Annotated in this window: 51 protein-coding genes and 1 tRNA gene (2 of these 52 cut by a window edge); 23 read left to right on the top strand and 29 right to left on the bottom strand. The window is 62.4% G+C overall.

The annotated features are described in order from the left end of the window. Both ACQ4WY_RS11805 and ACQ4WY_RS11800 read left to right on the top strand, forming a co-directional pair. Window positions 1-15, top strand: partial view of an SGNH/GDSL hydrolase family protein gene (locus ACQ4WY_RS11805; protein WP_436504145.1) — the end only. It extends 1,371 nt beyond the left edge of the window; 15 of the gene's 1,386 nt are visible here — the last part of the coding sequence; its start codon lies off the left edge, out of view; its stop codon occupies window positions 13-15. Between the two features lie 99 nt (window positions 16-114). Beyond that, window positions 115-795: an OmpW/AlkL family protein gene (locus ACQ4WY_RS11800; RefSeq protein WP_436504143.1), complete on the top strand. Its 681-nt coding sequence runs from the start codon at window positions 115-117 to the stop codon at window positions 793-795. Window positions 796-845: 50 nt separating this feature from the next. Here the strand turns inward: ACQ4WY_RS11800 and ACQ4WY_RS11795 are convergent, their stop codons facing one another. Beyond that, window positions 846-1,352 (bottom strand): flavin reductase family protein, encoded by a 507-nt coding sequence (locus tag ACQ4WY_RS11795; RefSeq protein WP_353659844.1) that lies wholly within the window; start codon window positions 1,350-1,352, stop codon window positions 846-848. A gap of 177 nt (window positions 1,353-1,529) precedes the next feature. Between ACQ4WY_RS11795 and msrA the strand changes: the two genes are divergently transcribed. After that, a complete protein-coding gene (msrA, locus tag ACQ4WY_RS11790; protein ID WP_353659845.1) occupies window positions 1,530-2,063 on the top strand; it encodes a peptide-methionine (S)-S-oxide reductase MsrA in 534 nt (177 codons plus the stop codon). 16 nt (window positions 2,064-2,079) lie between these two features. Here the strand turns inward: msrA and ACQ4WY_RS11785 are convergent, their stop codons facing one another. Next, window positions 2,080-3,315, bottom strand: a complete 1,236-nt coding sequence (locus ACQ4WY_RS11785; RefSeq protein ID WP_436504141.1) for a class I SAM-dependent methyltransferase — start codon at window positions 3,313-3,315, stop codon at window positions 2,080-2,082. 127 nt (window positions 3,316-3,442) lie between these two features. Next, on the bottom strand, window positions 3,443-4,651 hold the full coding sequence (gene pdxH, locus ACQ4WY_RS11780; protein WP_436504140.1) for a pyridoxamine 5'-phosphate oxidase: 1,209 nt from the start codon (window positions 4,649-4,651) through the stop codon (window positions 3,443-3,445). A gap of 112 nt (window positions 4,652-4,763) precedes the next feature. Between pdxH and tcdA the strand changes: the two genes are divergently transcribed. After that, window positions 4,764-5,618, top strand: a complete 855-nt coding sequence (tcdA, locus tag ACQ4WY_RS11775; RefSeq protein WP_436504139.1) for a tRNA cyclic N6-threonylcarbamoyladenosine(37) synthase TcdA — start codon at window positions 4,764-4,766, stop codon at window positions 5,616-5,618. Window position 5,619: 1 nt separating this feature from the next. Here the strand turns inward: tcdA and thpR are convergent, their stop codons facing one another. Continuing rightward, entirely contained in the window at window positions 5,620-6,147 is a 528-nt protein-coding gene (thpR, locus tag ACQ4WY_RS11770; RefSeq protein WP_436504138.1) for an RNA 2',3'-cyclic phosphodiesterase, read from the bottom strand. Window positions 6,148-6,402: 255 nt separating this feature from the next. Between thpR and ACQ4WY_RS11765 the strand changes: the two genes are divergently transcribed. Beyond that, on the top strand, window positions 6,403-6,867 hold the full coding sequence (locus ACQ4WY_RS11765) for an FKBP-type peptidyl-prolyl cis-trans isomerase (RefSeq protein ID WP_034780576.1): 465 nt from the start codon (window positions 6,403-6,405) through the stop codon (window positions 6,865-6,867). A gap of 84 nt (window positions 6,868-6,951) precedes the next feature. Next, window positions 6,952-7,884 (top strand): cysteine synthase A, encoded by a 933-nt coding sequence (gene cysK / locus ACQ4WY_RS11760; protein WP_436504137.1) that lies wholly within the window; start codon window positions 6,952-6,954, stop codon window positions 7,882-7,884. Window positions 7,885-8,046: 162 nt separating this feature from the next. On the opposite strand, the gene ACQ4WY_RS11755 is transcribed toward cysK, so the two are convergent. Further along, window positions 8,047-9,312, bottom strand: coding sequence for an SGNH/GDSL hydrolase family protein (locus ACQ4WY_RS11755; protein ID WP_436504136.1), 1,266 nt, complete (start codon window positions 9,310-9,312; stop codon window positions 8,047-8,049). A gap of 99 nt (window positions 9,313-9,411) precedes the next feature. Here ACQ4WY_RS11755 and ACQ4WY_RS11750 point away from each other — a divergent pair, with 99 nt between their 5' ends. Continuing rightward, window positions 9,412-10,317: a LysR family transcriptional regulator gene (locus ACQ4WY_RS11750; protein ID WP_436504135.1), complete on the top strand. Its 906-nt coding sequence runs from the start codon at window positions 9,412-9,414 to the stop codon at window positions 10,315-10,317. An 89-nt stretch (window positions 10,318-10,406) separates the two neighbouring features. Further along, window positions 10,407-10,808 carry a ribosomal maturation YjgA family protein gene (locus ACQ4WY_RS11745; RefSeq protein ID WP_436504134.1) on the top strand — a complete coding sequence of 134 codons (402 nt, stop codon included), beginning with the start codon at window positions 10,407-10,409 and terminating at the stop codon, window positions 10,806-10,808. Between the two features lie 46 nt (window positions 10,809-10,854). Here ACQ4WY_RS11745 and ACQ4WY_RS11740 read toward each other — a convergent pair whose 3' ends face one another. The 3 genes from ACQ4WY_RS11740 to ACQ4WY_RS11730 all read right to left on the bottom strand — a co-directional run bounded on the left by ACQ4WY_RS11740 (window position 10,855) and on the right by ACQ4WY_RS11730 (window position 14,838). Next, entirely contained in the window at window positions 10,855-13,674 is a 2,820-nt protein-coding gene (locus ACQ4WY_RS11740) for a M16 family metallopeptidase (protein WP_436504133.1), read from the bottom strand. A gap of 78 nt (window positions 13,675-13,752) precedes the next feature. Then, complete coding sequence (gene traM / locus ACQ4WY_RS11735; protein WP_436504132.1) at window positions 13,753-14,109, bottom strand: conjugal transfer transcriptional regulator TraM; 357 nt, start codon at window positions 14,107-14,109, stop codon at window positions 13,753-13,755. Next, window positions 14,110-14,838, bottom strand: a complete 729-nt coding sequence (locus ACQ4WY_RS11730; RefSeq protein ID WP_353659854.1) for a P-loop NTPase family protein — start codon at window positions 14,836-14,838, stop codon at window positions 14,110-14,112. Between the two features lie 212 nt (window positions 14,839-15,050). Between ACQ4WY_RS11730 and ACQ4WY_RS11725 the strand changes: the two genes are divergently transcribed. Next, window positions 15,051-16,823, top strand: coding sequence for a GGDEF domain-containing protein (locus tag ACQ4WY_RS11725; protein ID WP_436504131.1), 1,773 nt, complete (start codon window positions 15,051-15,053; stop codon window positions 16,821-16,823). Here ACQ4WY_RS11725 and ACQ4WY_RS11720 read toward each other — a convergent pair. Then, window positions 16,813-17,295 carry a CinA family protein gene (locus tag ACQ4WY_RS11720; protein ID WP_436504130.1) on the bottom strand — a complete coding sequence of 161 codons (483 nt, stop codon included), beginning with the start codon at window positions 17,293-17,295 and terminating at the stop codon, window positions 16,813-16,815. The genes ACQ4WY_RS11725 and ACQ4WY_RS11720 overlap by 11 nt on opposite strands. 223 nt (window positions 17,296-17,518) lie before the next feature. On the opposite strand from ACQ4WY_RS11720, the gene ACQ4WY_RS11715 reads away from it, so the two are divergent. The 3 genes from ACQ4WY_RS11715 to ACQ4WY_RS11705 are packed head-to-tail and all read left to right on the top strand — an operon-like array spanning window position 17,519 to window position 22,752. Next, window positions 17,519-18,148, top strand: coding sequence for a TOL_0243 family YfiR-like periplasmic protein (locus ACQ4WY_RS11715; protein WP_436504129.1), 630 nt, complete (start codon window positions 17,519-17,521; stop codon window positions 18,146-18,148). Then, window positions 18,149-20,179, top strand: a complete 2,031-nt coding sequence (locus ACQ4WY_RS11710; protein WP_436504128.1) for a sensor histidine kinase, YfiR-like protein-associated — start codon at window positions 18,149-18,151, stop codon at window positions 20,177-20,179. It begins immediately after the preceding gene. After that, on the top strand, window positions 20,176-22,752 hold the full coding sequence (locus ACQ4WY_RS11705; protein ID WP_436504127.1) for an EAL domain-containing protein: 2,577 nt from the start codon (window positions 20,176-20,178) through the stop codon (window positions 22,750-22,752). The genes ACQ4WY_RS11710 and ACQ4WY_RS11705 overlap by 4 nt, the downstream gene beginning before the upstream one ends. 19 nt (window positions 22,753-22,771) lie before the next feature. On the opposite strand, the gene thiL is transcribed toward ACQ4WY_RS11705, so the two are convergent. Next, on the bottom strand, window positions 22,772-23,752 hold the full coding sequence (gene thiL / locus ACQ4WY_RS11700; RefSeq protein ID WP_436504126.1) for a thiamine-phosphate kinase: 981 nt from the start codon (window positions 23,750-23,752) through the stop codon (window positions 22,772-22,774). An 89-nt stretch (window positions 23,753-23,841) separates the two neighbouring features. Here thiL and ACQ4WY_RS11695 point away from each other — a divergent pair, with 89 nt between their 5' ends. Beyond that, window positions 23,842-24,450 carry a hypothetical protein gene (locus ACQ4WY_RS11695; protein WP_436504125.1) on the top strand — a complete coding sequence of 203 codons (609 nt, stop codon included), beginning with the start codon at window positions 23,842-23,844 and terminating at the stop codon, window positions 24,448-24,450. On the opposite strand, the gene ACQ4WY_RS11690 is transcribed toward ACQ4WY_RS11695, so the two are convergent. Then, window positions 24,447-24,968, bottom strand: a complete 522-nt coding sequence (locus tag ACQ4WY_RS11690) for a MarR family winged helix-turn-helix transcriptional regulator (RefSeq protein WP_436504124.1) — start codon at window positions 24,966-24,968, stop codon at window positions 24,447-24,449. The genes ACQ4WY_RS11695 and ACQ4WY_RS11690 overlap by 4 nt on opposite strands. A 121-nt stretch (window positions 24,969-25,089) precedes the next feature. Between ACQ4WY_RS11690 and ACQ4WY_RS11685 the strand changes: the two genes are divergently transcribed. From ACQ4WY_RS11685 to ACQ4WY_RS11670, 4 genes are all read left to right on the top strand, one after another. Continuing rightward, the gene (locus tag ACQ4WY_RS11685) at window positions 25,090-26,298 is read left to right on the top strand and encodes an MFS transporter (protein ID WP_436504123.1); all 1,209 of its coding nucleotides are present in this window, start codon (window positions 25,090-25,092) and stop codon (window positions 26,296-26,298) included. A 44-nt stretch (window positions 26,299-26,342) separates the two neighbouring features. Next, window positions 26,343-26,936 carry an SMI1/KNR4 family protein gene (locus tag ACQ4WY_RS11680; RefSeq protein WP_436504122.1) on the top strand — a complete coding sequence of 198 codons (594 nt, stop codon included), beginning with the start codon at window positions 26,343-26,345 and terminating at the stop codon, window positions 26,934-26,936. Further along, window positions 26,929-27,306 (top strand): hypothetical protein, encoded by a 378-nt coding sequence (locus ACQ4WY_RS11675; protein ID WP_436504121.1) that lies wholly within the window; start codon window positions 26,929-26,931, stop codon window positions 27,304-27,306. The genes ACQ4WY_RS11680 and ACQ4WY_RS11675 overlap by 8 nt, the downstream gene beginning before the upstream one ends. 174 nt (window positions 27,307-27,480) lie before the next feature. Continuing rightward, window positions 27,481-29,799, top strand: a complete 2,319-nt coding sequence (locus ACQ4WY_RS11670; protein ID WP_436504120.1) for an NADP-dependent malic enzyme — start codon at window positions 27,481-27,483, stop codon at window positions 29,797-29,799. 51 nt (window positions 29,800-29,850) lie between these two features. Here ACQ4WY_RS11670 and ACQ4WY_RS11665 read toward each other — a convergent pair whose 3' ends face one another. From ACQ4WY_RS11665 to ACQ4WY_RS11650, 4 genes are all read right to left on the bottom strand, one after another. Further along, window positions 29,851-30,717 (bottom strand): hypothetical protein, encoded by an 867-nt coding sequence (locus tag ACQ4WY_RS11665; protein ID WP_436504119.1) that lies wholly within the window; start codon window positions 30,715-30,717, stop codon window positions 29,851-29,853. 440 nt (window positions 30,718-31,157) lie between these two features. Further along, window positions 31,158-31,658, bottom strand: a complete 501-nt coding sequence (locus ACQ4WY_RS11660; protein WP_353659869.1) for a hypothetical protein — start codon at window positions 31,656-31,658, stop codon at window positions 31,158-31,160. 70 nt (window positions 31,659-31,728) lie between these two features. After that, the gene (locus tag ACQ4WY_RS11655) at window positions 31,729-32,475 is read right to left on the bottom strand and encodes a M56 family metallopeptidase (RefSeq protein ID WP_436504118.1); all 747 of its coding nucleotides are present in this window, start codon (window positions 32,473-32,475) and stop codon (window positions 31,729-31,731) included. A gap of 7 nt (window positions 32,476-32,482) precedes the next feature. Then, the gene (locus ACQ4WY_RS11650) at window positions 32,483-32,899 is read right to left on the bottom strand and encodes a GNAT family N-acetyltransferase (RefSeq protein ID WP_436504117.1); all 417 of its coding nucleotides are present in this window, start codon (window positions 32,897-32,899) and stop codon (window positions 32,483-32,485) included. Between the two features lie 147 nt (window positions 32,900-33,046). Here ACQ4WY_RS11650 and ACQ4WY_RS11645 point away from each other — a divergent pair, with 147 nt between their 5' ends. From ACQ4WY_RS11645 to ACQ4WY_RS11635, 3 genes are all read left to right on the top strand, one after another. Continuing rightward, on the top strand, window positions 33,047-33,439 hold the full coding sequence (locus ACQ4WY_RS11645; protein ID WP_077408640.1) for an Imm10 family immunity protein: 393 nt from the start codon (window positions 33,047-33,049) through the stop codon (window positions 33,437-33,439). A 69-nt stretch (window positions 33,440-33,508) separates the two neighbouring features. Further along, on the top strand, window positions 33,509-34,087 hold the full coding sequence (locus ACQ4WY_RS11640) for an NnrU family protein (RefSeq protein WP_436504116.1): 579 nt from the start codon (window positions 33,509-33,511) through the stop codon (window positions 34,085-34,087). A gap of 4 nt (window positions 34,088-34,091) precedes the next feature. Then, on the top strand, window positions 34,092-34,679 hold the full coding sequence (locus ACQ4WY_RS11635; RefSeq protein WP_436504115.1) for a GNAT family N-acetyltransferase: 588 nt from the start codon (window positions 34,092-34,094) through the stop codon (window positions 34,677-34,679). Here ACQ4WY_RS11635 and ACQ4WY_RS11630 read toward each other — a convergent pair. From ACQ4WY_RS11630 to ACQ4WY_RS11615, 4 genes are all read right to left on the bottom strand, one after another. Continuing rightward, window positions 34,676-35,731, bottom strand: a complete 1,056-nt coding sequence (locus tag ACQ4WY_RS11630; RefSeq protein WP_436504114.1) for a hypothetical protein — start codon at window positions 35,729-35,731, stop codon at window positions 34,676-34,678. The two genes, ACQ4WY_RS11635 and ACQ4WY_RS11630, sit on opposite strands and share 4 nt — an antisense overlap. Continuing rightward, window positions 35,718-37,148 carry an MBOAT family O-acyltransferase gene (locus tag ACQ4WY_RS11625; RefSeq protein ID WP_436504113.1) on the bottom strand — a complete coding sequence of 477 codons (1,431 nt, stop codon included), beginning with the start codon at window positions 37,146-37,148 and terminating at the stop codon, window positions 35,718-35,720. The genes ACQ4WY_RS11630 and ACQ4WY_RS11625 overlap by 14 nt, the downstream gene beginning before the upstream one ends. A 4-nt stretch (window positions 37,149-37,152) precedes the next feature. Then, window positions 37,153-38,280 carry a hypothetical protein gene (locus ACQ4WY_RS11620; protein ID WP_436504112.1) on the bottom strand — a complete coding sequence of 376 codons (1,128 nt, stop codon included), beginning with the start codon at window positions 38,278-38,280 and terminating at the stop codon, window positions 37,153-37,155. A 333-nt stretch (window positions 38,281-38,613) separates the two neighbouring features. Continuing rightward, window positions 38,614-38,700, bottom strand: a tRNA-Leu gene (locus ACQ4WY_RS11615). Window positions 38,701-38,872: 172 nt separating this feature from the next. On the opposite strand from ACQ4WY_RS11615, the gene ACQ4WY_RS11610 reads away from it, so the two are divergent. Next, window positions 38,873-39,637 carry an SDR family oxidoreductase gene (locus tag ACQ4WY_RS11610; RefSeq protein ID WP_436504111.1) on the top strand — a complete coding sequence of 255 codons (765 nt, stop codon included), beginning with the start codon at window positions 38,873-38,875 and terminating at the stop codon, window positions 39,635-39,637. A gap of 68 nt (window positions 39,638-39,705) precedes the next feature. Here ACQ4WY_RS11610 and ACQ4WY_RS11605 read toward each other — a convergent pair whose 3' ends face one another. After that, entirely contained in the window at window positions 39,706-41,022 is a 1,317-nt protein-coding gene (locus ACQ4WY_RS11605) for an enoyl ACP reductase FabMG family protein (protein ID WP_436504110.1), read from the bottom strand. A 263-nt stretch (window positions 41,023-41,285) separates the two neighbouring features. Beyond that, entirely contained in the window at window positions 41,286-43,649 is a 2,364-nt protein-coding gene (locus ACQ4WY_RS11600) for a DNA polymerase II (protein ID WP_436504109.1), read from the bottom strand. A 133-nt stretch (window positions 43,650-43,782) separates the two neighbouring features. Between ACQ4WY_RS11600 and ACQ4WY_RS11595 the strand changes: the two genes are divergently transcribed. Continuing rightward, window positions 43,783-45,462 carry an AMP-binding protein gene (locus ACQ4WY_RS11595; protein WP_436504107.1) on the top strand — a complete coding sequence of 560 codons (1,680 nt, stop codon included), beginning with the start codon at window positions 43,783-43,785 and terminating at the stop codon, window positions 45,460-45,462. Between the two features lie 75 nt (window positions 45,463-45,537). Here the strand turns inward: ACQ4WY_RS11595 and ACQ4WY_RS11590 are convergent, their stop codons facing one another. From ACQ4WY_RS11590 to hutC, 8 genes are all read right to left on the bottom strand, one after another. Beyond that, complete coding sequence (locus ACQ4WY_RS11590) at window positions 45,538-46,518, bottom strand: choice-of-anchor A family protein (protein WP_436504106.1); 981 nt, start codon at window positions 46,516-46,518, stop codon at window positions 45,538-45,540. 198 nt (window positions 46,519-46,716) lie between these two features. Beyond that, window positions 46,717-48,441 (bottom strand): ArnT family glycosyltransferase, encoded by a 1,725-nt coding sequence (locus ACQ4WY_RS11585; protein WP_436504104.1) that lies wholly within the window; start codon window positions 48,439-48,441, stop codon window positions 46,717-46,719. A gap of 152 nt (window positions 48,442-48,593) precedes the next feature. Then, window positions 48,594-48,863: a type B 50S ribosomal protein L31 gene (locus ACQ4WY_RS11580; protein ID WP_034746247.1), complete on the bottom strand. Its 270-nt coding sequence runs from the start codon at window positions 48,861-48,863 to the stop codon at window positions 48,594-48,596. Window positions 48,864-49,077: 214 nt separating this feature from the next. Further along, a complete protein-coding gene (rho, locus tag ACQ4WY_RS11575) occupies window positions 49,078-50,340 on the bottom strand; it encodes a transcription termination factor Rho (RefSeq protein ID WP_034746249.1) in 1,263 nt (420 codons plus the stop codon). A gap of 155 nt (window positions 50,341-50,495) precedes the next feature. Then, window positions 50,496-50,822, bottom strand: coding sequence for a thioredoxin TrxA (trxA, locus tag ACQ4WY_RS11570; RefSeq protein WP_034780502.1), 327 nt, complete (start codon window positions 50,820-50,822; stop codon window positions 50,496-50,498). Window positions 50,823-51,136: 314 nt separating this feature from the next. Further along, window positions 51,137-51,595 carry a response regulator gene (locus ACQ4WY_RS11565; RefSeq protein ID WP_436504102.1) on the bottom strand — a complete coding sequence of 153 codons (459 nt, stop codon included), beginning with the start codon at window positions 51,593-51,595 and terminating at the stop codon, window positions 51,137-51,139. 70 nt (window positions 51,596-51,665) lie between these two features. Further along, on the bottom strand, window positions 51,666-54,989 hold the full coding sequence (locus tag ACQ4WY_RS11560) for a PAS domain S-box protein (RefSeq protein WP_436504101.1): 3,324 nt from the start codon (window positions 54,987-54,989) through the stop codon (window positions 51,666-51,668). Window positions 54,990-55,319: 330 nt separating this feature from the next. Next, window positions 55,320-56,039: a histidine utilization transcriptional repressor HutC gene (gene hutC / locus ACQ4WY_RS11555; RefSeq protein ID WP_034746253.1), complete on the bottom strand. Its 720-nt coding sequence runs from the start codon at window positions 56,037-56,039 to the stop codon at window positions 55,320-55,322. A gap of 182 nt (window positions 56,040-56,221) precedes the next feature. Between hutC and ada the strand changes: the two genes are divergently transcribed. Next, window positions 56,222-56,267: the start of a bifunctional DNA-binding transcriptional regulator/O6-methylguanine-DNA methyltransferase Ada gene (gene ada / locus ACQ4WY_RS11550; protein ID WP_436504099.1), read on the top strand. It continues 1,010 nt past the right edge of the window; only the first 46 of its 1,056 coding nucleotides appear in the window; its start codon is at window positions 56,222-56,224; its stop codon lies off the right edge, out of view.

The raw sequence follows: 56,267 nt of genomic DNA, 5'->3' as shown, positions 1-56,267 counted from the left end.
CGGGGCTGGCTGTAAGGGATGGCCGCACCGGTTGTGCCTGGTAGGCGCGGCCGGTGCCGGCAGCGACAAGACTCGAAAACGGAACACTCCGTACATACTGAATCAGGAGACAAGATGAAGAATCGTTTGAATACCGCTGTACGCGTGCTGGCCGCAGCCGCCGCGATGGCCATGGCGACGGGCGCTTCGGCGCAAAGCGCAGGCACCTGGACGGCCAAGGTCGGCATCAACAAGATCACGCCGCATGTCGACAGTGGCGATATTTCCGCGCCAGCCTTGCCGGGCACGAAAGCCGACGTCAAGTCGGATACCAAGCCCATCCTGACCTTTGCCTACATGGTCACGGACAATATTTCCGCCGAACTCGATCTGGGTGTGCCGTACAAGCATGAGCTGGTGGGTGATGGCGCCATCAAGGGCACAGGCAAGCTGGGGACGGCAGAAGTGCTGCCACCGACGGCCTTCATCCAGTACCGTTTCTTCCAGCCCAATGCGATGATCCGTCCTTACGTGGGCGCGGGCATCACGTATGCCTATTTCCAGAAGGAAACGGGTTCGGGCCAGATGACGGCCTTGCTGGATCCGGGCGGATCGCCGGTCACCTACCGCATGAAGAACAAGATCGCCGCCAGCTTGCAGATCGGTAGCACGCTAGCCTTCAACGAGCGCTGGTTTGCCGACGTGGCCGTGGTCAAGACTTTTCTGAAGACCAAGGCGACTTTCTCGACGGGCCAGACGCAGGATATCAAGCTCGACCCGATCGCCTTGAGCGTGGGCATCGGCTACAAGTTCTGAGTTTGCCCAGTGACAAAAAAATCCGCCTCGGCGGATTTTTTTTGTCCCGCTCAGGCTGGCGGTGTATTGAACTTTCCATTGTGGAAGATCAAGGGCGGCTGCGCGGCAAACGCGCATTGTTCCACTTCGCCCACGAAAATGACGTGGTCGCCTTCCGGATAGCGGCTGCGGTTGTGGCATTCGAACCAGGCCGACGCGCCTTTCAGGATGGGCTGGCCCGTGCGTGACAGTTCGTATTCGACGTCGTCGAAGGGATTCGGCGTGCGGCGCGCAAAGCGCTGCGCCAGTTCCGCCTGGTCGGCGCCCAGCACATTGATGACGTAATGCGAGTTGCCGCTGAAAATGGGCATGCTGTTCGCCACGGAACCGAGACTCCACAGCACCAGGGGCGGCGACAGCGAGACGGAATTGAAGGAGCTGGCCGTCAAGCCGCGGAAACTGCCGTCGGCCAGGCGCGTCGTAATGACCGTCACGCCGGTGGCAAACTGCGACAGCGCCTGGCGGAAATGTGTCGTATCGAATTCTTGCGCTGGCGCGCGGGGAGAGCGTGTGTTCATGGGTGACCTGTCTATTTGCTGACATTATGCCAAAAATCGGCCGCGCCAGCGCAATCGTGGCCGGCACGCCCCCAATGTGCGATGCACCACGCGCCGTTTCAAGCGGCTCTGCAGACCCCGGCGCTTTGCGTTACAGTAGTGAAATGATACGTCGCAGTGGCGTTGCGGGAGGGCATCATGAATCAACAGACGGAAGTGGCGGTATTCGGCGGTGGCTGTTTTTGGTGCCACGCTGCCGTGTACGCGGAAGTGCGCGGTGTGACGCGCGTCGAGTCTGGCTACACGGGAGGCAGCGTGCCCGATCCCCGGTATGAGCAGGTGTGCGCAGGCGACACGGGCCACGCGGAAGTGGTGCGCCTGGAATTCGATCCCGCCATCATCGCTTACCACGATTTGCTGGAAATCTTTTTTACGCTGCACGACCCCACCACCCTGAATCGCCAGGGAAACGATGTCGGCACGCAATTCCGCTCCGTCATCTATTACCAGTCAGCCGGACAGGAAAGCGTGGCGCGCAAGGTACTGGCCGAGATGGCCGGCGTGTGGGATGCGCCCATCGTCACGCAGCTGGCGCCGGCAGCCACCTTTTATCCGGCCGAGGATTACCACCAGAATTATGTCGAGCAGCATCCCTTGCAAGGCTATTGCGCCCTGGTGGTCGTGCCCAAGGTGGAGAAGTTCCGCGCCATGTATGCGGGCCGCCTGAAGTGAACGCCCCGCGCGCCAATCACGGTGTGAGCACGGGCGCCGGCCTTGTCTCCTGCGCATACATGTAGTTGCGCGACCAGGGCAGGGTGGAGGAGCGCCGGCCCGCCTTCACGCAGACGATCTGGTACAGGCTGATCAAGTCTTGCTCGAAGGCATAGGCGCAGCCGGCCAGGTAGACGTGCCAGATGCGGAAGCGCCGTTCGCCCGCCAGCGGGCGGATCTGCTCGGCATGGGCTTCGAAATTTTCCGTCCACAGGGCGCAGGTGCGCGCATAGTGGCGGCGCAGGTTTTCTACATCCAGCACTTCCAGTCCCCCTTGCTGCATGGTCTTGAGCACATTACCGATGTGCGCCAGCTCGCCGTGGGGAAACACATATTTTTCGATGAATTCGCCGCCGCCATACGGCGTTTCGCCATTGTCCGGGTCGGTCGAGGTGATGCCGTGGTTCATCGCCATGCCGTCCGGCGCCAGCAGCTTGTTGATGATGGCAAAGTAGTCGGGCAAATGCTTGAGGCCCACATGCTCAAACATGCCCACGCTGGTGATGCGGTCGAACTGGCCCGTGACGTCGCGGTAATCCTGCAGACGGATATCGATCAGGTGCGCCAGACCGGCCGCCTCCACGCGCTCGCGCGCCAGCGCGTACTGGTTTTCCGAGAGGGTCACGCCCACGCAGCGGGCGCCATATTGCTGCGCGGCACGGATCACGAGCGCGCCCCAGCCGCAACCGATGTCAAGCAGGGTCTGGCCCGGCTGCAGCTGGATTTTTTTCAGGATATGGTCGATCTTCTTGACTTGCGCCTGCGCCAGGGTTTCATCGCCGTGTTCGAAATAGGCGCAGGAATACACGAGGGCGGGGTCGAGAAACTGTTCGTAAAATGCGTTCGACACGTCGTAGTGGTAGCGGATGGCTTCGGCATCCTTGCTCTTGTCGTGCGTAAAGCTGCGCACGATGCGGGCCAGCTTGCCTTCCGGCTTCAAGGTATTGCGCGCCAGGGCATTGCAGATGGAAATCATGTCCATCGCTGTGCCCTTGACCTCGATATTGCCTTCCACATAGGCCGAGCCCAGGTTGGCCAGCGACGGGTTCAGCAGATAGCGGGCCGAGGCGACGGTCGGCAGGCGGATGGTGACTCTGGGCGCTTCGCTGGACAGGTCGACATGCTGGCCATTCCACAATTCTATGCGTAGCGGCAAGGCGGTCTTGCTGCGGATGCTGGCGATCCAGGACTTGAGTTGGTTTTGTACAAACAAAATGGCCTCCAATGCAGCAACCCCAGCTGGGGCCGAAAATTGAGAAACAATGTCATTTAGTAACTTCTACCCTCATAGCCTACACCTATATTGACCAGCTTGCTTTGCGCCGCCTTGCTTATCCTGCTCAGGGTTGCAAACGCTGCATGCTCCATTGCCCGTCAGCACCGCGGGTAAACACGATGCGGTCGTGGAAGCGCGAACGGCGCCCCTGCCAGAATTCGATGCGTTCCGCTTGCAAGCGGTAACCGCCCCAGTGGGCCGGGCGCGGCGGCTGCGCGTCGCCGACGGCGGCAGCCACGGCCTCATAATTGCTTTCCAGCGTGGCACGGCTGTCGATGGGCGTACTTTGTTGCGAGGCAATCGCCGACAAGCGGCTTTGTACGGGCCGCACATTGAAATATTCGTCGCTCTCGGCCGGCGTGGTTTTCACCACCGTGCCTTCGATGCGCACTTGCCGTTCCAGCTCGCGCCAGAAGAATAGCAGGGCGGCGTGCGGATTGTGCTCGAGCTGCTGGCCCTTGTCGCTGTTGTAATTCGTGTACCAGGTAAAGCCGCGCTCGTCGAACTGCTTGATCAACACGATGCGCGAGCTGGGCTTGCCATCGGGACTGACGGTAGACAAGTCCATGGCGTTCGGCTCCATTACCTGGGCGTTGACGGCCTCGGCAAACCATTTCTGGAACTGGGCGATGGGATTGGCCAGCACGTCTGTCTCGCTCAGGCTGGACTGCACGTAGTCGGTGCGCATGGCCGCCAGCACGACGGCCGGGTCCGGCGCTGCGGGGGCTTCTGGCGCATCGGGCGCGATGCCGCGGCGGCGCTGCATGGCCGTGCCCAGCTGCTCCATCTGTTGCGCACTGAACAGGCGCTTGGCCATGGGCGCCAGCTGGCCCTCTTCCTTGCTCATGTGGGCCTGGTAGGCGGCGACATAGTCGCGCACGCCATCGGCGGACAATTGCGTGCCCGTGCCGGCCGCGATGGCGTCCAGTTCCGGGCGCAGGGTCAGCCAGGCCTGATCCATGCGCTGGTGGTCGGCCAGGATTTCCGGCACGAGGGTCGCCAGCAGACCGGCATCGTCGCCCGTGGCGGTCGTTTGCAGCATGGGCATCAAGTCCTGCTCTTCATCGTCATGGTGCAAATGGGCGGCTTTATTGAAATATTGCAACACCGCCTTGGCCGCCTGCTGCGCATCCGCCGTGTTGCCGTGCTGCGCCAGGTGGCCCAGCAGGTTTTGCAGGGTCGTCAGTTGCTTGCGGATCTTGTCGTGGCAATGCTTGAGCACGGCGATGGGCTGGTCAAAGCCGGGAACGGAGTCGAACAGGGGAGAGGTCATGGCGAGTTCTCGTGGTGGGCGGTGTGGGGGCGCGGCGACAGTTGCTCTTGTCGCTGTGTCAATTCGGCTATTTTAGAATATCCGCCAGCGCAGTGTCCGTTAAAATGGCGCCATGCATACCTCCACCAATGAACTAATTTCCATGGACTTGACCGAGATCGATTTTGAGCGGCGTTTCGGCGGCATTGCCCGCCTGTATGGCGCCCCGGCGTTGGAACGCTTCCGCGCCGCTCATGTGTGTGTGATCGGCGTGGGCGGCGTCGGTTCCTGGATCGTCGAAGCGCTGGCGCGCAGCGCCGTCGGCCGCCTGACCCTGATCGACCTCGATAATGTTGCCGAGTCGAATATCAATCGCCAGATCCAGGCCATGAGCGACACCATCGGCAAGGCCAAGATCACGGCCCTGGCCGAGCGCATCGAACTGATCAACCCGTTTTGCCAGGTTACGCAGATCGAGGATTTTATTACCCCCGATAACCTCGAGCAATTGCTGGGCGGGCGCGATTTCGACTATCTGGTCGACGCCATCGACAATGCCAAGGCCAAGGCGGCCGTGATCGCGTATTGCCGCGCGCGCAATGTCCCCATGCTGACCATCGGCAGCGCGGGCGGGCAGACGGACCCGACCTTGATCGCCGTGCGCGATTTGTCGAAAACGGAACAGGAGCCGCTGCTCAAGCGCGTACGAAAACTGTTGCGTACCGAATATGGTTTTCCCCGTGGCGTGAAAAACAAATTCAATGTCGACGCCGTGTTTTCCATGGAGCCGTTGAGCACGCCAGAAAGCGCGGAAGCGTGCGCCATCGATGGCACGTCCGCCGGTGTGACGGGCTTGAATTGCGCCGGCTTCGGTTCCAGCGTGGTGGTGACGGCCAGCTTCGGCATGGTGGCGGCCGCCCATGCGCTGAAAAGCTTGCGCCAGGACAAACTTGCCGCGGTGCCAGTGCCAGTGCCGGACGCTGCCTGAGTCACGCTGCTGAGGTCAGCCTCCTGCTGGCCAGGATGCGGTAGTCGCCGCTGCTTTTGAGCGATTCCACCAGCACCAGTTCGTCCGCCTGCCAGGCGATGGGCGCGAAGTCACCGATGGCCGGCGGCGGCGCCTGGCGCGCCAGGGTCACGTGCGGCGTAAAGCGGTCGTGCTCGAAGCGGGGCGCCAGTCCTTGTGCCGCCAGGCGATGCATGCAGGCTGCGCGCAAGTCCAGCAGGGCGGGCGAGGCTTGCGCCAGGGCGGCCCAGGTGAGCGCCAGCTGCGTAAAGTGGCTGGCGTGATCGAACAGCAAGGGCATGGCGCGCGCCGGTATGTGCGCCAGGATGTCGAGCAGGGCCGGCAGCTCGCTGGCCGAGCGCTGGCCCAGGAAGGCCAGGGTCAGGTGCAGCTTGTCGGCACGCACGGGCTTGCCCTCCAGGCGCGCCTGCCAGGCGACCAGAGCTGTGCGCGTGGCCGCATCGGGCCACAGGGCGTAAAACAGACGGGGGCAATGTGCATCGGGCGACAAGTTTTTCCTATCGTTGCGGCGGTTTGCTATTATTGGCGTTCCCTGCCGGTTTGCATTAAGTAGGGCGTAATAAATTATTGTGATTTCTGACTTCCATACCCGGCGCTCCGCGGTGTTGCCCGCTGCTGGCAGTGCTCGCACTGCGTCGCAGCGGGCGCCTTGCAGAGCATCTGGTTCTGTTCGTCATAACTTCACAATAATTTCCCACGACCTACTTGGCAGAGATCTCACCGAAACTCAATGAAAGAATACATCATGACGCGTAGCTCCGTTTTGTTTGCCCTGATCTGCTCCGTCGCCGCGTCGCTGGCGCAGGCACAGGCGCCAGCGCCTGTTCCCGCCTCCGCAGTCTCGCTGAGCCCCGGCCCTGTCGCCGATAAATTGATCCTGATCGACAACAAGGTCGGCACGGGCAAGGAAGCGTCCGCCGGCAGTAACGTCACCGTGCACTACACGGGCTGGCTGTACCGTCCCCTGGCGAAAGATTCGCGCGGCAAGAAGTTCGACAGCTCCGTGGGCCGTGGCCCGTTTGACTTCCCGCTCGGCAAGGGCATGGTCATCAAGGGCTGGGACCAGGGCGTGGCCGGCATGAAAGTGGGCGGCAAGCGCACCCTGATCATTCCAGGCGAACTGGCGTATGGTCCGCGCGGCGCCGGCAATGGCGACATTCCGCCGAACTCGGCACTGATCTTCGATGTGGAATTGCTGGACGTGAAGTAATTGTTCAGTTTCGGCAGCGCACCACGTGCGCTGCCGTGAAAAAGCGGTAGACTGGGATTTTCTGATATAGCTGTGGAGACTCCCATGAACATCGCCAACGACGTCACTGAACTGATCGGCAACACCCCCCTGGTGCGCATCAACCGCATCGCCGCCGGCAGTGTGGCCACCATCCTGGCCAAACTCGAATTCTACAATCCCGCGCACAGCGTCAAGGACCGCATCGGCCTGTCCATGATCGTCGCGGCCGAAGCCGCCGGCAAGATCCATCCCGATACCGTCATCGTCGAGCCCACCAGCGGCAACACGGGCATCGCGCTGGCCATGGTCTGCGCCGCGCGCGGCTACCGCTGCACCCTGGTCATGCCCGACACCATGAGCCGCGAACGGCGCATCCTGCTGCGCGCCTACGGCGCCGAGCTGGTGCTCACGCCCGGCAGCGAAGGCATGCTGGGCGCTATCCGCAAGGCCGAAGAAATGGTGGCGGCCGACCCGCGCTATTTGATGCTGCAGCAATTCAACAATCCCGCCAATCCCGCCATCCACCGCGCCACGACGGCCGAGGAAATCTGGCGCGACACGGATGGGCAAGTGGACATCATCGTGGCCGGCGTGGGCACGGGCGGCACGATCACGGGCATCGGCGAAGTGCTGAAGGAGCGCAAGCCCGGCCTGCAAGTGATTGCCGTGGAACCGGAAGCGTCGCCGATGCTGTCGAAAGGCACGAAAGGGCCGCACCCGATCCAGGGCATCGGCGCCGGTTTCGTGCCGCAGATTCTCAATACGGCCATCTACGACGAAATCATCTGCGTCAAGAATGACGATGCATTCGCCACGGCGCGCCTGGCCGCCAGCGATGAAGGCTTGTTGGTCGGCATCTCGTCGGGCGCCGCCCTGTGGGCCGCCCTGCAAGTGGCGCACCGCCCGGAAAACGCGGGCAAGACCATCGTCACCATCATCCCGTCGTTCGGCGAGCGCTATTTGAGCACGGCCTTGTACGCGGGCCTGGGCGACTGACCAAGAACGCCTATCAAAACCTACTGCGCGTCGTAATTTGCGGTCTGCGATGCTCACTGACTCGGCGTCCCCGTACCTTCGTACAGTTGCGCTTCTCAAGCCAACGGGGGCGCCGAGCCTTCCTTCCGCTCGCTACGGTTTTGTTAGGCGTTGTAAGGCCAGTCAGGGCTGCAGCGCCGGCAACAGCAGGCGTAGATCTATCCCTTCCGCTAGCGCCCGGTTGCCCGCGTCGCCCGGGTGCAGGTGGTCGCCCGAGTCGTAGGCGGGTAGCAGGCGCAGCGGGTATGCGGGGTCGCGCGCCCACGCATCGAAGTCGAGTACGGCGTCAAAATGGCCGCTGCCGCGTATCCACGCGTTCAGTTGCCGGCGCAGCGCATCTTTCTCCGGCTGATAATAGTCGCTCAGCGGCGTGCCGGGCAGGGCGCCTGCGAACGGCGTCAAGGTGGCGCCGACCACGCGCACGCCGCGGCTGCGTGCCTGGGCGATCAGCTGGCCGTAGCCGCTTGTCAGTTCCTCCAGGGTTGGCCTTGGTGCCTGTGGCGCAAACGCCGTGCCGGGCCAGCTGATGTCATTGATCCCCAACAAGACGACCACCGTGCGCACGCCAGGCTGCGCCAGCACGTCGCGTTCAAAACGCGCCAGGGCGTTGTCTCCCATGCCGTCGGCCAGCAGGCGTGCGCCGGAAATGCCTGCATTGATCACGGCCACCCCATGCGGCGCCAGGCGTTCTGCCAGCACGTCGGGCCAGCGCGTGTCCTTCCCCAGGCTGGCGCTGGCGCCATCGGTAATCGAATCGCCAAGGATGGCTACGGCTTGCGCCGCTGGCGCCGCCTCCACTTCGATTGCACTGAGCAAGAGGCGTGCCGTGGTGGCTTGCACGTCAGGCGCGTGATCGATGCGCGCGGCCCGCGTCTGGTCATGCGGCGCGATCCACGCCGTCTCGCGGCCATCCCAGTGAAACGTGGAGATGGGACTGGCCTGCGGCAGGTGGATGCTCACCGTCAGCCGCGCCAGGTCCGGTACGGACAGGTCGACGGGGTCGCTGACGAGCGGCGCACCCGGCGCCACGCTGGCCGCTGTCTGGCCAGAAAACGTGAGCGTGCGCAGGCTGTCCGGGCGGATCGCCGAACCGCTCTCTGCCAGGGCCACGGTGGCGGCGCCGATGCGCAGCGGCACCTTGCCATACGCATTCGACAGCACGATGCGCAGGCGCGGGCCGCCCACGCTGAGGCGCGCCACCTGGCGCACGGTGTGCGCTTGCAGCACGGCGGGTACGTTGGATGGGAAGAGGAAGTCGGCGCCCCACACGGCTTGCGGGCTGGCCGTCCAGCTGGCCAGCCAGGCGGTATCTGCATTGGCGGCCTGGACAGGACCTGTACTCAGTGCCAGGCTCAGCAGGGCGGCGGGGAGGATGGAAAATTGTTGCATGGTGTCTCGCTTCAGCTAGGGGAATGTCCGCATGATGAAAGCAAAGCCATTTATGTACTAGACTATCTCAACGAAGAACATTTATGAGTTGAATTCACAATGGCCAGACTGGAAGTGAATCGTTCCGGCGAGCTGGAAGTGTTTGTGCGCGTGGTCGAGCTGGGCGGTTTTTCCGCCGCCGCGCGCGCGTGCGGCATGACGCCGTCGGCCGTCAGCAAGCTCGTCTCTCGGCTGGAAGAGCGCCTGGGCGCGCGCCTGCTGAACCGCTCCACGCGCCAGCTGCAACTGACGGCCGAAGGCTGCGGCCTGTATGAACGGGGGAGGCATGTGCTGGCGGCCCTGGACGAGGCCGAGCGTTGCGCTGGTGTGCAGGATGTGCCGCGCGGCAAAATACGGGTCAACGCGAACGTGCCGTTCGGCCAGCATTTTTTGTTGCCGCTGGCGCCACTGTTTCTCGAACGCTATCCGCAGGTGACGCTCGATATCGTGCTCACGGATGAAGTGGTCGATATCCTCGAGCAGCGCACGGACGTGGCCGTGCGGGCCGGTCCCTTGAAAAGTTCCAGCCTGCTGGCGCGCAAGCTGGGCCAGACGCGCATGGTGATCGTGGCGGCGCCAAGCTACCTGGCGCGGCGCGGCACGCCGCTGCTGGCGGCGGACTTGCCCGCGCACAATCTGCTTGACGCCAATTATGCGCGCGCCCGCTCGGGCTGGCCGCTGCGCCTGCCCGAGGGGGACGTCGTCGTGCCGGTCACCGGCAATGCGCAGGCCAGCGATGGCGAAGCCTTGCGGCAACTGGCGCTGGCGGGACTGGGACTGGCGCGCCTGGCCGCCTTCCAGGTGCGCGCCGATATCGCGGCCGGCCGCTTGCAGGCCGTGCTGGAAGAATGCAACCCGGGCGACAGCGAGGAAGTGCATGCCGTCTTCGTGGGGCAAGGCGGGCATGTGCCGCTGCGCGTGCGCGTATTCCTTGATTTTCTGGCGCAGCATGTCGACTTGGGTTGATGCGATAGGCTGCAGCCGGACGCAGCCGCGCAGTACAATATCGGACGGGCCGCAATGGTTCGGCCCGTATTGTGCCTTTGAATGGAAATATGTTCCTGGTAAAACCTGAACGCCGCCGCCTGCTGCAGGTGGGCGCAACCGTGGCTGTCATCGCGCTGGGCCTGGCCTCGCGCGCCTTTCCCCAATTCGTCCCCGCCGCGCTCGGCAAGTATCCGGGCGACGCCCTGTGGGCCATGATGATCGTCTTTGCGCTGGGCGCCCTCGCCACGCGCATGCGCACGTGGCAACTGGCCTTGTGGTCCTTGCTGATCTGCTTTGCCGTGGAATTCGGCCAGTTGGTCCAGGCGCCGTGGATCGTCGAGCTGCGCGCGCATCCGCTGGGCCACCTGGTGCTGGGTTCCACCTTTGGCTGGGGTGATTTGATCGCCTACACGGCCGGGGTGGCAGTGGCGGCGTTCATCGACAAGCTGGCGCTGTTCAAGCGCCGCTGAGCTTTGATATGTGGGGCCAGGCCTGACAGGACTAGCCCCATAAGTATCACTTGACGTTACCCTCCGCGTCGCGCACTTCCACCGGTGCCAGTTTCAGCTTGGACAACTGCGGGGCGATCTTCGCCTTGTCGCCCACGCCGATGACGATCAGCTTTGCCGGCTGCAGGTATTTTTTCGCCACCTGTTGCACCTGCTTGTCCGTCACGCTGGCAAAGCGCTGCGGCAAGGTCGTGTAATAGTCGAGACCCAGGCCGTAGATATACGCGTTCGCCATGCTGGCGCTGATGCTGGCATTCGTGTCGAACTGGCCCGGCAAGGACAGCACTTGTGAATTGCGCGCATTCGCTAATTCCTTGCTGCTCAAGGGCTTGGCGATCATGGCGCGGATTTCCTTGACGGTTTCCGACACGGCCGGACCCGTCACATCGGTGCGCACGCTGGCGGCAATCGAGAACGGTCCAGGCTGATTGCGGTACTGGAATTGTGAGCGCACGCCATACGTGTAACCCTTCTCTTCGCGCAAGTTGGTGTTCAGGCGGCTGGTAAACAAGCCGCCCAGCGCCGCGTTCATCACTTGCAGCGGCGCGTAATCGGGTGTGGCGCGCGGCACGGCGATGGCGGACAGGCGCACGGCTGTTTGCGGCGCACCCGGCTTGTCGACCAAAATCAATTTGGCCTTCGTCGTCTGCGGTGCGGCGGCCACGGCAGGCGCCACCGCGCCTGCCTTCCAGCTGCCGAACTTGGCTTCCGCCAAGGCCTTCAATTCCGCTTCGCCGATATCGCCCGAGACGATCAGGGCTGCATTGTTGGGCAAGTAATGCTGCTGCCAGAACGCTTGCAGGTCGGCACGGCTGGCCGCTTTCAGCGCCGCTTCCGTGCCCAGCTGGATATAGCCATACGGATGCTGCGGGCCATACAGGGCCGCCGCTTCCACCCGCGCGGCCACCGCGCCCGCGTTTTCGCGCTGCTGTGCCAGCTGTCCGATGCGGCTGGCGCGCTGGCGCTCCACTTCGGCTGAGGGGAATTGCGGGTGCAGCACCACGTCGGCCAGCACGTCGAGCGCTTGCGGGAACGTGGCTTTGAGCGACGTCAGCTGGGCAAACGAGGCATCCGTGCCGGAGCCGGTGCTCAGCAGGGCGCCCAGCTGTGCCACGTCGTCGGCGATTTGCGGCGCCGTGCGCGTGGCCGTGCCTTCCTGCAGCAATTGCGCCGTAAAGCTCGACAAGCCCGGCTGCGCCAGCGGATTGGCGCCCGAGCCGCTTTTCACCACCAGCTGGCTCGCCACGAGCGGCACGGCCGGGTTGTAGTGGTGGATCACGGTCAAACCGTTCGCCAGGGTGAACGATTTTCCTTGCGGTAAAACAATCTTCGGTGCGGGACCAGCCTTCGGCACGGCATTGCGCCATGGCTCGTCCGCATTGATGGCGGTACCTGGCGCGGGCTTGACCTTGCCAGGCGCCGGCGTCGGCACTTCCGCGCCCAGGTCCGGCGTGCCGGGCACGCCGTAGACCACGACGCGCGACTGGTTCTTCAGGTAGGTGTCCACGGCGCGCTGCACGCCGGCCGCCGTCACCTGGCGGTAGCGCTCGATATCCTTGGCCAGGTAGCCGGGGTCGCCCAGGTATTGGTTGTATTCGTTGAGCAAGTTGGCCACGCCGTGCCCGCCCATTTTTTCCACCTGGCTCAGCATGTTGGTCTCGATGCTGTTGCGCGCCCGTTCCAGTTCTTTCTCGGTGGGACCCTGGTCGCGCAATTGCTCCAGCTCCGCCTGCAAGGCTTGCTCGATTTCCTCGGGCTGGTGGCCGGGGCGCGCCGTCGCGTCGATGGTGAAGATGGAGGTGAGGGCGTTGGAGCCCTGGCTGGCGCCCACGTCCTGGGCGATCTGCTTGTCGTACACGAGGGATTTATACAAACGGCTGGACTTGCCGCCGGCCAGGATGTGCGCCGCCATCGACAGTTCCGCGTCATCCTTGGTGTAGGCGGACGGCGTCAGCCAGGCCATGAAGACGCGCGGCAACTCGACCCGGTCCTGCACCACGATGCGGCGTTCCTGCGTGATGGGCGGCGTCACGACATCGGGCTTGGGCACGGCCGGGCCGCTCTTGAAACTGCCGAAGTATTTATTGACCAGTTCCTTGGTTTTCGCCTTGTCGATGTCGCCGGCGATCACCAGGCTGGCGTTGTTGGGACCATAGTATTTGCTAAAGAAATCCTTGATGTCAGCCAGTTTCGCATTCTGGATGTCCGCGTGCGAACCGATGACGCTGGCGTAATACGGGTGGGTCTTTGGAAACAGCTGGTGGTACAGGGCTTCCTGCACGATGCCGTACGGGGCGTTTTCCACGCTCTGGCGGCGTTCGTTGCGCACCACGTCCTGCTGGTTCGTCAGCGCCGTCTGGTCGAGCACGTCCAGCAGGTAGCCCATGCGGTCGGAATGCGTCCACAGGGCCAGTTCCAGCTGGTTCGACGGCACCGTGTCGAAATAATTGGTGCGGTCGAAATCCGTGCTGCCGTTCGAATCGGTGGCGCCCGCGCCTTCGAGCAGCTGGTCGGCCATGCCGCGCGGCACGTGCTTGGTGGCGGCAAACATCATGTGCTCGAACAGGTGGGCAAAGCCCGTCAAGCCCGGCGCTTCATTGGCCGGCCCCACGTGGTACCAGATATTGACGGCCGTGACGGGCAATTTATGGTCTTCCACGAGAATGACGTCGAGGCCGTTCGGCAAGGTGTATTTTTCGTAGGCGATATTGGGCACGGACGTCGCGCCCGTCGCGAGGGCCGCATCGGCGGCGTGGCTGAGGGAGAGCGGGGCGCCGTACAGCGACAGCAGCAGAGCGGGGAGGGCCAGCAGTTTGATCGGTTTCATGCATGCTTCCAGGGATAGGTGGAGAGGACGCTGCTGCTCGCTCGTGGCTGGCGCAGCGGGAAGGTGCTACGGTCGGTGCTACAGTTTATACAGCAGGGCTGCGCCGCCCAGCACCAGCAGTGCGCTGGCGAGGGAGACGAGGGCGGCAGCGCCCAGCATTCGCCATTCGCGCGGCGTGAAGCCAGCCGGCCCGGCCCCGGGCGCTTCCGGCGCAGACTGAGGCATGGCTGCCGCCGGCAGCACCGGCAAGCCGCCTGCCGCGCGCGCCTGCGCCGCCAGCGCTTGCGTGGCGGCGTCCAGCAGGGCCAGCTGGCGCTCGACGGTTTCCGCCAGCACCGCTTCGTTCAGCGCCACGAGGGCAAATATCGGGTCATCGACGTCGACCTTGATGCCCGTCTTGTCGAACACGTGGCTGCGCAGTTTGTGCTGGTCCATCTACCACTGCACCTTGTCGAGCTGTTCGAAGATGTCGCGGTAAACGACCTTGATGCGCTGCTTTTCCATGATATTGAACTTGTCGTTCTGCAGCACTTCCTGCATCGTCAGGCGTGCCGTGTTCATTTTCTTGACGTCCGCGCCGAAGGTGTCGGGATTGCGCTGGCTCAAGGTGATGCTGCCTTTCACGCGCGTGCGGTTGTCGGCATACGACTGCGATTCGACGAATTGTTTGCCGGACGCCGATTGCAGCAGGCCGAAGTGTTCGTTTTGCCATAGCACCAGCGGCACTGTCGTCGATTGGGCTGTCGCGACAAAACCCGTGGCCGTGTCGTGCAGGGTGTCGCCGCCGCCGACGATGGTGTGGATGTACACCTTGCGGCCCGATTCTTCCAGCAGCGAAAAACAGTCGTTTTCCAGCAGGTAGCCCATCAGCGGCGAAAACGTGTTCGCGCCATTGTCGACCACGCAGTTGCCGTCTGTGTCGAGGATATCGATCATCAGCGCGTCAAAGCGTTTCGGATCGATGTTGCGTGCATCCGTCATCACGGGCACATGCTTGACGTTCATCGCCTTGTAGCGCGAGAACGTGGCGTTTTCCTGATCGGTGTCATAGCAGCGCAAAGGCGTGTCGTCCTTGCCGCCTATCCACTGGGCCAGCAGGGTCGAGACGAGGGTCTTGCCGATGCCGCCCTTGCCCTGCAGGATGAAATGTACCGTGTTTTGCATTGCGACTACTCCAAGTTGTTGCGTCAGTGACAATCAAAGTTCCGTGACAGCGGCGCGGGCGCCCGGCCAGGCCACGACTGGCATTTTTACCACAATCCTTTGCAAATATGCCATGCGGAACAGCGAATCTGGTTATGATGTTAATCAGGATACCATTGATACAGAGCAAGTTTTGTGTGAAAAATCCACCCCAGAGTGTGAACGAGGACGCAGTGCCGATCTCCAGTCTCGATAAAGCCGATATTGACCGTCTGAATCAGCAAGCCCTGTCTTGCCTGGTCGGTAACCGCCGCCAGGCACGCCGGCTGGCGCAAATGGCGCTGGCGGCAGCGCAACGGCAACAGTATGCGCGCGGCGGCGCGTATGCGGAACTCAATCATTGCTGGCTGGCGTATTACGCGGGCGAGGCCGAGCCGTCGTGCGAGCGCCTGGGCGCGTATTTCCAGCACAGCGGCGACCTGGAAGGGGCCATGGAAGTGGCTGCCCTGCAAGGCGCGTATGCGAGCCGGCGCGGCGATTTTTCCGATGCCGAGCAGCATTTCCTGCAGGCGCGCAGCCAGGCCGCGCAGATACCCGACTCGCTGCACAAGTTCATGCTGTACGCGCGCCTGGGCGTCGATGCCCTGAACCGTGGCGATACCCAGGACGGCCCGCGCAATTTCCTGCTGGCGCTCGACATCGCAGAGCGTTTCGGCAGCCCTGCGCACCGGGTCAACAGCCTGTCGAACCTGGCGTCGTCGCAGCATGACCTGGGCAATGATGAAGACGCTATTCCGCTGCTGGTCGAGGCGCTCGAGATCATCGGCACGCAGAAGCTCAAATACCAGCAAACCATCGTCTCGGCCAACCTGGCCATGTGCCTGCTGGCCACGGGCAAGCCGGCCGAGGCGCTGGCGCTGGTGGAACCGTTTTATGAGTGGCCGGAAGAAGACCTGGCCGTGCGCGCCTTCTTGTTCTGCATCGCTGCCCACGCCGCCATCCTGCTGCAGCAGCCCGAGAGCGCCTTGCAACTGCTGTTGCGGGCCGAAGAGTACGCGCGCCGCGGCCAGGACCTGGAAGAGCAGATGCATGCGTGGCTGGTGCGCGGCAAGCTGGATCTGCACGCGGGCCAGACGGCGCAGGCTCTGGCATCCCTGACGCAGGCGCACAGCCTGCTGAGCTGGACGCGCAATCCGTTTCACCAGCAGCAGATTTTGCGCGGCTTGTCCGATATCAATGCCCAGTTGGGCGAATGGCAGGCCGCGTATGGTTTCCTGCAGCAATACCAGGCCGCGTACGAGGCCAGCAGCAAGTCGGCGCGCGCCTCGCGCAGCCTGATGCGCAACCTGGAAAAGGAAATGCACAGCCTGAAGGCCGAGCGCGACAAGGCGCTGGAGCTGCAGGCGGCGCGCGAATCGGAAAACGTCAAGCTCGAGCACCTGAACCGCGAACTGGCGCACCAGATATTGCATGTCAATTCCTTGCAGGACAGCCTGAAGGAGCAGGCCATGCGCGACCACCTGACGGGTCTGTACAACCGCCGCCATTTTGAAACCTGCCTCAATGCCATCCTGCACGCAGCCGACGCGGATGCGCCCGTGGCCATCGCCATCATCGACCTGGATTTCTTCAAGCGCGTCAACGACACCTACGGGCACAACTTTGGCGATGAAGTGCTGATCCAGTTTGCGCGCCTGGTGGAAAGCCAGCTGCGCGGTAGCGACATGGTGTGCCGTTATGGCGGCGAGGAATTCTGCCTGCTGTTGCGCGAAGCCGACAGCAGCATCGCGGCGCACAAGATCGACGATATCGCCGCGCGCTACCGCCAGCTGCTGATCCGGCAGGCGCCGCACAGCCTGTCCGGCTGCACCTTCTCGGCCGGCATCGCCGAATACCCGCGCCATGGCGCCGGCCGCCACGAATTGCTGATGCGCGCCGACAGTGCCCTGTACGCGGCCAAGCAGGCGGGCCGCGACCGCGCCTGCATCGCCGATGCTACTGGATAAAATGCAGCAGTTCACGCAGGGCGTGCGCTACGGCCTGCTCGCGCACGGCCTGGCGATCGCCCGCAAACACCAGCCGCTGCGTCTGGACGCGCCCGTCCATGGCCCAGCCGAAGCAGACAGTGCCGACGGGCTTGCCGGGCACGCCGCCCGTGGGGCCGGCGATGCCCGTGGTCGAGACGGCTATCTGGGCTTCGCCGTGGGCCAGGGCGCCTTGCGCCATCGCGGCGGCCACTTCCTCACTGACGGCGCCGTATGCGGCGATCAGCTCGGCGGGCACGCCCAGCATGCCGGTTTTCGCTCCGTTGGAATAGGTGACGAAGCCCCGTTCGAACCAGGCGCTCGAGCCTGAAATATCCGTGACGGCCTGTGCCACGCCGCCGCCCGTGCACGATTCAGCCGTGGCCAGCAGCAGGCCCTTCGCCTGCAAAGCCAGGCCGACCGCGGTGGAAAGGGGGACGAGTTCCTTGCTCATGGATGACTCCTGTATGCGGTGAAAATGATGGCAAGACTGTAGCATGGTCAACGGTAAAAGAAACTTTCCCCGGTAACAGCGAAAATGCGTACACTCTTTTATACATTTGCTACCACTTCGGGCCGGCAGGCGGGCTGCCGCTGCGCCACCCGGGTGTGCATCGCTCGAACCGGCAAGCGGCATGGTGCCGCGCCTTCGTATGCATTATCTTTACTCGGTTGTCATGCTGATTTTTAACTGGACCTGGTGGCGTCATCCTGGCCCCCTGCGCCGCCCCGTGCGCGGCGCAGGCCGCCGCTCTCTCCGCTGGGGCTGGCTATTGCTGCTCCTGGGCGTGCTGTGCGCCGATGCGCGGGCGCAGGTGCAGGTGCAGGTGCAGGGCGAGCTGGAACGCCAGGTCAAGGCCGCGTATCTGTACAAGTTTGCCGGCTATGTCGAATGGCCCGATGCCAGTTTTGCCCGGCCCGATTCTCCGCTGGTGATCGGCGTGGCGGGCGCCGATGCACTGGCCGAGCAGCTCGAACAGAGCGTGGCCGGGCATAGCGTCAACGGCCGCACCGTGCAGGTGAAAAAAGTGCGCCGCGGCGAAGCGCTGGCGGGGCTGCACGTGCTGTACCTGGGTGCGCTGGAGAAAACGGCGCTGCAGGAGATGCTGGCCGCCAGCCGTGGCCTGGCGTTGCTGACGGTGTCCGATTCGGATGAGGTCTACGCGATGGGCAGCATGATCAATTTTGTGATGGCCGAGGACAAGGTGCGCTTCGACGTCGCCCTGAAGCCTGTGGCGCAGGCGCATATCCGCATCAGTGCGCGCATGCTGCTGGCCGCCTATCGCGTGCAAACGGGGGGCGCCTAGATGATCAGACTGCGTTCCATCCGCCACAAACTGATGTCGGTGGTCTTGCTGACCACCCTGGTGGCGCTCGTCATTTCGCTGGGCACCATCGTCGTCTACGATTTGCGCGCCTACCACCGCAACCTGGTGGCCGACATCAGTACCCAGGCCGAGCTGCTGGGCCACATGAGCTCGGCCGCGCTGGCCTTCGACGACGAACGCCTGGCGCTGGAAAACCTCAACCTGATGCGCATCCGCCCGCGCGTGACGGCCGGCGCCCTGTACAAGGCCGATGGCAGCCTGTTCGCCAGCTACCGCGCAAATGAACGCGTAGGCGAGCTGCCGGCGAAGGTGGGCAAGGAAGGCGAAAGCATCCAGGGCAGCTCGGTGGAATTGTTCAAGCCCATCATCGACAATGGCGAACTGCTGGGCACTGTGTATCTGCGCGCCGATTATGAGCTGGCCGGCCGCACGGCCGATTACCTGGCCATCGCGCTGGGCGTGACGGTGCTGGCGCTGCTGGTGGCCTTGCTGCTGCTGCGCCGCCTCGATTTCGTCATCACGCAGCCCATCCTCGATATCGCCGACGTGGCGCGCGAAGTGATCGAGACGGGCGACTACTCGCGCCGCGCGCGCAAGCTCAGCGATGATGAAGTGGCGCAGCTGGTCGATTCCTTCAACAAGATGCTGGCCGAGATCGAGCTGCGCACGCAGGCGCTGGAGCGCTCGAACGGCGAGCTGGCGCGCGAGGGCGAGCGGCGCACCCAGGCGCAGCAGGAAGTCATGCGCCTGAACCAGGAGCTGGAAGTGCGCGTGCACGAGCGCACGATGCAGCTGGAAATGACGAATGGCGAACTGGCCATGGCGATGGAAGAGGCGCGCAGCGCCAACTATGCCAAGTCGGCTTTCCTGTCGTCGATGAGCCATGAATTGCGCACGCCGCTGAACGCCATCCTGGGCTTCGCGCAAATCCTCAGTTCCGACCGCCTGCCGTCGACCCTGGAGCAAAAGAAGGAGTTCGCCGGCCATATCCTGAAATCGGGGCGTCACCTGCTGACCTTGATCAATGAAATTCTCGACCTGGCCAAGGTGGAATCGGGCACGGTCAGCCTGTCGCTGGAACCGGTGGCCCTGGACGCCATCTTGCAGGAATGCCGCGACATGATCGCGCCGCTGGCCAGCCAGCGCGGCATCGGCATGGCCTTTCCCGACGCCTGTCCCCTGAACGTGCTGGCCGACCGCACGCGCCTCAAGCAGATTTTATTGAACCTGCTGTCGAATGCGCTCAAGTACAACCGCGAGCAGGGGCGGGTGGCCATCGATTGCAAGCCGCAGGCGGGAGGCCGGGTGCGCATCAGCGTGCGCGACACGGGCGTAGGCCTCACCGGCGAACAGGTGGCGCTGCTGTTCCAGCCCTTCAACCGGCTGGGGCAAGAGGGCGGCACGGAAGAGGGCAGCGGCATCGGTCTGGTGGTCACCAAGCGTTTGGTGGAGCTGATGGATGGCAGCATCGGCGTGACCAGCGCACCCGGCGAGGGCAGCACCTTCTGGATCGAGCTGCGCGTGGTCGATGCCTTGCCCGCGCCGACAGCCCTGGCCATGCCGCGGCCGGACCTGGCCGGGGCGCTGCTCGAGAACAGCGCCCCCGTGACCTTGCTGTACGTGGAAGACAATCCCGCCAACCTGACCCTGGTTGAGGAAATCGTGCGCTACTGCCCGCAATTGCAGCTGTTGACGGCAACGGATGGCCGCCTGGGCGTGGAAATGGCGCGCACGCATTTGCCGCAACTGATACTGATGGACATCAACCTGCCAAATGTGAATGGCACGGACGCGCTGAAACTGTTGCGCGCCGATCCGCGCACGGCGCACATCCCCGTCATCGCCCTGACGGCCAACGCCATGCCGGGCGACGTGGAGCGCAGCATGGCGCTGGGCTTTTACCGCTACCTGACCAAGCCGATCAACCTTGACGAATTTACCGAGGCGATCAACAGCACCCTGGCCTATGTGGCGCAGCAGCGCAGGCAGAAGGGAACAGGCGCGCCATGATCAGCCAGGCCGATATCTATGCGGCGAAAATTCTCATCGTCGACGACCAGGAAGTCAATTTGCGCCTGCTCGAGCATTTGCTGCAAAGCGGCGGTTACACGTCCCTCGCCAGCACCCTCGATGCGCGCGCCGTGGCCGGCCTGCACCAGCAGCAGCAGTTCGACCTGATCATCCTCGACCTGGTCATGCCCGGCATGAACGGCTATGCCGTGATGGATGCGCTGCGCCCGCTTGAGCTGGAAGGTTATTTGCCCGTGCTGGTGATCGCCGCCGACCCGGACGCCAAGCTGGCGGCGCTGGAAGCGGGCGCGCGTGACTTCATCAGCAAGCCCTTCGACGCGCTCGAGGTGCTCACGCGCATCCGCAACATGCTCGAAGTGCGGCTGCTGCACCGCGCCGCGCGCCACTACAACACGCTGCTCGAACGCACGGTGGGCCAGCGTACGGCCGAACTGCAGCGCTTTCGCGGCGCCGTGGACGCCACCACCGACGCCATCTTCCTCGTCGACCTACTGGGCATGACCCTGGTCGACGTCAACGACGGCGCTTGCCGCCTGCTCGGCTATACCCGCACCGAACTACTGGCGCTGGCGCCCGGCACCTTGCTGCCGTCGCCGCCGGCCCCGCCGCTGGCCGCACTGCCGGGCGGCCCGGCCCACCTGGCCACGGAAGTGACGGAATGCGAACTAGTGCGGCGCGACCTGAGCCTGGTGCCCGTGGAACTGGGCTGGCACTGGTATGCGCAGGCGCCCGTGGCGGGCGGGCAGGGTGCGGGCGGCTTGCTGCTGATCGCCGTGGCGCGCGACATCAGCGAGCGGCGCCAGGCGCAGGAGCGCTTGAAGCACCTGGCCCACTACGATGGCTTGACGGGGTTGCCGAACCGCAGCCTGTTCTACCAGACGCTGGCCCAGGCCGTCGACCTGGCGCAGGAAAAAAGCTGGCGCATCGTGGTGCTGTTCATCGCGCTGGACCGTTTTAAAAGCATCAACGACACCCTGGGCGCGGCGCTGGGCGACGAACTGCTGCGCCAGTTCAGCAACCGCCTGGTCGAATGCGTGCGCCTGCGCGACACGGTAGGACGCCTGGGCAACGACGAATTCGCGCTGATTCTCACCATGAGCCGCAACCAGCAGGAAGCCGTGGCGGTGGCCAACCAGGTGCGTGAAGCCTTGCGCGCGCCGTTCGACTTGCGCGGCCATGCGGCTACCCTGACGGCCAGCATCGGCATCGCCATGTATCCGGACGACGCGACCGACCCTGAAACGCTCATTAAGTACGCGAATACGGCCATGGGCGGCGCCAAGCAGGCGGGCCGCGACGGCTACCGCTTTTTCACGGCCGGCATGAACGTGCAGGTGCTCGCGCGCCTGGACCTGGAACTGGCGCTGCGCCATGCGCTCGAACAGGATCAGTTCATCCTGTACTACCAGCCGAAAGTGGATTTGCGCACGGGCCGCATCAGCGGCGTGGAAGCGCTGCTGCGCTGGCGCCGTCCCGGCTACGGCCTGGTGGCGCCGGCCGAATTCGTGCCGGTGCTGGAAGACACGGGCCTGATCGTGCGCGTGGGCGCCTGGGTGATCCAGGCCGCCTGCCGCCAGATCGCCGAGTGGCGCGACAGTGAAGTGGGACCCGTGCACGTGGCCGTGAATGTGTCGAGCCGCCAGTTTGCCGAAGGCGACCTGGAAGGCGAAGTGACGCGCGCGCTGGCGCAGCACGATGTGGCGCCCGAATTGCTGGAACTGGAACTGACGGAAACGGCGCTGATGTCGAACGCCGAGCGCACCATTGTCGTGCTGGGCAAACTGAAGAAAATCGGCGTGAAGGTGGCCATCGACGATTTCGGCACCGGTTACTCGAGCCTCGCCTACCTGCAGCGCTTCCCCATCGACAAGCTCAAAATCGACATCGCCTTCGTGCGCAACATCACCAGCAACCCGAACGACGCGGCCATCGCGCTGGCCATCGTCAGCATGGCGCACAGCCTGAAACTGAGCGTGGTGGCCGAGGGCGTGGAATCGCGCCCGCAGCTGGAATACCTGCGGCGCAACCGCTGCGATGAAATCCAGGGCTTTTATTTCAGCCGCGCCCTGCCGGCGCTGGAGCTGGGCCAGATGATCGTCGCCGGCGCCGGCCTGCCGCCCGGCCACGACCCGGCCGCCCAGCCGGCGCAGACCCTGCTCATCGTCGACGACGACGTCAACGTGCTGTCGTCCTTGCACCGCCTGTTCCGTCCCGAGGGCTATCAGATTCTCACGGCCAGCACGCCGGCCGAAGGGTTTGAAATGCTGGCCCTGCACCGGGTGCACGTCATCGTCTGCGACCAGCGCATGCCCAGCATGAGCGGCACGGAGTTCCTCAGCAAGGTGAAGGAGCTGTACCCGGAAACCATCCGCATCATCCTGTCCGGCTACACGGGGCTGGAAGCCGTGCTCGACTCGATCAACCGGGGCGCCATCTACCGTTTTTATACGAAACCGTGGGATGACACCCAGCTGCGCGACAACATCCGCCTGGCCTTCCAGCACTACTGGATGGTGAACCAGCCGGGACTGGCGCGCTTGGCGGTGCGCTGATTCTGCTGATTCCTTATTTTTATTCGCTGAAGTGGTCGAAAGAACTCAAGGCCAAATCCAGCGGCTGCCCGGCCGCATCCACCAGCCGCAAGCCTGATTGCGCCTCGATGCTGCCCACGCGCGTGACGGGCGTGCCGCAGCTTGCCGCCAGGGCGGCGATGGCGTCACGCGACGAGGCGGGCGCCGTGAAGCACAGTTCATAGTCGTCGCCGCCGGCGGCCGTGTAGCGGCGGCGCAGGGGCGTGTCTTGCCTCGCCAGCACGGGGCCGGCAGGCAGGGCGTCGACGTCGAGGGTGGCGCCCACCCGCGATGCTTTTAATATGTGGCCGAGGTCTCCCACCAGGCCATCCGAAATGTCGATGGCTGCATGCGCGAGGCCCGCTTCGGCCAGGGCGCAGCCCAGCGCCACGCGTGGCGTGGGCGTGTGCATGCGCGCGGCGGCCATCAGCAGGTCGGCTGGCGCCAGCTCCTGTTCCATGCGGTAGCCGGCCAGCGCCAGGCGCGCGTCGCCCACGCTGCCGCTGACCCAGATATCATCGCCCGCCACGGCCGCGCTGCGGCGCAGGGCCTGGCCCGGCGCCAGTTCGCCAAACACGGTGATGCAGATATTCAAGGGGCCCTTGGTGGTGTCGCCGCCGATCAATTCGCAGCCAAATTCATCGGCCAGCGCAAACAGGCCTTCGGCAAAGCCCGCCAGCCAGCTGCGCTCCGCCTGCGGCAGCGCCAGGGCCAGGGTAAATGCCACGGGGCGCGCGCCCATGGCGGCCAGGTCGGACAGGTTCACGGCCAGGCTTTTGTGGCCCAGCATGCGGGCGTCGGCGCCGGCGAAGAAGTGCCGGTCCTCGACCAGCATGTCCGAGGAGATGGCGATCTGCTTGCCGGCGCCGGGCGTGAGCAGCGCGCAATCGTCGCCGATGCCCAGGGTGGCGCGGCCGGGGCGCTGGCGCACGAAATATTGTTTGATCAGGTCGAATTCGGAAAGCGCGTCGTGTGGGGCCATGGCGTGGTCTGTTCGTTGAATGATGGTGTGGCCCGGCTATTATAGGCTGGCCTACAATACAGGCCTTTGCCACTGCCGAGCCGCTTGCCATGCCCATCCTCGATATTCACGTCCTGTTGCAATCCTGGTTGGACCATGGCTGGCTGCGCGACCCGCAAGCCGTTGGCCTGACCACTTTCGAGGCGCAGGAGCTGGTGGCGCACGGCTTCGACGCCGTCAGCGACGTCGACCAGCTGTGCCTGCACGAGGACGAACGCCTGTTCCGCCGCGCCGGCCGGCCCGTGCATGTATTGTTCAAGGCGTATCTGCAGCGCGGCCAGCTGGTCGCGAATGGCCTGGGCCTCGGTGATCAGGTGCACCTGGCCGGCTTCCTGCGCGCGGCGCGGCAGCCTTTACCGGCGTTTCGCGTGCTGCTCGAGCAGGGGGGCCGTAGCGGTGCCCTGCTGTTCGACAATGGCCTGGTGCTGCAGTTTTCCGCCAACTTGTGGGGCAAGCCCCGTCATTACTATCTGACCCTCGTCGAGGGGCACGTGGCCGACGCCCATGTTCCAGACCGCCGCGACAGTGATATCGACTTGCGCGCGGCCAGCGTGGGCCATGTCCAGGCCCTGTACGACAGCCGTGACACTGCCGAACTGCAGCGCCTGGCCCGGCGCGGCAATGCGGCGCTGCGCGAGCTGGCGCACCTGCTTTCCTAACCTTTCTTCGCCTGCGCCATGCCCTGCAACAGCTTGGCCAGCAACTGGTCGAGCTGGCGCTGCTCGTCCGCGCTAAGCGCCGACAGCATCGCGCGCTCGTTTTCCACGTGCAGCAGCACCAGCTGTTCAATCAGTTCCAATCCCCTTTGTGTCAGTGCCACCAGCACGCCGCGCCGGTCCGTCGGATGCTTCTGGCGTTCGATCAGTCCGGCCGCTTCCAGCCGGTCGATGCGGTTGGTCATGCCGCCCGAGGACAGCATGGCCGCCTCATACAGGGCCGTCGGTGTCAGACTGTAGGGTGCGCCCGAGCGGCGCAGGGTGGCCAGCACGTCGAATTCGCCCGGTTGCAAGCCGTGTTCGGCAAATAGCGGGTTGAGCCAGTCGCGCGCCATCAGCTGCGCCACCGTGCCCAGCTGGCCCACCAGCTGCATGGCACGGGTATCCATCTGCGGCAGTTCGCGCTGCCATTGTGCGGCGGCAAATTGCGCGCGCGTGTGTTCTTGCGGGGTATCTGTCATGGGGCATCCATTTATCTCGACCTCAAGATAGATTTCTATCTTTATGTTAAGATACTTTTCGTCGAGTCATATTTGATGACGCATTAAACCATGTGCCTCCCAGCGAGGCAAGGACTATCCCATGCCTTCCGCACGACCTGCCGCTACCTCTTCTTCTTCCGCTTCCTCGGCCCTGCTGGTGGCCGCCATCATCCTGCTGGGTCTGAACCTGCGCCCCATCCTGGCGGCCATCGGCCCCTTGCTTGACAGCATCCAGGTCAGTACGGGCATCAGCAATGCCGACGCGGGCTTGCTGACCACCGTGCCCGTGTTCGCCATGGGCGTGTGCGCGCTGGCGGGTGCGCAGCTGCAGCGCCGCCTGGGCGTGGCGCGCGGCATTTCGCTGGGCATCGCCATCATCGCTGCCGCCTGCGCGCTGCGCTGGCCCTTGCATGGCAGCGGCGGCCTGATCGCCACGGCGGCCCTGGGCGGCCTGGGCATTGCACTGGTGCAGGCGCTGCTGCCGGCCTTCATCAAGCGCCATTTCCCCGTGCGGGCGGGCCAGTTGATGGGGTTTTATACGACGGGCATCATGGGCGGCGCGGCCATTGCCGCCGCCTCCGCTTCCCCATTGGCGCAAAGCTGGGGCTGGCAAGCGTTGCTGGCCCTGTGGGCGCTGCCTGCCGTGGCCGCCGCGCTGCTGTGGCGCCGCGCAGCCGCTTCGCGCGTGGAGGTGGCCAGCGGCGCGGGCGCCAGCCTGCCCGTGGGCAGCGGTCGCGCCTGGCTGCTGATGGTGTTCTTTGGCATCGGCACGGGCGCCTATACGCTGGTGCTGGCCTGGCTGCCGCCGTTTTATACGGAGCTGGGCTGGAGCGCGGCCGACAGCGGCTTGCTGCTCGGTGGCCTGACCCTGGTGGAAGTGCTGGCGGGACTGGTGATTTCCAGCATCATCCACCGCTTTCCCGACCGCCGCATCCTGTTGCTGGCCGTCTTGCTATCGGTACTGGCCGGCTTGGCTTGCCTGATCGTGGCACCCGCGCAACTGGCGCTGCCGGCCGTGATCCTGCTGGGCTGCGGCATCGGGTCCCTGTTTCCCCTGTCGCTGATCGTCAGCATGGACCACGTGCGTGACCCGGCCGGCGCCGGTGCGCTGCTGGGCTTTGTGCAGGGCGGCGGTTACATCATCGCCAGCAGCATGCCGTTTATTGCCGGTCTGATCCGCCAGCACTCGTCCAGCCTGGCCCAGGCGTGGATGGTGATGGCCGGTGGCGTGGTGGTGCTATTGCTGATCGCTGTGCGCTTCGCGCCGGGGGCGCGGCTGGTCCTGCCGTGCGCCGGCCGCGTATCCTGAGCTGCTATATTGCGCCAACTCGTCAAATCAGGAGCCAGCCACGTATGGACATCGTCGACCACTATCTCGCAGGTGTACTCAAGGCATTGCCGCCGGAGCCGTTGGCGGAGCTGGCGCTGGCCAGCGGCGCCAGCGCGGCGCAACTGGCCAGCCTGCGCCTAACGTATCCGCTGTGCCCTGACAGCTTGCTGCGCTTGCTGGGCAAGTACAACGGCACTTACTACCAGGAGTATGCCGGCGGCACGGTGCTGGTGTACATGCTGGGCTCGGACGTATTCGAGTATCCGTATTATCTGAGTTCCGTCGAGCAGATACTGGAGGACAGGCAAGCGAACCAGCGCAGCATCGCCGATATCTATGGCCATTACCTGGAAGACGACCCCGGCATCGTCGACGTGCGCATCGACGCCGGCATCAAGCAGGGCCAGCGCCTGTGTTTTTCGCATTGCATGAACAATGGCGGCTCCTCGCGGCTGTATATCGATTTCACGCCCACGGCGTCGGGCACGGTGGGACAGGTCGTGCGTTTCCTGCATGACCCAGACAACTATCAGGTCATCGCCGACAGCTTCGATGCCTATCTGCAAATGCTGATCGATAACGACTATGCATTCCTGGTCGATGAAAATTTTGAATAGCCCAGCCACGCCACCCTCCCTGCTGCCCGCCAACCGCCGCATCGTGCTGTCCGGCGAGGATGCGCTGCGCATCCTGCGCGAAATCGAATTCCTGCTGCAGTCGCTGCATCACATCGGCCGCCATTATTATCCCGACGGTGACGATGACGGCGCCGATGCCCAGCGCCGCGCGCAGTATTGCGCGGAGACGACGCGCTTCATCGACGCGCAGCAAGCCACGACCCGCTTGGCGCTGATGCGCAGCATCCTGTCCGCGCCGTTCGACACGACCATGGGTGCGGACGAGATGGACGATATCGAGCGCGCCGTCGAGGCGCTGCCGCTGTGGCGTGCTCCCGGTGACTCATCACAAAAACTAATTGAAATCTAAAATTTGATAGTTTTTCCTGTTCGGAGCGTTTGTGCCGCCGGACGGCCTTACAATGCTAGGTTATGCGTTTTCGTGATATCAGACTGTGGCTAGCGGAAAATACCTAGCTAATTGAAAGAATCGGTCTGATAAAATCCGGAACACCCGATCGACCAAACAGGAAGGCAGCACAGCATGGATTCGTCATCTGATAAAAAAGAAGAATTGCGTCAACAATTGCGCTTGGCCGCACTCGAGTATCACGAGTGCCCGCGCCCCGGCAAAATCAGCGTGACGCCGACCAAACAACTGACCAACCAGCGCGACCTGGCACTGGCCTACTCGCCAGGCGTGGCCGCTCCCTGCGAAGAAATCGTCATCGATCCTGCGAATGCCTATAAATATACGGCGCGCGGCAACCTGGTGGCCGTCATCACCAACGGCACGGCCGTGCTGGGACTGGGCAATATCGGCCCGCTGGCCGCCAAGCCGGTGATGGAAGGCAAGGGCGTGCTGTTCAAGAAGTTCGCCGGCATCGACGTCTTCGACATCGAAATCAACGAGATGGACCCGGATAAACTGGTCGACATCATCGCTTCGCTGGAACCGACCTTCGGGGGCGTGAACCTGGAAGACATCAAGGCGCCCGAGTGCTTCTACATCGAGCGCCAGCTGCGTGACCGCATGAAGATTCCCGTCTTCCATGACGACCAGCACGGCACCGCCATCATCGTCGGCGCGGCCATCCTGAACGGCCTGAAAGCCGTCGGCAAGAAAATCGAGGACTGCAAACTGGTCGTCTCGGGCGCCGGCGCCGCGGCGCTGGCTTGCCTGGATCTGATCGTCGACCTGGGCTTCCCGTTGAAAAACATCTACGTCACCGACCTGGCCGGCGTCGTCTACAAGGGCCGCACGGAACTGATGGACCCGGACAAGGAACGCTTCGCGCAAGATACGCCGCTGCGCACCCTGGCCGAGATCATCCCGGACGCCGACATTTTCCTCGGCGTCTCCGCCGGCGGCGTGCTGAAGCAAGACATGGTGCGCAAGATGGCGCCGAACCCGCTGATCCTGGCGCTGGCCAACCCGAATCCGGAAATCCTGCCGGAAGAAGTCAAGGCTGTGCGCAGCGACGCCATCATCGCCACTGGCCGTTCGGACTATCCGAACCAGGTCAACAACGTGCTGTGCTTCCCGTACATCTTCCGCGGCGCCCTCGATTGCGGCGCGACGACGATCACGCGCGAAATGGAAATCGCCGTCGTGCACGCGATCGCCGACCTGGCGCATGCCGAGCAGTCCGACATCGTCGCCACCACTTACGGCATCAGCAACCTGTCGTTCGGTCCTGAATACCTGATCCCGATGCCGTTCGATCCCCGTTTGCTGATCAAGATCGCCCCGGCCGTGGCCAAGGCGGCCGAGGAATCGGGCGTCGCCACGCGTCCTATCAAGGATCTGCAAGCGTACGCGGACAGCCTGCAGCAATTCGTCTACCGCAGCGGCACCTTCATGAAGCCGCTGTTCCTGATGGCGAAATCCACGCCGGCCGAGCTCAAACGCATCGTCTACGCTGAAGGCGAAGAAGAGCGCGTGCTGCGCGCCGTGCAAGTGGTGGTCGATGAAAAACTGGCGCGTCCTATCCTGGTCGGCCGTCCACCCGTGCTCGAAGCGCGCATCCAGAAATTCGGCCTGCGCCTCAAGCAAGGCGTCGACTTCGACGTCATCAACCCGGACTTCGACGAGCGCTATCGCGAATACTGGAACACGTATTACGCCATGACCAGCCGCAAGGGCGTTACCGAGGAATACGCGAAGCTGGAAATGCGCCGCCGCCACACCCTGATCGGTTCGATGATGATCCACAAGGGCGACGCCGACGGCATGATTTGCGGCACCTTCGGCACCACCCAGCTGCACCTGAAATACATCGACCAGGTGCTGGGCAAGCGCGCCGGCAGCAATGTCTACGCCGCCATGAACGTCTTGATCATGCCGGAACGCCAACTGGTGATGGTCGACACGCACGTCAATGAAAACCCGGACGCCGAACAATTGGCCGAGATCACCATCATGGCCGCCGAAGAGATGACCCGTTTCGGCCTGTCGCCGCGCGCGGCCTTGCTGTCGCACTCGAACTTCGGTTCCAGCGACAGCGCCTCGGCGCAAAAGATGCGCGCCGCGCTGGCCATCATCAAGGAACGCGCGCCTGACCTGGAAATCGACGGCGAAATGCACGGCGATACGGCCCTCGACAGCAAGCTGCGTCAAAAACTCATGCCAAACTCGGCACTGAAGAACGACGCCAACCTGCTCGTTATGCCGAACATCGAGTCGGCCAACATCGCCTACAACCTGGTGAAGACGGCGGCCGGCAATGGCATCGCCGTGGGCCCGATCCTGCTCGGCTGCGCCAAGCCCGTGCACATCCTGACGCCATCGGCCACCGTGCGCCGCATCGTCAACATGACTGCCCTGTGCGTGGTCGACGCCGTCGCCCAGCGTAAAGTCTAAGCGTTAGCTGCTCATGGAAAGCCACCTCATCCGCAAGGAGAGGTGGCTTTTTTACATTGGCGCCACGGGCAGGGCCGTGGCCGGATGGCGGCGCAGGAAATAGTGGCGGTACAACATGATTTCGCCCCACACCAGCAGCAGCGCTACCAGCGCGAACAGGCCCAGCGTAATCTTGAGCGAGTTGAAATAGGCGCTGGCCTGCTGTTTGATGGCGTCGATGAAAATCATCGGCACTGACTTGTCGAGTTTGCTGAAGTCGGCCTGGCGCGCCACATCGGTGGTCAGGCGCACGGCCAGATCGGTGCCCAGCGTGGCCAGTTCGCCGGTCGCCTGGCCACGGAAGTTGGCGCCCTTGAGCGCTTCACCGAGCAGGCCGACCCTGGCGATCAGCTGTTCCTGCAGCACTTGCGTCAGCAGCACGCTGCCGCGGCGCAGAATGAATTCATTGATCCAGCGCGCCTTGCTGCGTTCCCAGTAACTGCTGGATGTGGGTCGGTAATACAGGCCTTGCACGAATGGTTCGATCAGGCTGCGCATGCTGATGGGCTGGCCCGGGGCGATCAGCTTGACCTGTTGTTCCAGGTAGACGCGCAGCGCCGGCATCTGTGCTTCGAACACCGGTTGCAGGTCGCGCTCAAGGGCCTGGCTGACCACGCGGTGCACGCTGTGTACGGCGCCAAACCCGCCAGCGAGGAGCGGCAGCGCGACCAGTATCAACACATAGCTGAGTTTGGAGGCCACATGCCAGGCGGGCGGACGGCGCACCAGCAGGCATTTTCTGGCCAGCTGATAGCAGATGCCGACCGCCAGCACAAAGCCGATCACGCCATACAGCAGCATCCACGGCAGGACGGTCCACAGCAGATCGCTGCCGAACGGCGCCAGGGTGCTACCCCAATTGAATAGTTGTTGCTCCATGTACATTGCCTTGAAGTAAGTAATCAGGCAATTATAGCTATTTAACAAACAGACATGGCGCGCTTGATCTCAATGTGCCATCAGTACGGGCGCGACAGGTCGGCGTGGACGAGGATGGATTTGTAAGCCATATTGTCACTCGGTAGTCAGAATGGAAACAATGCTAGAACTGCAACACTGGCAAGTCCAGCATTGCCGTGCCTGGCGGCGATTTTCTTATGGAGGACTTGATATGGGTCAAAAAGAGACACGCCATGGTCATTTGCAATGCCATTTCCTGAAAATGCCGATCTACTTGATATGCATCAATATGTTCGGGGTACAGCCAGCGATAATGGTCTTGAACTCCTTGCCCTTCCAGTGGTCTGCATCGGCGCCGGCGCCATTTGTCCGGTACTTGCTTGTGTGACGCAACAACGCTGGCCGTGGCGGGAGTTCACTTAATTGTAGGGCTGCAAATCCAGCCAGACGGCATACGACAAGCGCTTGCCGTTCCACAGGCCGCCTCCGCGGATGACGGCGTCGCACGAGGTCAGCTGGCCTACCAAGTCCATGCGGCCCAGGTTGCGGCGCAGGCGCAGGGCGTCGTTGTGCGACAGGTAGCCGACCAGTTGGCCATCAATGAAGACGGCGATGGCCTTGTCCTGGAACGGGTTGGCGTCGTCGCAGATGAGCAGGGCCAGGCATTTTTCTTCCGCGTTACCGGGACCGTGCTCGCCGGCCAGTTTGGCGATGGCGGGCTGGTACATCGATTCGTTTTCCACTTCCGACGCAAAGCGCCCCTCATCGCTCCAGTGATGCGCGGGTGCGCCGGGAGGGATCGCCGGCACGTACTGACGCACCGAGACGAGCGGCTTGTGCAGCGGTTTCACGGGCGTGCGGCCGCTGAAGACGTAATACAGCAGGGCGATGACGATCACGATGGCAAGCAGGTAAAGCATGGTATCTCTCTGATTTCTGAAGGGGGAGCCGGGGGGGGGGGCGCAGGCGCGCTGCGCGGCGTTGCCGCTACTATAGCAAGTTCGCTGCCTGGTCCCGAGTAAATCTGCCCATCAGATGGCGGCGCCGGCGCAGTGCGCGCGGGTCGATCAGCACGATGGGCGAGGCGCCCGTCAAGCCCGAATAATACTGGCCGTGCCGGCGCAGGATGAAGGCGTAGTCGCGCAGCGCGTGGCCGTGCGCCAGCATGCGCGCGTCGCAATCGACTTCGATGGCAAAGCGCAGCCGGTGCACCTGCCACCACAGGGGCAGGTTCCACGGCATGAGCACGATCAATGCGTAGGCCAGGGCCAGCAGCTGCGGGTCGCGCGCTGCCAGCCGGCATTGTGCGTGCGCCAGCAGCAGCGCCTGCTGCCGGGGGGGAATCAGCGAAAGCCAGACGGGCATCACGATGCGGGGCCGCAGCAGCCCCGCCACGCAGGGGCCGATGCCGCCGCTGAGGAAGACGGGCGTGCCCAGTAACGCTGTTTTCTGCCAGCGGAGCTGGTGCGACAACAGCCAGACGCTGCGCAGCGCCAACAGCAGCAGCATGCCTGCCGACAAGACAAACCAGCCCAGTTTCAGCTGCGCCTGTTCCGGCGGCATGGCCGCCAGCACGCCGGGCAGCCATGCCAGGGGGACGATGACGGACGTGGCGATGACCGCCAGCCACAGCCAGCACGTCGTGCGCCCGCGCCGCTGCAGCATGCGTTCAGCGCGCCAGGCGGCAGCGCTCAACAGCAGCGCCAGCGCCAGGGTGGATAGCAGCCAGGCCGGCATCGGGCGCCTAGCGTTTCAGCGCCATGCCGACCGAGGCGGGCGCCGTGTGCTTGAAACCGAATTGCGCATACAGGTCTTGCGCCTGGCCATCGGCGATCAGGCTGACATACGCGCTTTGCGGCACGTTGCTATCGATGAACTGGCGGATTTCGCGCATGATCAGCTTGCCCAGGCCCTTGCCCTGGTGGGCCGGCAGCACGGCGATATCGACTACCTGGAAGAAGCAACCGCCATCACCGATGATACGACCCATGCCCACCACCTCGTCGCCATGCAGGATTTGCACGGCAAACAGGGAGTTGGGCAAGCCCTTGGCTGCCGCCTCCGTGGTTTTCGCGCTCAGGCCGGCGGCTACGCGCAGGTGCTGGTAGGTGGCGATGGCAGGAATGGCCAGGCGGGTGGCGTAGGGCGATGTTGCGGTCAAGGTGGTCCCCTGTAGAAATAGTTTGGAGAGGCAATTATAGGCGGCGATGGATTTCCGTGGCGGCATGCTTTTTTCGCCGCGCGCTATGTCGTCCAGGCGGCTTTTGCGCTATGGTGGCGGCATCCCTCTATTTGTCGAAAGCACGCCATGTCCGCAGGATTTACCGCCACCGAGTTGTCCGTTATCAATGAAGACGACGCCCTGATCACCACCCTGGCCGCGCCAGCCGGCAAAGGCGAGCCCGTCTACCTGATGCTGCAGCGCGCCGACGAATATGACGAGCAGGACGTGGCCATGGGCATGGACGAACCCTACATCGAATATGGCGGCCAGGAATTTGCGTGGTACGGCCACATGCATGCCGTGATCCTGCATCCGAACCGCCTGTCCGTGCAGATGGATGCCGAGGCGGCCATGCAGATGGATGACGACGGCCAAATCGATGTGCGTTTTAATTTGACGCCCGAGCGCTACGCCCAGCTGCAACAGGCGCTGCGCACCACGTTCGAAGGCTGCGATTACTATCGCGAGGAACGTTGATCTGGGCGAACGGCACCGGTCATGCTGTCGTATATGCTTAATGGCGGGTATTGACTGAGGGAGAGGACGATGATTGTGCTGATACTCGGTTTGCTGCTGTTCCTGGGCTTGCACTCGGTGCGTATCGTCGCCGATGGCTGGCGCAGCGCCCAGTTGGCGCGCCTCGGCGAAAAGCGCTGGAAGGGGCTGTATTCTCTCGTGGCGTTTGCCGGGCTGGGCCTGATCATCTGGGGCTACGGTCTGGCGCGCCAGCAGCCGCAGGTGCTGTGGGCGCCGCCCATGGGCTTGCGTCACGCCAGCGGCCTGCTGATGCTGTTGTCGCTGATTTTACTGGCGGCGGCCAATGTGCCGCGCAACCGCATCAAGACCCTGGTGCACCACCCCATGTTGCTGGGCACGCAACTCTGGGCTATCGCGCATCTGCTGGCCAACGGCAACGTAGCCGACGTGCTGCTGTTCGGCGGCTTTCTCGTTTGGTCGTCAGTGGATCTGTATTCCGCCGTGCAGCGCGACCGCGCGGCCGGGGTGGCATACCCGGGCGGCACCATGACAGGCACCTTGATCGCCATAGTCGCGGGCTGTGCGCTGTGGCTGCTGCTGGCGTTCTGGCTGCACGGCGTGCTGTTTGGCGTACGGCCGTTTGGATAGGAGGATGGAGCAAGCGATGGAGATCGGCCTGCGCGGCCAGCTGGTCGAGCTTCTGCCGCTGCAGCCGGAACACGGGCCACAGCTGCTGCAGGCGGCCGCCGATGGCGAACTGTGGAACATGACGGTGACCGTGGTGCCCGGCCCCGCCACCATGGCCGCCTACATCGTCACGGCCCTGGAAGGAAGGCGCGCCGGCAGCGTCATGCCCTTCGTCATCGTGCAGCGGGCCACGGGCTCCATCGTCGGCAGCACGCGCTTCTGGAAGATAGACCGCGCCAACCGCAAGATGGAAATCGGCCATACCTGGCTAGCCGCCTCGGTACAGCGCTCGGGCGTGAACACGGAAGCAAAATTGCTGTTGCTGACGCATGCCTTCGAGGCGATGCAGGCCGTGCGCGTGCAATTCACCACCGACGAGCTGAACGACAAATCGCGCGCCGCCATTGTGCGCCTGGGCGCGGTCCAGGAAGGCATCGTGCGCCATGAGCGCATCATGCCCGACGGACGCAAGCGCAATTCCGTGCGTTTCAGCATTATCGATACGGAGTGGGACGCGGTGAAGGCGGGGCTGGAGGGTCGCCTGGGGCGCTAAGGTACGCTTGGCCGGATGGACGACCGGCCACTGGCGTCCAGCATATCGCGTAACAGGCGGTCGCCCAGGCGGTTTGAGAAGTGCGTCTCATCCCAAAACATGGGCATGGAAGGAAAAGTGTTGTCAGATTGATCGCTTCCATCGTCATGTAGTTCATAGTTAAGCAAAGGCACATGGAATTGCGACGCGAGCAAGGTGATCTCCCTTTTCCATTGCGCTGCTTGAGGCACAAGTCCGGCCCGGCGGATACGTGTTTGCCATTTTTTGCTAACAGGCAAAATCAGCAAGATGACTTCTATTTGTCTGGTTTGCGCGAGATGGAAGATGGCCGTTAAATCCCTGATATCGGCGGCATTGCTTGCATGATTTTGACAAGCGCCTGCAACCGTCTTGAATAGCTGGTTAAAGCTCGACTCAAGTGCTTCCGCTCGCCCTGCACGTGTGGCCCCTTTAGCAGGGTCGTCATAGTAACGCCCTTGTTTGTCAAAATAGTTGTCGAAGGAACGCAGGGGGAGCAGATTTATTTTCAGCGTTCTTAGGCTGTGTATGAGGGCATTCTCGGGCGACAGATAATGAAACGGGGAGTAGAGCTTATTTCTTGTCACCTCATTTTCATTTTTCATTTCGCAGGCATTGGATGTGAGGTAATTGACTTCCAAATACAGCCTTTTAATGCGTGCCTCTTGGCTCATGGTGAAAAACAGATCCTTTGCTTTTGATAGGGGCAGGGCATCGATGCCAGTTACTTGAACGTTGCCGCCATACAAGTTGGAGGCGAGCGTTTCGTTGAAACCACGCCGTACCCGAGAAGAACCAAGAATCAGCACGTCAGGCGGATTCAGCGCGCTGCGCAATGCAGCCGCGCTTGACTGGCTACCAGCGGGAATCTCCAGTTTGATGGTATTGATCTTATCGCTCGACTGGCGCCGCCAGATCGCATATGGATCGACGATAAAAACGAGTCCAGCAATAAGGAGCGCCAATCCGACCGCAATGAAAAAAACGCAGGCGAAAAAGCGTGCGATGGGGATTTCATGATTAAAACCCAGCATATTTAAACTCTTTGACAGCGGACAAATTGATGAGCGCCAGGCACAGCGCGACGGCGACTGCTACCGCCCACGCCAGGCTGGGTTTCCAGGCCAGCGTGCTGATAGTGGATTTTTTCAGCTGCACGCTCCAGGCGGGGAGTTCTTTCGCCACCAGGTCGATCAGGGAAGGGGCCGACCAGTTGAATGCAATGGCCGCGAAGATCGCGGTGATGCCGAAGTACCCTGCGGGCCAGATGGCGGCATGCCCGGCTCCCATCAAGCCAAGAATGACGTACTGGGCCGCATGCCAGTCGGGTGTGGCCCACAGGCTGACGGAAAAGGCGATGGCCGCCAGCGTAAATACCCTGCCGGCCCAGTGCTGCAGCCTGCCGCCTTTGCGCGCTATGAGATTCCAGCGCCGCAGTGCGTGGTTGCCCGTGACGAGCAGGCCCTGATAGACACCGAAGATAAGCAAGGGGACGGTGGCGCCATGCCAGATGGCGACCGCCATCATCACCACGAACAGGGCCGCGTAATGCCGCCACACCTGGCGTTTTTTGGTCAGGGGGCGATACAGGTAGTCGCGCATGAAGGCGCCCAGGGTCACATGCCAGCGTGTCCAGAATTCGACCGGGCTGGAAGACTTGAAGGGGGCGTGAAAATTGACGGGCAGATGAATGCCGAACATGCGGCTGATGCCCATGGCCATTTCCGAATAGCCACAAAAATCGTAATATGTTTCGAACAGGAAGCCCAGGCAGGCGATCCAGGTCTCGACGAGGCCGATGGGATCACCTTGTCCCGCGCGCTGGAAAACGTCGCCCTGGGCATGGTGGAAAATAGGCGCGATGCAGGATTTCTTGAGCAGGCCGATGGCGAACAGGGTAAGGCCGACGGCGTAGTCGCGTGGTTCCGGATGCAGGGCCGATGATGTGCCCGGCGTGGCCATGAATTGCGGCAGCATGTCCTTATGCGACAGCAGGGGGCCGGCAGGAAGGTGGGGGAACCAGGCCACGAAGAGTGCATATTCGAGTGGATTGGTACTGCGGGCTTGGCCCCGCGCCGTATCGACCAGAAAGGCGATTTGCGTAAAGGTGAAATACGAGATGCCCAGCGGTAAGGCGGGAATCGCGGTCCCGGGCACGACGAAGAATTTCGCATACTTATATAAGGCGAGAAAACATAAGTTTCCCGCAATCGCCAATGCCAGGTAGCGGGTTTTTTCACGGTTCCGACCAATCAGGCCAGCGAGCAGCCAGTTGGCGCCCATCGACACACAGAATAGCAGCAGATTGTGCGCATCATTGAGGTAATAAAAAAGCAGTGAAATCAGCAGCGGCAGCAGCAGATTGAAATGGCTTTTTTGCAGCAGATGGCGGTAGCCATACGCCGACAATGGTAAGAAGGCAAGGGCAAACCAGTACGAGGTAAAACTCATCGTATTACAAGCGAGGCTTGGCCGAGTTGTTGCTGTTCAAGAACAGCTTGGCCCAGATTTCCCTGACTTCCAGCCATTTGGCGAGTTCTTCCGGTTTCCTGACTGCTTCGCGGATACGCGACAGATAGGTCGACTGTCCCATTGCATAGGCGCGACAGTTGCCGCAATCGATATTCGAACTGCAGCACTTGCCCTTGCCCGGTTGATGATCGACATGCACATGCACTTGCTTGGTAATGCGGAAACCGCAGTTTTTGGCGATCTTGGTGACGGGATCGATGTCATAGAGCTTGTCGCCCGTGACCCAGTCGTCATAGTGGAGGGAATACTGCACCGTTTCCGGATAGGCGAGCATGGCGCGCACAATTTCCTGGCGGGCATGGGCAAAATCCGCTTGCGTCAGGGCCAGGCTTTGTGTGGCACTGCTGATGCGGAAATATGCCTTGTCGTTATCTACCTTGTTTTCCAGCTTGTCGAGATAGCGGGTCGTCGGACTGAAATAGCTGAAGGTAAGCGGCAATCCATGACTGTTGGCAAGCTTTGCCATAATCATGATCTGATTGATATTCAGGGATGTAATGGTAAACACGCAGACGGCACGAGGGTCGTCGCGGTAATTGTTCATTGCCTTGGTCAGCACGTCGCCGGCGCGCAATGAACTACCGATTTCATCGACACCCCAGGATGAGATATGGATGCGATAAAAGATATCGTCGGGCAAGCGTATCGTGCCATTGGTAAACACAATGCCATGCGGGATGTATTTTTGGGCCGCGCGCAGCCGGTCGGGCACCAGGCTGGGCTCCGCGCCTGCCATGTAGGCCAGCGTGACGCCACGTGCCGCATCGGCGGCAAACAGGGCATCCCATTCGGCAAGCGAACGGCAATCTTCGTGTCCTTCGTTTTCTTCGCCTTCGAAGAACAGGCAACCTTCACAGCGCAAATTGCATTTTGACGCCACATCATAGTTGGCCGCCTTGAGGGTTCCCAATCGCGCATTGAGCTCACGAAAATAGGCAAAGTCATTTTGCTCCGTGGAGGGCGCAAGTTCAGATAGGGAGTTCATAAGCACCGGAAGGTAAGATCGAAAAATTAATGGACGTTGAACAATGCGTCTTGCGAGGCGAGGCATGCTTGTATGCTCAGGCATGAGCCGTAAAGTGGAGCGTATGGCCTGAGACACTAGTATGCCGTTTAAACAGGCAAAATAAAACATTGCTTTTAAATTAATTCACTTTGCGCCACACATGTAATTACAATGCAAGATTTTCTTGACAGTATGAAATATGCCTTTCCTGCCGTCTAGGAGACTTGCGCGGCAGGTGCCGCGGGAGCGTGACTAGCTAGATGGTGCATAGGGGGCGCGTTTGAGGTAGATAGCGCGGCGAAAGCGAGGAAAATCAGGCGAAAAAAAACCACTCGATCCTGAGGATGAGTGGTTGATTTCTAGTACTGCCATGTCTGGTGGTGCCGGGAGCCGGAATCGAACCGGCACGCTGTTTCCAGCGCGGGATTTTGAGTCCCGTGCGTCTACCTATTCCGCCATCCCGGCAACGCGAGACGCATTATCACTGATTTGTCACAATCTGGCAAGTTTTATGCTTTGCGTGTGTTTTACACAAGCATTGAGAATCTTTGACGGTGCCGATTCCAGCGCAAGAAGCGGAGTGCCGCGCTTGGCGAGCCGTCCTATCGTGTCCTTTCACTACCTGGAGGGATATCGCATGCAACAACTGGAAAACAAGGTCGCTATCATCACGGGCGCCAGCTCGGGCATCGGCCATGCGGCGGCGCGGCTGTTCGCCCGCCATGGCGCGCGGCTGGTGCTGGTGGCGCGGCGGCAGAAGGTACTCGATGCGCTGGTGGCGCAGCTGGCGGACGGCGGCGCGCAAGCCGTGGCCTGCGCCGGCGATGTGGGCGACGCCGCGTGCGCGCAAAGGGCCGTGGCGCTGGCGCTGCAACGCTTTGGCGGCCTCGATATCGCTTTCAATAATGCGGGCACCCTGGGGCCCATGGGGCCCACGCCGGAGGTTGCCCTGGAAGACTGGCGAGCGGCGATCGATACCAATCTCACCAGTGCCTTCCTGGCGGCCAAGTACCAGCTGCCGGCCATGGCGGCGCGCGGCGGTGGTTCGCTGATCTTCACGTCCACGTTTGTCGGCCATACGCTGGGCATGTCCGGCATGGCCGCGTATGCGGCCGGCAAGGCGGGCGTGATCGGCTTGATGAAGGTCCTGGCGGCCGAGTATGGCGCGGCGGGCATACGCGTGAATGCCTTGTTGCCGGGAGGGACAGATACGCCGATGGGGCGCGCTGTGGCCGCCACACCCGAGGCGCTGGCCTTCGTGGCGGGACTGCATGCCTTGAAACGCCTGGCCACGCCGGACGAGATCGCCCGCTCGGCGCTGTACCTGGCTTCCGATGCGTCCAGCTTCACCACCGGCACGGCGCTGCTGGCCGATGGCGGCGTGTCCATCGTGCGTGTATAACGCGGCGGCAGAAACGCCGACGGCCCGGGGATGAGCCGGGCCGTCGGTGGTATGCCGCTACATCAAGCTCAGTTGTGAACCGAGTTCAGCTGGCGCGCGATGATGTCGTGGTTGAGCCAGATGACGGGGGCTTGCGGCTCCGACATGGCGTGGAACATCAGCGGGCCCGTGCCTTCCAGTACCAGCGAGCTCAGGTGGTCGGTGATCAGTTCCTTGCGGTCCTTGTGCAGCTTGGTGATGTCGTCCGAAGTACCGATCATGACGTCGGCCAGTTCTGGCGTGTTGTCCATCGGCCAGGCGGCGAAGTTGCGGAACTGCACGCTGGTGGCGTCGCCGTTGTAGGCGGCGATACGGTCGAGCAAGTCTTGCAGCGAGACGCCGTCTTCCAGCAAGCCCTGGCAGATTTTCCATTGCTCTTCGGCCCAGGCGCTGCCGCCTTCTTTTTTCAGCGCGTCGAGCAGTGGGAACAGGGACAGTTCCACGCCGACGAAAATGTCGGACGAGTTCGTACGGATTTCCGGGCAGTTGAAGACGGTGGCCTTGATGCCTTTTTCCCACGCGGCCTTGGCCACGTTTTCCAGGCGCATCTTTGCCAGGCCTTGCGTGTAGTTGCTATACGTTTGCCACTGGTACTTGCCGTCGATCAGGATCTCGGTGCCGTGGTAGCCGTAGGCGCTGTAGCGCACCTGGCCGCCAGCTTGCTCGATGCGGGCGCGGATGGCGGCGCTGCCGTCGATCAGGTGCTGCAGGGTATTGGCCGTGACTTCGTCGAAGTTCATCAGGATCAATTTGCCCAGGTCACTGTCGAGCAGGGCGCGCGAGGACATGAAGCGCTCGCCGCGGCCTTTGTAGATGCGGTTGGCGATCGCCAGGAAGACTTTGACTTTCGGAATGCCACCAGCCATGGTGTGGGCGAAATACACATTGCTGCCGTTAGGAATCAGGCTATCCAGCTCGGCCATGGCTTTCGCCACGGAAGCGCTGAAGCGGGCGATGCCGGCTTCGCGGCAGCGTTCGATCTGTGCCCAGTCCAGCTTGTCTTCCTGCCAGCTTTTCAGGGTCATGTCGGCCAGCAGGGCCGTCGGGGTCGGCTCGCCGGCTGGCGCGTCGAGGTCGAAACCGGCCATCAGCGGCACATTGATGATGCGGCCGCCCAGGTTGGCTTCGGCTTCGGCCAGCTCTTCCGCGTTCAGCGGGCGCAGCGCCATGTTTTCATCGCGGCGGCCGACCGTCATGCCGACGATATTCATGCCTGCCTTGCGCGCTTCGTCCAGCAAGCCATTCACATAGCCGCGGCCGAACAGCTCGCCGAACAGTACAAAGGTGTCGCCCTTGCGGAAGATATTTTTTTGCGGGATGTCTCTTAAGGACGTGATCTCGGTCATGGTGTCAATTCAATCAAAAATTAGCAGGGCAGACGGCTAGTGCTACTGCCTGCTGGTTCAACATAGTGTTAAATTATGCGCCATTTCAGCGGGGAAAATCCTGTTGCGAATGATTCTCGACTGGAATGGCATCTTCTTCTTCATGCAGCTCTTATTCTTTCGCCATGGCGTATTTTACGCTGCCCCGGCGCCTAGCGCCTGCGGACTGGCCTGGCAGGCGCCGATATTACCCCAGCTTGGCCATGCTGGTAAGTAAAATTGATCTAAAACAAATCCTGCTGGCCGGACACAAGGCGCGAAAAATCGTCGCCCAGAAACGGCAGTATCGCGTCGGCCACCGGCTGCAGCTGGCGCGTCAGGTAGTGGTGGTAGTCGATGGGCGAGCGCTGGGTTTCCAGCGGCTCCGGCCCCGCTACCGTGATGACATAGCTGATCCAGCCGCCATTCTGGTATTGCAATGGTCGTCCCTGCGCCAGGTTGTAGGCGTCGGCCGTGCGCGCCGCGCGCACGTGGGGCGGCACGTTGCGCTGGTAGTCGCCGAGCGGGCGGCGCAAGCGCTTGCGGTAGACCAATAAAGCATCGAATTCGCCACGCACCGTGCGCGCCACATAGTCGCGCACATAATCCTGGTAGGCGGCGCGCTGGAAGATGCGCAGGTACAAGGCTTGCTGGAATTGCTGCGCCAGCGGCGTCCAGTCGCTGCGCACCGTTTCCAGGCCCTTGTAGACCATCTGTTCGCTGCCGTCGGGTTTGCCCACCAGGCCCGCGTAGCGTTTCTTGCTGCCTTCTTCCGAGCCGCGGATGGTGGGCATCAGGAAACGCCGGTAATGCGTCTCGAATTCCAGCTCCAGCGCATTCTCCAGGCCAAATTCTTCGCGCAGGTAGGCATCCCACCAGGCATTCACGTGCGTCACCAGGGCGCGGCCGATCTTGCCCGCCTCTTCGTCGCTATGCGCTGTTTTGAGCCACACAAAGGTGGAATCCGTGTCGCCATAGATCACCTGGTAACCCTGCTCGGTGATCAGTTCGCGCGTGCGGTGCATGATGTCGTGGCCGCGCAAGGTGATCGACGAGGCCAGGCGCGGGTCGAAAAAGCGGCAGCCGCTTGACCCCAGCACGCCATAAAACGCGTTCATGATGATTTTTAACGCTTGCGACAGGGGCGCGTTGCGCTCGCGCTTGGCCGTCTCGCGTCCTTGCCACACTTGTTGCACGATGGCGGGCAGGCAATGTTTGACCCTTGAAAACTGCGCGCCCCGGTAGCCGGGCACGGTATCGGCTTCGTCGCCGCTGGTGCCCACCACCAGGCCCACCGGGTCGATCAAAAAGGTGCGGATGATGGACGGGTACAGGCTTTTATAGTCGAGCACCAGCACGGAATCGTACAGCCCCGACTGCGAATCCATGACGAAGCCGCCGGGGCTGTTGTCGCCGGAGACATCGCCCAGGTTGGGCGCCACATAACCCTGCCGGTGCATCAGCGGCAAGTACAGGTGCTCGAAGGCGGCCACGGAGCCGCCGCTGCGATCGGCCGCCAGGCCCGTCACGCTGGCCCGTTCCAGCAAGAAGGTCAGCAACTCGGTCTTGGCGAAGATGCGCGTGACCAGTTCGCAATCCTTGAGGTTGTAGCGCGCCAGCGCCGGCTTATCCTCACGGAAACGCCGGTCGATCTCGGCCATGCGCTGGTAGGGATTGTCGATGGACTTGCCTTCGCCCAACAGCGTTTGCGCCACGTTTTCCAGGCTGAACGAGGAGAAATTCCACGTCGCCGACTTCAATGCTTCGATGCCGTCGATGATCAAACGGCCCGCCGCAGCGGCAAAATAGTGTTCCTGCTTGCCGCCATGTTCGCGCCATTCCATCACGGCGCCGCCCCGCCCCAGTTTCAATGGTACTTGGTAGCGCTCGGCGTGTTCGCGCAGCACGCGCAAGTCGAACTGCACCAGGTTCCAGCCGATGATGGCGTCCGGATCGTGCTCTTCCATCCACGTGTTCAGGCGCTCAAGGATCTGTGCGCGGCTGTCGCAGTACTCGAGATCGAAGTCCAGGACGTCATCGCCGCCGTTTGGCGGTCCCAGCATGTAGACCTGGCGCTGGCCGCAGCCTTCCAGCGCCAAAGAATACAGCTCGCCATACGCCGTCGTCTCGATATCGAGCGACACCAGTTTCAAGGTGGGGCGGTAGCCTGGCGCCGGCCTCAGCTGCACTTCCTGCAGGGTGTCTCCGCTGAACGACACCGGCGCTGTAATAAAACGCTCCATCAGGTAGCGCTCGGGCGGGCGGATGTCGGCTTCGTACACATCGATGCCGTGCGCGCGCAACTGTTTTTCCAGCTTCAGCAAATGCCGGTATTGCTTGCAGTACAGCCCCAGCACGGGGCGATGGTGGAAATCGCACAGCGACAGGGGACGCAGCGCCGCATGGCGTTCGCCGCGCAGCAGCTGTTGCGCTTGTTCCTGCTGCTCCATGGGAAGGAAGGCGACCGCCGTCTGCACGGGCAGGCGCACGTGGCGGGGCCCGGCGTCCGTTGCCAGCCAGAAATCGACTTCCGTACCAGCGCTGGTATCGCGCCAGTGGCGGGTCAGGATGAAGCCCTGTTCGAGGGGGTGCTGGGTATTGCCTGTCATGGTGCCGTGAGTGTCTGGTGTGCTGGCCTGCACATTACAGCAAGCTGACGCAGGGTGGGGGCGGTTGCGGCTATAATTTTCTGCATCGAAGACGATAACAAGAGCGCGTCGCGCCACACACCCTGGAGACAGCATGCAAGCAATGAGTTATGTACACGGCGCCCACGAGACGCCGTTGATCGGCGAAACGATAGGCGCTTACCTGGACGGCATCGCGGCCCGCTACGGCCAGCATGACGCCCTGATCGTGGCGCACCAGAACGTGCGCTGGACGTATTTGGAATTCCAGCAGCGCGTGCACCGCCTGGCCGCCGGCTTGCTGAAGCTGGGCTTGCAGCCGGGCGACCGGGTCGGCATCTGGTCGCAAAATTGCGCGGAATGGGTGCTGACGCAGTTCGCCACGGCGAAAGCCGGCTTGATCATGGTCAACATCAATCCCGCCTATCGGCGCTCGGAACTCGAATACGTGCTCGACAAGGTGCAATGCAGCGCACTGATCCTGTCGCCCAGCTTCAAGTCCAGCGACTACCTGGCGATCGTGCAGGACGTGGTGCCGGAAATCGCCCGTTCGCGCGCGGGCGCCCTGCAGTCGCCGCGCCTGCCCCAGTTGCGCCACGTCATCCGCCTGGGCGCGGCCGCCACACCGGGCATGCACAACTTCGACGCCTTGATGGCGGGTATCTCCGACGTCGACCTGGCGCACCTGGAAGAGGTGAGCGCCACCTTGCAGTTTGACGATGCCGTCAACATTCAGTTCACGTCCGGCACCACGGGCGCGCCGAAAGGCGCCACCTTGACGCACCACAATATCCTGAATAACGGTTTTTTCATCGGCGAAGCCATGCGCCTGACGCAACAGGATCGCTTGTGCATTCCCGTGCCTCTGTACCACTGTTTCGGCATGGTGTTGGGCAACCTGGCCTGCGTCACGCATGGCGCGGCCATGGTGTTTCCCGGCGAAGGCTTCGACCCGAAAGGCGTGCTGGAAACCGTGCAGGCCGAGCGCTGCACGGGCTTGCATGGCGTGCCGACCATGTTCATTGCCATCCTCGACCATCCTGATTTCAAGCAATACGACCTGTCGAACTTGCGCACCGGCATCATGGCCGGCTCGCCGTGCCCGATGGAAGTCATGACGCGCGTCATCGAATTGATGCACATGGCGGAAATCACGATTGCGTACGGCATGACGGAAACGTCGCCCGTCAGCTTCCAGACGGCGATCGAAGACCCGCGCGAAATGCGCGTGTCGTCTATCGGCCGCGTCCACCCGCACCTGGAGGTGAAAGTCATCGATGCGGAAGGACGCATCGTGCCGCGTGGCGAAAAGGGCGAATTGCTCACGCGCGGCTATTCCGTGATGCAGGGCTACTGGGGCGACCCTGAAAAAACCAGTGAGGCCATCGATGCGGCGCGCTGGATGCACACGGGCGACCTGGCCGTGATCGACGCCAACGGCTTTTGCAGCATCGTCGGCCGCTCGAAGGACATGGTCATCCGCGGCGGCGAAAATATCTACCCGCGCGAAGTCGAGGAATTCCTGTACCGCCACCCGAGCGTGCTCGACGTGCAATGCGTGGGCGTGCCGGACGCCAAGTATGGCGAAGAGTTGTGCGCTTGCATCATCTTGCGACCGGGCACGCAGGCCACCAGCGACGACATCCGCGCCTTTTGCGATGGGCAGATCGCTTATTACAAGATTCCCCGTTACGTGCGTTTCGTCGAGGAATTCCCCATGACGGTGACGGGCAAGATCCAGAAATATTTATTGCGCCAGCAGGTGGCGACTGACCTGGGGCTGGGCACGGATTAAGCTTTTTGCTGGCACATAAAAAAACACCGGGACGCTCGCGCGGCCCGGTGTTTTTTTATTGATTCAGCGTAAAGCTCAGGCCATCGCGGCTTGCGGTGCGCGCGCTGGCGTGCGGCGGCGTACAAAGGCGAGCAAGCCCAGGCCGGCCAGCAGCATGGCGTAGGTGCCTGGTTCTGGCACGGCTGAGACGTTCACCGTGTTGAAGCCGGCGCCGTTCATCGAGACGTGGCCATAATTGACCGAGTTGACCGAATTGGCGATCAGGGTGCCGTTCATGCTGCCCGAACCGGAAAACGCGCTGTTCGGCGCCAGGATGCTGCCGTTGATACCGACGTTGTTCAGGTTGGTGGTGGTGGCGTTGGCGAAGTTGAGCAGCGTGCGGTCGGCGAAGCTGCCGAAATTGTCGAAGCCACCACTCATGGTGATGTCGGTAGCCGTGCCGTTGATGATGATGCTGGCCGTGCTTTTCAGCGAAGACAGGTCCAGGGTCAGGTTATGCAGGTCGTTGGCAGCGATGGTGAAGACATTCACGTCGGCGTTGATGTCGCCCACCAGCTTGAAGCCGCCCGATTGCGAGATCACGGTGCCGTTCGATTGCAGCTTGGCCACGTCGCCCGACAGGGTCGTCAGCTGTTGCTGGGCGGTCGCAAAGTCCAGGGTGGAAGCATTGCCCTTGCTGATGCTGTCGGTTGGGAACCATTGTGGGGCGGTCAGCGTGGCGTTGGGATTGCTGACGCCATATACGGCGGAACCACCGATGGTGCCCCAGCCCGTGTTCAGGTTACCACCAGCAACGATCGCGTTGGTCGCGCTGCCTGGCGTTTTATTCGTGCCGACGTTGTAGTTGTCCAGGTAGATATTGCCACCCGCGGCAATGCTGCCGCCGACGCTGGTGAAGCCGCTGGCACCGCTGCTGCCGATGTTGCCGAAGATAAAGGCCGAGTAGCCATTGGCGACGCCGAGGTCAATCACGGTGGCTTGGGCCGTAGCGCTGAAGGAGAAAGCGAACAGGGCGGCGCTGATGAGCGGCAAGGTGCGGGTGCTAAATAATTTCATGGACAATCTCATAGTGAATTGGGGGACGAATTGGGCGGGAAAGCAAGACACCGCCATCGCGCAGCCGGCTATTATAATCTAAAAAACAATTTTAGTTCAATTTAGGTAATTAACTATATTTTTAAGCAATACTTTTCCTGTCGCCCGTGACTGTCTGTCGGACTAAAAAAAACCGGGGCTGGCCCGGTTTTTTGCTGCTTACCTGACGCGCTGGTACAGGCGGAAACGTTCCACGTCATCCGTGGGGCGCCGCCCTTCCCACAACTTGATCCAGTCCGCGCCGTGGTGCTCGGGAAGTTGCTCCTTGCTGTCAGGCACCTTGATGCTGTCTTGCAACAAGAACACATCACATTGCTGCTGCCCCACGCTGGCAAACGGCAGGTGGCCGTAGTAGGCGAACGAGGCGCGCTGTGCGGCGCCGACATTGCTGTTGATGCACTTGCTGCCTGGCGGCAGGTGAACGGAAATCTGGTGCGCCACGCTGGCGTAGCTTTTGCTGTAGTTCAGCGGCGGCAGGAACAAGGTCATGATCAGCACCCAGATCAGGATCAGGCCACCGGACGACAGGACCACGGCGCGCCACAGCACGGCCGGTTGGCGCGAAATGCGCCAGTGCACCAGCGCCACCCAGCCCGCGCTGACGCAGACGGCCACGAAAAAGGCCAGCAAGTCCAGCTCGGGCTTGAAGCCAGGCATGAGTTTCAGGGCATTATGCGACAGTTTCGGCGGCCAGCCCGTCAGGATGGCGAACCAGAACAGCCACAGCGCGAGGGCGCAGATGGTCAGCACCATCACGGAGAACCAGTCGATGGCGTTGATGGCGCCCCGTTTCATGGTCAGCAAGCCAAACGCGGCCATCACCGCCAGCGGCGGCAGCAGCGGCAGCAGCTGGCTCGGGTCCGGATCAGGATGGCACAGGCCCAGGATAGCCAGCATGGCGACAAAGGTTAGCGGCACGACGATGTGCAGCACGTGGTGCTGGCGGCGCCAGGCATACACGGCCCAGGCGGCGAAAGGCCACGCGGGCCAGAAGAACCAGATGCCGACACGCAAGAAATACTGCACGCTTTTCAGGCTCGGGGCGCTGAACTGGCGGCAATTCCACTCCATCCATGCGTGCAGCGGCGAATGGCCGTATGGTTGCAGCCATTCGCCCGGCAGCAGCCAGACGAGGGTCAGCGCGACGCCGATCAGGATGGCAAGCGCCAGGTGGCGCACGCTGCGCAGCAGCGGCAGGCGCAGGAAGACGGTGCACAGCAGCAGGGCGATGCTCAGCGCTGCTGGCGTGATCCAGCCGCGCGCGAGGGTCAGGCCGCCCATCGCCAGGCCCAGCAGGGCCGCATTGCGCACGGAAGGGCCTTCCATGTAGCGCACGGCGCGGTACAGCAGGTAGGCCATCAGGGACACGTACAGCGCTTCGGCCGTGATGTCGTGGCTGTGCTGCAGCAGTCCCAGGCAACCCAGGTAGATGAGCACGGCGGCATCGGCCAGGGTGCGGCCGAAATCGTTCGGCTCGGGCTGGCCGCCGAAGGCCAGGCGCAGCGGCTGGGCATCGTTGCGCCGGCCCAGGTTGAAGGCGGTGTACCAGACGGACAGGGTGCTGACGACGAAGATGCCGATGGTCGACATGCGCGCGCCAAAGACGTCGCCGTCGATCCAGCCGAACAGCTTGATGAAAATGGCGCCCAGCCAGAAGGTCAGCGGGCCTTCATCGGGCAGCGACAGGCCGGCCACGTTGGGCCACAGCCAGTCGTTCAGGCCGCCATGCGCCATGGTCCACATGATGCCGAAACTGGCGGCATCATCGTTCTTCCACGGTTCGCGGCCGATCAGGCCAGGCAGGATGTACAGCAGGCCGAGCGCAAACAAGGCCCATCGTGGCAGCGCGAGTGTGGCAGCGGCGGGAAGGCGGACTGGCTTCATCGATATTCGGTATCAGAAAAATGGCAAGACGCGACGAATGGCGTCGGGTATGCGCGAGTATAAAGTAAAGCGGCCAAAGACAAAAAAGGCAGCCGTAGCTGCCTTTTCTCTGGTAGCCGAAGCTGCCCTTTTTTGCCGCAGAGCGGCAAAAATTAGCCTGCTGCGACTGCGGTTTTCGAACCAACCGAACCGAACTTCTGACGGAACTTCTCGACGCGACCAGCGGTATCGACGATTTTGTGCTTGCCCGTGAAGAATGGGTGCGATTCAGCCGAAACCTCGATCTTCACCAGTGGGTATTCTTTACCGTCGTGGGTGATTTTTTCGCGGGTTTGGATGGTCGAGCGGGTAACGAATTTGAAATCGCACGACAGATCGTGGAAAACAACTTCGCGGTATTCTGGATGGGTATCGACTTTCATGGTCTTCTCTCTAGTTTGGTAGCCAAACAGCACTTCGTCGGTCGTCCTGCTTCTTGACCCGATTGCCGATCACTTGCCAGGGTTTAAAATAATGCAACCGTCGATTATATAGCGCTTTCGGGCGGACGGCAATAAAAAAGCCGCTCAGGGAGCGGCTTTCGAATGATGCTCAACGGAGGGCTGGGGTCAGACCCGTCGGGTCTGACCCCGAAAATCAGCCACCGCGTCTCATCATATCGAAAAACTCGGCGTTATTCTTCGTTGCTTTCATCTTGTCCAGAATGAACTCCATCGCCTCGATCTCGTCCATCGAGTACAGCAACTTGCGCAGGATCCAGATTTTTTGCAGCTCGTTCGGCTTGATCAGCAGTTCTTCGCGGCGGGTACCCGATTTGTTCAGGTTGATGGCCGGATAGACACGTTTCTCGGCCAGGCGGCGTTCCAGATGCACTTCCATGTTGCCGGTACCCTTGAATTCTTCAAAGATCACGTCATCCATGCGCGAACCCGTTTCGATCAGCGCCGTAGCGATGATGGTCAGCGAGCCGCCTTCTTCGATATTGCGCGCGGCGCCGAAGAAGCGTTTTGGACGTTGCAGCGCGTTCGCGTCGACACCACCGGTCAGGACCTTGCCCGAGGCAGGGATGACGGTGTTGTAGGCGCGTGCCAGACGGGTGATCGAGTCGAGCAAGATCACCACGTCTTTTTTCATTTCGACCAGGCGCTTGGCTTTTTCCAGCACCATCTCGGCCACTTGCACGTGGCGCGTGGCCGGTTCGTCGAAGGTCGAGGCGACGACTTCGCCGCGTACCGAACGTTGCATTTCGGTAACTTCTTCCGGGCGTTCGTCGATCAGCAGTACGATCAGGGTGATGTCCGGATGATTTGCCGTGATCGCATGCGCGATGTGCTGCAGGATCACGGATTTACCGGATTTCGGCGATGCCACCAGCAAGCCGCGCTGGCCTTTGCCGATCGGGGCGATCAGGTCGATGATGCGGCCGGTGATGTTTTCCTGGCCATTCATTTCACGTTCCAGGCGCAGCGGCTCGTTCGGGTGCAGCGGCGTCAGGTTTTCAAACAGGATGCGGTGTTTCGACATCTCCGGCGATTCGCCGTTGACCTTGTCGACTTTGACCAATGCGAAATAGCGTTCGCCATCTTTCGGGGTCCGTACCTCGCCCTCGATTGAATCGCCGGTGTGCAGATTGAAGCGGCGGATTTGCGAAGGGGAGATGTAAATGTCGTCGGTGGACGCCATGTAGCTGGCGTCAGGCGAGCGCAGGAAGCCGAAGCCGTCAGGCAGCACTTCCAGGGCGCCGTCGCCAAAAATCTGTTCGCCGGACTTGGCGCGTTTTTTCAGGATAGCGAACATCAGCTCCTGTTTGCGCAAGCGGGCTGCGTTGTCAATGTCAAGACCGATCGCCATCTCAAGCAGGGCGGATACGTGTAGGGCCTTTAGTTCGGATAAATGCATATGTGTTGAGTGTCCCGAGACGGGATGTAAAGGTAGGGGAGGGGACTGCGTGGCGTTGATTAATTATTGGGAAGGCTGTGCACGAATGAGGGCAAAGCCGCTTCCCGGTCGTTCCAGTCAGGCGGCGCTGCGGGCGCAGCGCTGCCCATCATACATTAAATGTTGCTGTCGACGAAAGCGGTCAACTGGCCCTTGGCCATGGCGCCCACTTTTTGAGCAGCTGCAACACCATCCTTGAACAGGATCAGGGTCGGGATGCCGCGGATGCCGAACTTGGCAGGCACTGCCTGGTTGGCGTCCACGTCCATCTTGGCGATCTGGATGCGGCCGGCGTATTCCTTGGCCACTTCTTCCAGGATCGGGGCGATGGCCTTGCACGGACCGCACCATTCTGCCCAGAAGTCGACCAGTACTGGCAACTCGGATTTCAGGACGTCTGCTTCAAAAGATGCATCGCTAATGTGTTTGATATTTTCGCTCATATTTTCCTCAAATGAGGGTGGGATCAATAATGCCTGGAATTAACCATACGCTGGTTCGCCATCCATGCTTCCTGGAATGCAGTTAGAAGATGGGGACAATGGGCACAAATTCAATGTTCTTGGAAGACGCGACCAGAGGTATGCAGGCGGGGATGGCTGAAATAATAACCCATTTTTTCAAAGCGTGGCGATTATTGCAGAAAAACTTGAGGCATATCGCCAGCATATCGCTCCTGCGCGCGTCGGCAGGGCGGCAAAGCCGCATGCCTGCTGGCCCGCAGCGTCGTGTCCGCCCTCCCGGCCGGCCTCCCCGCTCAGGCTCGCGTGCTGGCCAGACGCGCCGTGTGCTGCAGTTGCAAGTTCACCATGAGCTGCAATTCCGCGCTTTCCATCGGCTTGCGGAAGGTGCCCAATATATGCAGGCCGTTGGCCACAGCCAGGCGTTCGGCCGCCAGGCGCACGGCCGAATGCAGGCCTGACAGCAGGACCACGCCGCCACGGAAGCCGTTTTCAGCCGCCATGCGCAAGAATTCGATGCCGTCGATGTCGGGCATGGACAGGTCGCAGATCAGAAGGTCGGGCTGGTGCTGCTTCAGGGCAGCCAGCGCCTGTTCGCTGTGCGATTCGCAGCGAATGTCGAAAGGGCCCATTTGCTCGAGCATGTCGCTGAGCACGTCAAGCATGAAAACGTCGTCGTCCAGCAGCAGCACGCGCAACGGCGCCAGGCCTGCTTCATTGTGTTCCGGGCTTGCTTGGTTTGATACAGTGTTCATCGTCATGTCTTTCTGTTGATATGCATCGCTGTCGATGCCGATACCTTGCCGCAACCCAATTTGGCGATAGCTAATCGTCATTGGCAAAGCTGGTGTTATTCATGATTTGTTCGGTAATCTGTTCCAGCAGGGGCCACAGGCGCGCGACGATGCGCTGCGCCCGCTCCGCCTCGTCGGCCGGTTCGCCCGGCGCCAGGGTTTCCAGGTTGTGGCACAGGTCGGCGAGGCCCAGGGCGCCCACGGTGCGCGCCGACGACTTGATACGGTGCCCCAGTTCGCGCACCTGATGCACGTCGCCGCGCGCCAGGGCCGCGTCGATGTCGCCAAAGCCGTCCTGCGTGGTCTGCAGGAACTTGAAGGCGAACTTGCGCACCTTTTCAGGGTTGTAGCCCAGCAACTTGGCCAGGATGGAAAGGTCGATCACCTGCGGATCGCCCGCCAGGGTGGTCTTGAAGGCGGGCGCGGCGCGGCTGCGCGCCGGTGGTGGCGGCGTTTCGTGCGCCGGCAGCCAGCTGGCGATGGTCTGGTACATCATGGCCGGCTGGATGGGCTTGGAAATGAAATCGTCCATGCCCGCTTCCAGGCAGCGCACGCGGTCTTCGCTGGTGGCCGTGGCCGTCATGGCCAGCACGCGCAGGTGCGCCAGTTGCGGGTCGGCGCGGATGTGGCGCGTCGCTTGCAGGCCATCCATCAGCGGCATCTGCACGTCCATCAGCACGCAGTCGAACTGGGTCTGGCGCAGCAGGTCGAGCGCCTCTTCGCCATTGTTGGCCAGGCAGACGGAGGCGCCCGCTTCCTCCAGCAATTCCAGCGCCACTTGCTGGTTGAAAGTGTTGTCTTCCACCAGCAGGATGCGCGCATGCTTGAGCGTGCGCATCACCAGGGCCGCGTCGGCGCTGGCGCGCATGGCGGCCGCCGTCTGCACCATGCTGTCGAGCATGGCGGGCGCGGCCTGGTCGGAAATGCCCAGGTTGGCCGTGAACCAGAAAGTGCTGCCGGCGCCGGGACGGCTGTCGACGCCCACGTCGCCGCCCATCAGCTGCGCCAATTGCTTGCAGATGGCCAGGCCCAGGCCCGTGCCGCCATATTCGCGCGTGGTGGATGTGTCAGCTTGCTGGAAGGACTGGAACAATTTACTCATTTCATCCTGCGACAGGCCGATGCCGTGGTCGCACACTTCAAAGCGCACCAGGCAGTGTTTGGCGTCCGCCACTACCTTGCGCACTTTCACGGTAATGCTGCCCTGTTCGCTGAACTTGATGGCGTTATTGGCGTAGTTGATCAGCACTTGCCCCAGGCGCAGCGGGTCGCCCACGAGCACGGCGGGCAATTGCGGGTCGATTTCGAACAGCAATTCCAGGTTCTTGCCGGCGGCGCGCGGCGCCACCACCGTCATCAGGGTTTGCACCACGTGGTCGAAACTGAAGTTGACGCGCTCGATTTCCAGCTTGCCCGCCTCGATTTTCGAGATGTCGAGGATATCGTCGATGATGCCCAGCAAATGTTCTCCGGCGAAGCGGATTTTTTCCAGGTAGTCGCGCTGGCGCGGTTCCAAATCAGTTTTGAGGGCCAGATACGCCATGCCGATCACGCCATTCATCGGCGTGCGGATTTCATGACTCATGTTGGCCAGGAATTGTCCCTTCGCCAGGCTCGCTTCTTCGGCCACCTGCTTGGCCTGGTCCAGCTGCTCCGTGCGCTGCGCCACGCGCTCTTCCAGATGCTCATTGAGTTCGCGCAAGGCGCTTTCGCTGCGCTTGTGATACGTGATGTCCGTCAGGCTGGCCACGACCATGCCCACCTTGCCATACTCATCGCGGATGGCCTCGGTATTCACGGATAGCCACGACAGGCTGCCGTCGGGCTGTTGCACGCCCATCAGCACGTCGCGCATGGCGACACCCGTCGACAGGGTGATGTGCACGGGATGGCTGCGCTGGTCGAAGGGGGAACCGTCCTCGTGGATGGCTTGCCACAGGCTGTTGCCGGCCGGACTGGCCGCCAGCATGCGTTCGGCGGCGGCATTGCTTTCCAGGATGTGACCGTGGCTGTCCTGCACCACCAGGCCGTTCGTCACGGCGCCGAAGACGGACGCCATGCGCTGGCTCGAGTTCGACAGCGCGATCGACGCCTGGCGCCGCTCTGTGATGTCGGTAATCATCGCCAGCGTGCCACCCGGCTCGCCGTTGTCCGACTGGATGCTGGTGCTCGACAGCAAGCCCCACAGACTGGACTGATCCTTGCGGAAGAAACGGAAATCGACCTGGTCCGGCTGGCTGGCCTGGCTGCCGTGGCTGGCCAGGCGACGCTGCATCAGCAGCTGACTGTCGCGGTCCATGAAGTCGAGCAGGGGACGGCCCAGCATTTCCTGCACCGTATAGCCCAGCATGTGCGCCATCTTCGGGTTGACGAAAGTGGTCTTGCCGTTCGCATCCGTCATCCAGATGCCTTCGGCGGCCGTCTGCACGATCAGGCGGTAGCGTTCCGAACTGGCGTGCAGCGCTTCCTCGGCGCGTTGCCGCTGCGTCATGTCGCGCAGCGAGACGATGGAAAACACCTGGCCGGCCATGCGCAACGGCGACAGGCTGACCTTGGCGGGGAAGTGCGTGCCGTCGCGGCGGCGCGCCATCATCACCCGGCCTGGCAGGCTGTGCCGCCCTTGCGGGTCGCTCACGGATTGGCTGGTCGTGCTTTCCGGCACCAATTGCTCCAGCGACATGCCCGTCAATTCGGCCAGAGGATAGCCGAAGCAGCGCGCGCCGATCTGGTTGGCGTAATGCACCTTGCCCTCGACGTCGGCGACCAGCATGGCTTCGGGCGCCGCTTCCAGCAGCGAGCGCATGCGCGATTGTTCGTCCTGCTTGCGCTCACTGATATCGCAGACGATGCCGCTGGCTTGCGTGGCGGCGCCATCCGAGGCGCGCGACAGGACGGCGCCGCGCGCCAGCAGCCAGCGCCAGTGGCCATCGCTGTGCCGCAAACGGAATTCGCAATTGAAGGTGCCGGGCGCCTGGCCGTCGAGATGCTGGCGAAAGGCAAGGCTCAGGCGCGCCCGGTCGTCCCGGTGGACTTCGGCCAGCCAGTCGGCCAGTGCATGCTCAAGCCTGGCATGCTTGTCGCCCAACACGTCCTGGTACTGGGGCGCGAACTGCAGCCGGTCGGATTGGCGCCGCCAGGTCCAGCCGGCCATGGTGGCGCCGCGCAAGGCTTGCACGGCATCCTGTTCAGCCTGGGCTTGCGCGGGCTGGGGCTGGCGGCGCAACTGCTGGCGCAAGCGCCAGGCTTGCCAGCAAGCCAGTCCCGCCAGGGCGGTGGCACTGGCGGCAGCATACGGCCACAGCAGTGTCGGCCCCATGCCGTGCGCCGCCGCCTGCACCGGCAGCGAAAGCGCCATGCCTGCCGCCAGCATCGTACGAGCGAGCCGGCGCAGCGCACGGCGCCGTGGGCGACGTGCGCTGAAACTCGTGTGGCTGCAATACGACAAATGCATCCCTTTCTGGGGCGTGATTGGACTAGGCTGGCAGTACAAGAGGCGCGCTCAAATAAACGCCTGCGGCGCTTTCTGGCGGCAACTATAGCATCGAATATTTGCTCGGAGTATTTAAGTTCAGAAACGGCCAAAACGGGATTTTTTTTACCCCGGAATGGCTGTTTTTTTCGCGATTTGGTGAGAATTCGTGAGAAAGTTTGCGTGAAATCGTGCTATTCAATTGCGACGATAACTTTAGGTAAAACTTCCGGCGAACTGATAGCGGTGTCCCGGATGCCACATGGTGGCGATCGAGGCGATCTTGCCGCCCGAGCGCGTCTGGCGGCGCAGCACCAGGCATGGCTGTTTGGTGTCGATGGCCAGCATTTCGGCGATGTCGCGCGGCGCCGACAGCGCTTCGATGCTGTAGGTGGCGCCTTGCAAGGGCGCGGCGGCCATCAGGTATTCGTTCGGCGTGATGCTGGAAAAATCCTGCGTCATGTAGTCGGGCGCGCACTCGGGATTGACCCAGCGGTCTTCCACCTGGATCGGCACGCCATTCTCAAAATGCACGATCAGCGAATGAAACAGCGGGTGTTCCGGCGGCAGGCCGAATTGCTTGGCCAGTAAGTCGGAGGCTTTGGTGCGTTCCAGCAATTGCAAGCTGCTGCGGTGGATATGTCCGCGCGCCCGCACTTCATCGGCGATACTCTTGATTTCCAACAAGGTCGCCTGGTATTTTTGCTGCGCCACATAGGTGCCGGAACCCTGGCGCCGCGTCAGCACCTGCTCGCTGGTCAGTTCGCGCACGGCGCGGTTGACCGTCATGCGCGAGACGCCGAATTGCTTGACCAAGGCTTGCTCGGAGGGAATCACGTCGCCTTCCTTCCAACGGCCGGCGGCGATGCCGGCCAGCAGAAAATCCTTGATACGCTGGAAAATGGGCGTATTTTCTTGTGTATTGTGGTCGTCCAATGCGGTTTCTCCGGGGCGCGGGCAGGGCGCGCCGCCGGCTGGAGGCGCGATGGCCGATTTTAGCACCGAGCACGATGCCTGCCGCCAGCCTTTTTTTTGAATTCAAAAGCAAGCGCCGGAGTGTGGCGCGCATTGGCGCTGGCTATGCTGGTGACCTACTATTGACTTGCACGGAGTTTGCCATGGAACACGCTTATCTGACTGACGATGAACGCTGGGATGCCCTGC

The organism is Janthinobacterium salmonicoloratum (assembly GCF_051380845.1).
In the GTDB taxonomy this organism is placed as follows: domain Bacteria; phylum Pseudomonadota; class Gammaproteobacteria; order Burkholderiales; family Burkholderiaceae_D; genus Janthinobacterium; species Janthinobacterium lividum_F.
This window is presented reverse-complemented; position numbering and strand designations above follow the sequence as displayed.

Bases quoted from the DNA above. Each gene is read 5' to 3' on its own strand.
- ACQ4WY_RS11800 (WP_436504143.1), top strand. From the start codon at position 115: ATGAAGAATCGTTTGAATACCGCTGTACGCGTGCTGGCCGCAGCCGCC.
- ACQ4WY_RS11795 (WP_353659844.1), bottom strand. From the start codon at position 1,352: ATGAACACACGCTCTCCCCGCGCGCCAGCGCAAGAATTCGATACGACA.
- msrA (WP_353659845.1), top strand. From the start codon at position 1,530: ATGAATCAACAGACGGAAGTGGCGGTATTCGGCGGTGGCTGTTTTTGG.
- pdxH (WP_436504140.1), bottom strand. From the start codon at position 4,651: ATGACCTCTCCCCTGTTCGACTCCGTTCCCGGCTTTGACCAGCCCATC.
- tcdA (WP_436504139.1), top strand. From the start codon at position 4,764: ATGCATACCTCCACCAATGAACTAATTTCCATGGACTTGACCGAGATC.
- ACQ4WY_RS11765 (WP_034780576.1), top strand. From the start codon at position 6,403: ATGACGCGTAGCTCCGTTTTGTTTGCCCTGATCTGCTCCGTCGCCGCG.
- cysK (WP_436504137.1), top strand. From the start codon at position 6,952: ATGAACATCGCCAACGACGTCACTGAACTGATCGGCAACACCCCCCTG.
- ACQ4WY_RS11755 (WP_436504136.1), bottom strand. From the start codon at position 9,312: ATGCAACAATTTTCCATCCTCCCCGCCGCCCTGCTGAGCCTGGCACTG.
- ACQ4WY_RS11750 (WP_436504135.1), top strand. From the start codon at position 9,412: ATGGCCAGACTGGAAGTGAATCGTTCCGGCGAGCTGGAAGTGTTTGTG.
- ACQ4WY_RS11745 (WP_436504134.1), top strand. From the start codon at position 10,407: ATGTTCCTGGTAAAACCTGAACGCCGCCGCCTGCTGCAGGTGGGCGCA.
- ACQ4WY_RS11740 (WP_436504133.1), bottom strand. From the start codon at position 13,674: ATGAAACCGATCAAACTGCTGGCCCTCCCCGCTCTGCTGCTGTCGCTG.
- traM (WP_436504132.1), bottom strand. From the start codon at position 14,109: ATGGACCAGCACAAACTGCGCAGCCACGTGTTCGACAAGACGGGCATC.
- ACQ4WY_RS11730 (WP_353659854.1), bottom strand. From the start codon at position 14,838: ATGCAAAACACGGTACATTTCATCCTGCAGGGCAAGGGCGGCATCGGC.
- ACQ4WY_RS11720 (WP_436504130.1), bottom strand. From the start codon at position 17,295: ATGAGCAAGGAACTCGTCCCCCTTTCCACCGCGGTCGGCCTGGCTTTG.
- ACQ4WY_RS11715 (WP_436504129.1), top strand. From the start codon at position 17,519: ATGCTGATTTTTAACTGGACCTGGTGGCGTCATCCTGGCCCCCTGCGC.
- ACQ4WY_RS11710 (WP_436504128.1), top strand. From the start codon at position 18,149: ATGATCAGACTGCGTTCCATCCGCCACAAACTGATGTCGGTGGTCTTG.
- ACQ4WY_RS11705 (WP_436504127.1), top strand. From the start codon at position 20,176: ATGATCAGCCAGGCCGATATCTATGCGGCGAAAATTCTCATCGTCGAC.
- thiL (WP_436504126.1), bottom strand. From the start codon at position 23,752: ATGGCCCCACACGACGCGCTTTCCGAATTCGACCTGATCAAACAATAT.
- ACQ4WY_RS11695 (WP_436504125.1), top strand. From the start codon at position 23,842: ATGCCCATCCTCGATATTCACGTCCTGTTGCAATCCTGGTTGGACCAT.
- ACQ4WY_RS11690 (WP_436504124.1), bottom strand. From the start codon at position 24,968: ATGACAGATACCCCGCAAGAACACACGCGCGCGCAATTTGCCGCCGCA.
- ACQ4WY_RS11685 (WP_436504123.1), top strand. From the start codon at position 25,090: ATGCCTTCCGCACGACCTGCCGCTACCTCTTCTTCTTCCGCTTCCTCG.
- ACQ4WY_RS11680 (WP_436504122.1), top strand. From the start codon at position 26,343: ATGGACATCGTCGACCACTATCTCGCAGGTGTACTCAAGGCATTGCCG.
- ACQ4WY_RS11670 (WP_436504120.1), top strand. From the start codon at position 27,481: ATGGATTCGTCATCTGATAAAAAAGAAGAATTGCGTCAACAATTGCGC.
- ACQ4WY_RS11665 (WP_436504119.1), bottom strand. From the start codon at position 30,717: ATGGAGCAACAACTATTCAATTGGGGTAGCACCCTGGCGCCGTTCGGC.
- ACQ4WY_RS11660 (WP_353659869.1), bottom strand. From the start codon at position 31,658: ATGCTTTACCTGCTTGCCATCGTGATCGTCATCGCCCTGCTGTATTAC.
- ACQ4WY_RS11655 (WP_436504118.1), bottom strand. From the start codon at position 32,475: ATGCCGGCCTGGCTGCTATCCACCCTGGCGCTGGCGCTGCTGTTGAGC.
- ACQ4WY_RS11645 (WP_077408640.1), top strand. From the start codon at position 33,047: ATGTCCGCAGGATTTACCGCCACCGAGTTGTCCGTTATCAATGAAGAC.
- ACQ4WY_RS11640 (WP_436504116.1), top strand. From the start codon at position 33,509: ATGATTGTGCTGATACTCGGTTTGCTGCTGTTCCTGGGCTTGCACTCG.
- ACQ4WY_RS11635 (WP_436504115.1), top strand. From the start codon at position 34,092: ATGGAGCAAGCGATGGAGATCGGCCTGCGCGGCCAGCTGGTCGAGCTT.
- ACQ4WY_RS11630 (WP_436504114.1), bottom strand. From the start codon at position 35,731: ATGCTGGGTTTTAATCATGAAATCCCCATCGCACGCTTTTTCGCCTGC.
- ACQ4WY_RS11625 (WP_436504113.1), bottom strand. From the start codon at position 37,148: ATGAGTTTTACCTCGTACTGGTTTGCCCTTGCCTTCTTACCATTGTCG.
- ACQ4WY_RS11620 (WP_436504112.1), bottom strand. From the start codon at position 38,280: ATGCCTCGCCTCGCAAGACGCATTGTTCAACGTCCATTAATTTTTCGA.
- ACQ4WY_RS11610 (WP_436504111.1), top strand. From the start codon at position 38,873: ATGCAACAACTGGAAAACAAGGTCGCTATCATCACGGGCGCCAGCTCG.
- ACQ4WY_RS11605 (WP_436504110.1), bottom strand. From the start codon at position 41,022: ATGACCGAGATCACGTCCTTAAGAGACATCCCGCAAAAAAATATCTTC.
- ACQ4WY_RS11600 (WP_436504109.1), bottom strand. From the start codon at position 43,649: ATGACAGGCAATACCCAGCACCCCCTCGAACAGGGCTTCATCCTGACC.
- ACQ4WY_RS11595 (WP_436504107.1), top strand. From the start codon at position 43,783: ATGCAAGCAATGAGTTATGTACACGGCGCCCACGAGACGCCGTTGATC.
- ACQ4WY_RS11590 (WP_436504106.1), bottom strand. From the start codon at position 46,518: ATGAAATTATTTAGCACCCGCACCTTGCCGCTCATCAGCGCCGCCCTG.
- ACQ4WY_RS11585 (WP_436504104.1), bottom strand. From the start codon at position 48,441: ATGAAGCCAGTCCGCCTTCCCGCCGCTGCCACACTCGCGCTGCCACGA.
- ACQ4WY_RS11580 (WP_034746247.1), bottom strand. From the start codon at position 48,863: ATGAAAGTCGATACCCATCCAGAATACCGCGAAGTTGTTTTCCACGAT.
- rho (WP_034746249.1), bottom strand. From the start codon at position 50,340: ATGCATTTATCCGAACTAAAGGCCCTACACGTATCCGCCCTGCTTGAG.
- trxA (WP_034780502.1), bottom strand. From the start codon at position 50,822: ATGAGCGAAAATATCAAACACATTAGCGATGCATCTTTTGAAGCAGAC.
- ACQ4WY_RS11565 (WP_436504102.1), bottom strand. From the start codon at position 51,595: ATGAACACTGTATCAAACCAAGCAAGCCCGGAACACAATGAAGCAGGC.
- ACQ4WY_RS11560 (WP_436504101.1), bottom strand. From the start codon at position 54,989: ATGGCGCTTTCGCTGCCGGTGCAGGCGGCGGCGCACGGCATGGGGCCG.